Source organism: Streptomyces sp. NPDC001843 (genome assembly GCF_042891955.1).
Taxonomy (GTDB): Bacteria; Actinomycetota; Actinomycetes; order Streptomycetales; family Streptomycetaceae; genus Streptomyces.
This window is the reverse complement of sequence record NZ_JBIATQ010000010.1, coordinates 283,694-339,629: the sequence shown is the minus strand read 5'-3', so window position 1 is coordinate 339,629 and position 55,936 is coordinate 283,694. Positions and strand designations below refer to the sequence as shown.

53 protein-coding genes, 2 pseudogenes and 1 riboswitch (2 of these 56 cut by a window edge) are annotated in these 55,936 nt (G+C 70.6%); of the genes and pseudogenes, 18 read left to right on the top strand and 37 right to left on the bottom strand.

What is annotated here, in order from left to right:
• The 6 genes from ACFYZQ_RS25960 to ACFYZQ_RS25935 form a co-directional block, all read right to left on the bottom strand.
• Positions 1-317, bottom strand: the 5' portion of a protein-coding gene (locus ACFYZQ_RS25960; RefSeq protein WP_389152132.1) for an AAA family ATPase. It extends 2,725 nt beyond the left edge of the window; the window shows 317 of its 3,042 coding nt (coding positions 1-317); it begins with the start codon at positions 315-317; its stop codon lies beyond the left edge, outside the window.
• A gap of 116 nt (positions 318-433) precedes the next feature.
• Entirely contained in the window at positions 434-622 is a 189-nt protein-coding gene (locus ACFYZQ_RS25955) for a hypothetical protein (RefSeq protein WP_389152130.1), read from the bottom strand.
• A 207-nt stretch (positions 623-829) separates the two neighbouring features.
• Positions 830-1,405 (bottom strand): hypothetical protein, encoded by a 576-nt coding sequence (locus ACFYZQ_RS25950; RefSeq protein WP_389152127.1) that lies wholly within the window; start codon positions 1,403-1,405, stop codon positions 830-832.
• A gap of 35 nt (positions 1,406-1,440) precedes the next feature.
• Positions 1,441-2,016: a GNAT family N-acetyltransferase gene (locus ACFYZQ_RS25945; RefSeq protein WP_389152124.1), complete on the bottom strand. Its 576-nt coding sequence runs from the start codon at positions 2,014-2,016 to the stop codon at positions 1,441-1,443.
• The gene (locus ACFYZQ_RS25940) at positions 1,994-4,222 is read right to left on the bottom strand and encodes an MMPL family transporter (RefSeq protein ID WP_389152121.1); all 2,229 of its coding nucleotides are present in this window, start codon (positions 4,220-4,222) and stop codon (positions 1,994-1,996) included. Before ACFYZQ_RS25940 ends, ACFYZQ_RS25945 begins: the two co-directional genes overlap by 23 nt.
• A gap of 204 nt (positions 4,223-4,426) precedes the next feature.
• Complete coding sequence (locus ACFYZQ_RS25935) at positions 4,427-4,726, bottom strand: hypothetical protein (RefSeq protein ID WP_389152260.1); 300 nt, start codon at positions 4,724-4,726, stop codon at positions 4,427-4,429.
• 216 nt (positions 4,727-4,942) lie between these two features.
• Here ACFYZQ_RS25935 and ACFYZQ_RS25930 point away from each other — a divergent pair, with 216 nt between their 5' ends.
• Positions 4,943-5,728 carry an SAM-dependent methyltransferase gene (locus tag ACFYZQ_RS25930; protein WP_389152118.1) on the top strand — a complete coding sequence of 262 codons (786 nt, stop codon included), beginning with the start codon at positions 4,943-4,945 and terminating at the stop codon, positions 5,726-5,728.
• A 57-nt stretch (positions 5,729-5,785) separates the two neighbouring features.
• On the opposite strand, the gene gatB is transcribed toward ACFYZQ_RS25930, so the two are convergent.
• From gatB to ACFYZQ_RS25900, 6 genes are all read right to left on the bottom strand, one after another.
• Entirely contained in the window at positions 5,786-7,300 is a 1,515-nt protein-coding gene (gatB, locus tag ACFYZQ_RS25925) for an Asp-tRNA(Asn)/Glu-tRNA(Gln) amidotransferase subunit GatB (RefSeq protein WP_389152115.1), read from the bottom strand.
• 15 nt (positions 7,301-7,315) lie between these two features.
• Entirely contained in the window at positions 7,316-7,558 is a 243-nt protein-coding gene (locus ACFYZQ_RS25920; protein WP_388796850.1) for a hypothetical protein, read from the bottom strand.
• Positions 7,555-9,051, bottom strand: coding sequence for an Asp-tRNA(Asn)/Glu-tRNA(Gln) amidotransferase subunit GatA (gene gatA, locus ACFYZQ_RS25915; protein ID WP_389152111.1), 1,497 nt, complete (start codon positions 9,049-9,051; stop codon positions 7,555-7,557). The genes ACFYZQ_RS25920 and gatA overlap by 4 nt, the downstream gene beginning before the upstream one ends.
• A gap of 5 nt (positions 9,052-9,056) precedes the next feature.
• Positions 9,057-9,353, bottom strand: coding sequence for an Asp-tRNA(Asn)/Glu-tRNA(Gln) amidotransferase subunit GatC (gatC, locus tag ACFYZQ_RS25910; protein ID WP_003973500.1), 297 nt, complete (start codon positions 9,351-9,353; stop codon positions 9,057-9,059).
• Between the two features lie 82 nt (positions 9,354-9,435).
• On the bottom strand, positions 9,436-9,927 hold the full coding sequence (locus ACFYZQ_RS25905) for a cupin domain-containing protein (protein WP_389152108.1): 492 nt from the start codon (positions 9,925-9,927) through the stop codon (positions 9,436-9,438).
• A 29-nt stretch (positions 9,928-9,956) separates the two neighbouring features.
• Complete coding sequence (locus ACFYZQ_RS25900; protein ID WP_389152106.1) at positions 9,957-10,328, bottom strand: DUF4267 domain-containing protein; 372 nt, start codon at positions 10,326-10,328, stop codon at positions 9,957-9,959.
• Positions 10,329-10,417: 89 nt separating this feature from the next.
• On the opposite strand from ACFYZQ_RS25900, the gene ACFYZQ_RS25895 reads away from it, so the two are divergent.
• Positions 10,418-11,002: a TetR/AcrR family transcriptional regulator gene (locus ACFYZQ_RS25895; protein ID WP_389152103.1), complete on the top strand. Its 585-nt coding sequence runs from the start codon at positions 10,418-10,420 to the stop codon at positions 11,000-11,002.
• A 168-nt stretch (positions 11,003-11,170) separates the two neighbouring features.
• On the opposite strand, the gene ACFYZQ_RS25890 is transcribed toward ACFYZQ_RS25895, so the two are convergent.
• The 5 genes from ACFYZQ_RS25890 to ACFYZQ_RS25870 all read right to left on the bottom strand — a co-directional run bounded on the left by ACFYZQ_RS25890 (position 11,171) and on the right by ACFYZQ_RS25870 (position 18,385).
• A complete protein-coding gene (locus tag ACFYZQ_RS25890) occupies positions 11,171-13,402 on the bottom strand; it encodes a putative bifunctional diguanylate cyclase/phosphodiesterase (protein WP_389152101.1) in 2,232 nt (743 codons plus the stop codon).
• Between the two features lie 259 nt (positions 13,403-13,661).
• Positions 13,662-15,857 carry an NAD-dependent DNA ligase LigA gene (gene ligA, locus ACFYZQ_RS25885; RefSeq protein WP_389152098.1) on the bottom strand — a complete coding sequence of 732 codons (2,196 nt, stop codon included), beginning with the start codon at positions 15,855-15,857 and terminating at the stop codon, positions 13,662-13,664.
• A 15-nt stretch (positions 15,858-15,872) separates the two neighbouring features.
• Positions 15,873-16,874 (bottom strand): methionine synthase, encoded by a 1,002-nt coding sequence (locus tag ACFYZQ_RS25880; RefSeq protein ID WP_389152096.1) that lies wholly within the window; start codon positions 16,872-16,874, stop codon positions 15,873-15,875.
• A 255-nt stretch (positions 16,875-17,129) separates the two neighbouring features.
• On the bottom strand, positions 17,130-17,819 hold the full coding sequence (locus ACFYZQ_RS25875; protein ID WP_389152093.1) for an SDR family oxidoreductase: 690 nt from the start codon (positions 17,817-17,819) through the stop codon (positions 17,130-17,132).
• Positions 17,820-17,845: 26 nt separating this feature from the next.
• Positions 17,846-18,385, bottom strand: a complete 540-nt coding sequence (locus ACFYZQ_RS25870; protein WP_389152090.1) for a TIGR00730 family Rossman fold protein — start codon at positions 18,383-18,385, stop codon at positions 17,846-17,848.
• Between the two features lie 50 nt (positions 18,386-18,435).
• Here ACFYZQ_RS25870 and ACFYZQ_RS25865 point away from each other — a divergent pair, with 50 nt between their 5' ends.
• A complete protein-coding gene (locus ACFYZQ_RS25865) occupies positions 18,436-18,774 on the top strand; it encodes a DUF427 domain-containing protein (RefSeq protein WP_389152087.1) in 339 nt (112 codons plus the stop codon).
• A 37-nt stretch (positions 18,775-18,811) separates the two neighbouring features.
• Positions 18,812-19,591 carry an alpha/beta fold hydrolase gene (locus ACFYZQ_RS25860; RefSeq protein WP_389152085.1) on the top strand — a complete coding sequence of 260 codons (780 nt, stop codon included), beginning with the start codon at positions 18,812-18,814 and terminating at the stop codon, positions 19,589-19,591.
• Positions 19,592-19,816: 225 nt separating this feature from the next.
• Here the strand turns inward: ACFYZQ_RS25860 and mnmA are convergent, their stop codons facing one another.
• Positions 19,817-20,947: a tRNA 2-thiouridine(34) synthase MnmA gene (gene mnmA, locus ACFYZQ_RS25855; protein ID WP_389152082.1), complete on the bottom strand. Its 1,131-nt coding sequence runs from the start codon at positions 20,945-20,947 to the stop codon at positions 19,817-19,819.
• Positions 20,948-21,033: 86 nt separating this feature from the next.
• On the opposite strand from mnmA, the gene ACFYZQ_RS25850 reads away from it, so the two are divergent.
• Entirely contained in the window at positions 21,034-21,681 is a 648-nt protein-coding gene (locus ACFYZQ_RS25850) for an N-acetylmuramoyl-L-alanine amidase (protein WP_389152079.1), read from the top strand.
• Positions 21,682-21,893: 212 nt separating this feature from the next.
• Complete coding sequence (locus tag ACFYZQ_RS25845; RefSeq protein ID WP_389152077.1) at positions 21,894-23,444, top strand: multicopper oxidase family protein; 1,551 nt, start codon at positions 21,894-21,896, stop codon at positions 23,442-23,444.
• Positions 23,445-23,458: 14 nt separating this feature from the next.
• On the opposite strand, the gene ACFYZQ_RS25840 is transcribed toward ACFYZQ_RS25845, so the two are convergent.
• From ACFYZQ_RS25840 to ACFYZQ_RS25830, 3 genes are all read right to left on the bottom strand, one after another.
• Complete coding sequence (locus ACFYZQ_RS25840) at positions 23,459-24,622, bottom strand: cysteine desulfurase family protein (protein WP_389152074.1); 1,164 nt, start codon at positions 24,620-24,622, stop codon at positions 23,459-23,461.
• A 132-nt stretch (positions 24,623-24,754) separates the two neighbouring features.
• Positions 24,755-25,021 (bottom strand): DUF4190 domain-containing protein, encoded by a 267-nt coding sequence (locus ACFYZQ_RS25835; RefSeq protein ID WP_389152071.1) that lies wholly within the window; start codon positions 25,019-25,021, stop codon positions 24,755-24,757.
• 43 nt (positions 25,022-25,064) lie between these two features.
• Positions 25,065-25,232, bottom strand: coding sequence for a hypothetical protein (locus ACFYZQ_RS25830; protein ID WP_389152068.1), 168 nt, complete (start codon positions 25,230-25,232; stop codon positions 25,065-25,067).
• Between the two features lie 130 nt (positions 25,233-25,362).
• On the opposite strand from ACFYZQ_RS25830, the gene ACFYZQ_RS25825 reads away from it, so the two are divergent.
• Complete coding sequence (locus ACFYZQ_RS25825; RefSeq protein WP_389152065.1) at positions 25,363-25,998, top strand: TetR family transcriptional regulator; 636 nt, start codon at positions 25,363-25,365, stop codon at positions 25,996-25,998.
• Between the two features lie 70 nt (positions 25,999-26,068).
• Here the strand turns inward: ACFYZQ_RS25825 and ACFYZQ_RS25820 are convergent, their stop codons facing one another.
• The 3 genes and pseudogenes from ACFYZQ_RS25820 to ACFYZQ_RS25810 form a co-directional block, all read right to left on the bottom strand.
• Positions 26,069-26,416 (bottom strand): hypothetical protein, encoded by a 348-nt coding sequence (locus ACFYZQ_RS25820; protein ID WP_389152062.1) that lies wholly within the window; start codon positions 26,414-26,416, stop codon positions 26,069-26,071.
• Between the two features lie 161 nt (positions 26,417-26,577).
• Positions 26,578-27,060, bottom strand: a pseudogene (locus ACFYZQ_RS25815) (WYL domain-containing protein); the annotation flags it as partial.
• 305 nt (positions 27,061-27,365) lie between these two features.
• Positions 27,366-28,220, bottom strand: coding sequence for a thioesterase family protein (locus ACFYZQ_RS25810; protein WP_389152060.1), 855 nt, complete (start codon positions 28,218-28,220; stop codon positions 27,366-27,368).
• A gap of 160 nt (positions 28,221-28,380) precedes the next feature.
• On the opposite strand from ACFYZQ_RS25810, the gene ACFYZQ_RS25805 reads away from it, so the two are divergent.
• Entirely contained in the window at positions 28,381-29,622 is a 1,242-nt protein-coding gene (locus ACFYZQ_RS25805; protein WP_389152057.1) for an alpha/beta hydrolase, read from the top strand.
• On the opposite strand, the gene ACFYZQ_RS25800 is transcribed toward ACFYZQ_RS25805, so the two are convergent.
• The 10 genes from ACFYZQ_RS25800 to ACFYZQ_RS25755 all read right to left on the bottom strand — a co-directional run bounded on the left by ACFYZQ_RS25800 (position 29,531) and on the right by ACFYZQ_RS25755 (position 41,027).
• Positions 29,531-30,187 (bottom strand): trimeric intracellular cation channel family protein, encoded by a 657-nt coding sequence (locus ACFYZQ_RS25800; RefSeq protein WP_389152054.1) that lies wholly within the window; start codon positions 30,185-30,187, stop codon positions 29,531-29,533. The two genes, ACFYZQ_RS25805 and ACFYZQ_RS25800, sit on opposite strands and share 92 nt — an antisense overlap.
• A 62-nt stretch (positions 30,188-30,249) precedes the next feature.
• The gene (locus ACFYZQ_RS25795; protein WP_389152051.1) at positions 30,250-31,641 is read right to left on the bottom strand and encodes a M1 family metallopeptidase; all 1,392 of its coding nucleotides are present in this window, start codon (positions 31,639-31,641) and stop codon (positions 30,250-30,252) included.
• Between the two features lie 97 nt (positions 31,642-31,738).
• Positions 31,739-33,250 carry an ABC transporter ATP-binding protein gene (locus ACFYZQ_RS25790; RefSeq protein WP_389152049.1) on the bottom strand — a complete coding sequence of 504 codons (1,512 nt, stop codon included), beginning with the start codon at positions 33,248-33,250 and terminating at the stop codon, positions 31,739-31,741.
• Positions 33,247-34,338 carry an ABC transporter ATP-binding protein gene (locus tag ACFYZQ_RS25785; RefSeq protein WP_389152046.1) on the bottom strand — a complete coding sequence of 364 codons (1,092 nt, stop codon included), beginning with the start codon at positions 34,336-34,338 and terminating at the stop codon, positions 33,247-33,249. The genes ACFYZQ_RS25790 and ACFYZQ_RS25785 overlap by 4 nt, the downstream gene beginning before the upstream one ends.
• Positions 34,335-35,342 carry an ABC transporter permease gene (locus ACFYZQ_RS25780; RefSeq protein WP_389152044.1) on the bottom strand — a complete coding sequence of 336 codons (1,008 nt, stop codon included), beginning with the start codon at positions 35,340-35,342 and terminating at the stop codon, positions 34,335-34,337. The genes ACFYZQ_RS25785 and ACFYZQ_RS25780 overlap by 4 nt, the downstream gene beginning before the upstream one ends.
• A 72-nt stretch (positions 35,343-35,414) precedes the next feature.
• Positions 35,415-37,190 carry an ABC transporter substrate-binding protein gene (locus ACFYZQ_RS25775; protein WP_389152041.1) on the bottom strand — a complete coding sequence of 592 codons (1,776 nt, stop codon included), beginning with the start codon at positions 37,188-37,190 and terminating at the stop codon, positions 35,415-35,417.
• A 33-nt stretch (positions 37,191-37,223) separates the two neighbouring features.
• Entirely contained in the window at positions 37,224-38,222 is a 999-nt protein-coding gene (locus ACFYZQ_RS25770) for an ABC transporter permease (protein ID WP_389152039.1), read from the bottom strand.
• Between the two features lie 350 nt (positions 38,223-38,572).
• Positions 38,573-39,406: an enhanced serine sensitivity protein SseB C-terminal domain-containing protein gene (locus ACFYZQ_RS25765; protein WP_389152036.1), complete on the bottom strand. Its 834-nt coding sequence runs from the start codon at positions 39,404-39,406 to the stop codon at positions 38,573-38,575.
• 79 nt (positions 39,407-39,485) lie between these two features.
• A complete protein-coding gene (locus ACFYZQ_RS25760) occupies positions 39,486-40,277 on the bottom strand; it encodes an enhanced serine sensitivity protein SseB (protein ID WP_389152034.1) in 792 nt (263 codons plus the stop codon).
• A 72-nt stretch (positions 40,278-40,349) separates the two neighbouring features.
• Positions 40,350-41,027: an AAA family ATPase gene (locus ACFYZQ_RS25755; RefSeq protein WP_389152257.1), complete on the bottom strand. Its 678-nt coding sequence runs from the start codon at positions 41,025-41,027 to the stop codon at positions 40,350-40,352.
• Between the two features lie 146 nt (positions 41,028-41,173).
• Positions 41,174-41,274, top strand: a riboswitch (glycine riboswitch).
• Between the two features lie 184 nt (positions 41,275-41,458).
• Between ACFYZQ_RS25755 and gcvT the strand changes: the two genes are divergently transcribed.
• The 10 genes and pseudogenes from gcvT to ACFYZQ_RS25705 all read left to right on the top strand — a co-directional run bounded on the left by gcvT (position 41,459) and on the right by ACFYZQ_RS25705 (position 54,057).
• The gene (gcvT, locus tag ACFYZQ_RS25750) at positions 41,459-42,577 is read left to right on the top strand and encodes a glycine cleavage system aminomethyltransferase GcvT (RefSeq protein ID WP_389152031.1); all 1,119 of its coding nucleotides are present in this window, start codon (positions 41,459-41,461) and stop codon (positions 42,575-42,577) included.
• Positions 42,578-42,695: 118 nt separating this feature from the next.
• On the top strand, positions 42,696-43,073 hold the full coding sequence (gcvH, locus tag ACFYZQ_RS25745) for a glycine cleavage system protein GcvH (protein ID WP_388796954.1): 378 nt from the start codon (positions 42,696-42,698) through the stop codon (positions 43,071-43,073).
• 14 nt (positions 43,074-43,087) lie between these two features.
• Entirely contained in the window at positions 43,088-44,356 is a 1,269-nt protein-coding gene (gene glyA / locus ACFYZQ_RS25740) for a serine hydroxymethyltransferase (RefSeq protein WP_389152029.1), read from the top strand.
• Positions 44,357-44,431: 75 nt separating this feature from the next.
• The gene (locus ACFYZQ_RS25735) at positions 44,432-45,799 is read left to right on the top strand and encodes an L-serine ammonia-lyase (RefSeq protein WP_389152026.1); all 1,368 of its coding nucleotides are present in this window, start codon (positions 44,432-44,434) and stop codon (positions 45,797-45,799) included.
• A 56-nt stretch (positions 45,800-45,855) separates the two neighbouring features.
• Positions 45,856-46,125, top strand: coding sequence for a hypothetical protein (locus ACFYZQ_RS25730; protein ID WP_389152023.1), 270 nt, complete (start codon positions 45,856-45,858; stop codon positions 46,123-46,125).
• Between the two features lie 95 nt (positions 46,126-46,220).
• Positions 46,221-46,512: pseudogene (locus ACFYZQ_RS25725) on the top strand (type II toxin-antitoxin system VapC family toxin).
• A 124-nt stretch (positions 46,513-46,636) separates the two neighbouring features.
• Positions 46,637-47,656: an alpha/beta hydrolase gene (locus tag ACFYZQ_RS25720; protein WP_389152020.1), complete on the top strand. Its 1,020-nt coding sequence runs from the start codon at positions 46,637-46,639 to the stop codon at positions 47,654-47,656.
• Positions 47,653-49,785, top strand: coding sequence for a hypothetical protein (locus ACFYZQ_RS25715; RefSeq protein WP_389152017.1), 2,133 nt, complete (start codon positions 47,653-47,655; stop codon positions 49,783-49,785). The genes ACFYZQ_RS25720 and ACFYZQ_RS25715 overlap by 4 nt, the downstream gene beginning before the upstream one ends.
• Complete coding sequence (locus ACFYZQ_RS25710; protein WP_389152015.1) at positions 49,785-50,789, top strand: AAA family ATPase; 1,005 nt, start codon at positions 49,785-49,787, stop codon at positions 50,787-50,789. The genes ACFYZQ_RS25715 and ACFYZQ_RS25710 overlap by 1 nt, the downstream gene beginning before the upstream one ends.
• Positions 50,782-54,057, top strand: a complete 3,276-nt coding sequence (locus ACFYZQ_RS25705; RefSeq protein ID WP_389152013.1) for an SAV_2336 N-terminal domain-related protein — start codon at positions 50,782-50,784, stop codon at positions 54,055-54,057. The genes ACFYZQ_RS25710 and ACFYZQ_RS25705 overlap by 8 nt, the downstream gene beginning before the upstream one ends.
• A 71-nt stretch (positions 54,058-54,128) precedes the next feature.
• Here the strand turns inward: ACFYZQ_RS25705 and ACFYZQ_RS25700 are convergent, their stop codons facing one another.
• The 3 genes from ACFYZQ_RS25700 to ACFYZQ_RS25690 form a co-directional block, all read right to left on the bottom strand.
• Positions 54,129-54,677 carry a phosphatase PAP2 family protein gene (locus ACFYZQ_RS25700; RefSeq protein WP_389152010.1) on the bottom strand — a complete coding sequence of 183 codons (549 nt, stop codon included), beginning with the start codon at positions 54,675-54,677 and terminating at the stop codon, positions 54,129-54,131.
• 53 nt (positions 54,678-54,730) lie between these two features.
• Positions 54,731-55,774, bottom strand: coding sequence for a YihY/virulence factor BrkB family protein (locus tag ACFYZQ_RS25695; protein WP_389152008.1), 1,044 nt, complete (start codon positions 55,772-55,774; stop codon positions 54,731-54,733).
• A gap of 79 nt (positions 55,775-55,853) precedes the next feature.
• Positions 55,854-55,936 carry the 3' end of an STAS domain-containing protein gene (locus ACFYZQ_RS25690; protein ID WP_389152005.1) on the bottom strand. The gene runs 283 nt beyond the window's last position, so the window shows 83 of its 366 coding nt (coding positions 284-366); the start codon falls outside the window, past its right edge; the stop codon is at positions 55,854-55,856.

Below are 55,936 nucleotides of genomic sequence, written 5' to 3'. Positions count from 1 at the left end.
CCGGCAGCCGCGGCGGCCAGTTCGTCGGGGAGTGCCTGGCGCAGGGCGCGCAGGGCGGTGGAAAAGGGGGCGAAGGGCAGTCCGTCGGCACCGATCTCCACACAGCCGCCCAGCGCGACGACCGCGTCCTGGCGGCCGGCCGCGGTGGCGAACTCCTCGACGAGCCGTGTCTTGCCGACGCCTGCCTCGCCGCCGATCACCAAGGCCTGCGGCTCCCCCGCGGCGGCACGGGCGAGCGCGTCGTTCAGGACGCCCAGTTCGCCGGTGCGGCCGACGAACACGGGACTGACGGATCTGGTCTCCACGGGCCCGAGCATCGCATGGGGCCCGGACGGCGCGGGCCGGGTTTTCCACAGCGCCGGAACGTTCGTCGTATGACCATATGTAAGCGGGCGGCCGACTTCCGTCCGGCCGCCCGCTTCGACTCCCGTACTCACGCGGCGCGGGCGAGCCGGTTCCGGCGTGGTCCGCCGGTATGCGGCTCCGTCGCTGCGGTGCGTCGTGCCGCCTCCTCCCGGCGGGCGGCACGACGGCCGCGTACGGCCTCACGGGCCAGACGCTCGGCCTCGGCCCGACGGTGCATCTCGGTCGTACGGGCCTGCTGCAGTTCGATCGCGAACATGGTGTCTCCCTGGTGAAAGGTGCTTCACCGGATCGCTTCCGGCGATGTCTCCACCTTCGTCTCCCAGGCGGGTGCGCCACATCGGGAGGGTTCCGCATCTTCGGCGGGCCCGACCGGGGACGGGACACACGTAAGGGGCCTCAGTCCGTCGTCAAGGTCCTCACGGACGGACTAAGGCCCCTAAGGCGGTGTCGTTCGCGTGCCCGTTCAGCCGGCGGTGGGCAGGGCGAGCAGCGCGTCGGAGTACTTGAGGACCGCCAGGAGCAGGCCGATGACGCCGAGCGAGACCCCCGCCCAGGCGACCGACTTGATCCAGGCGGCCTGCGGCTTCCCGGGGGCGCCGAACGCGGGCCGGGCCAGCACGACGACGCCGGTGACCAGCGCGACGAGCGCGAACAGACCACCCCACAGCGCGGTGGCGTGCCAGGCGTCGCCGTAGACCGCCTTGATCTGCTTGGCGACGGGCGCGCCCGAGGAGGTCTGCAGCTGACCGATCAGGGTCGCGCGCGCGGCGGCCACGGTGCCGACCCAGCCGCCGGTGAGCCCGACCAGGCCCAGGGCGGCGGAGACCACCGCGCCGGCGCCCTGTCCGACACCGGAGGGGCCCGCCTCCTCGGTCACGTGAGCCGGCTCCTCGCCGTCGGTCTCCGTGTTCTCGGCCGTCACCTCGTCGGTGGCGCGCTCCTCGGCCCGCTCGTCGTCGGTCTTGACGGCGTCGGCCGTCACCTCTTCCTTCTTCGCCTCGGCGCCGGTCTCGGTTCCGTCCACTGTCTTCGTTCCCATGCCTCGCACCGTACGGACGCTCTCTGAGAGGTCTCTTAATGATCGTCGTGGGCGGCACGCGCGCGTACCGTACGCCACTCGGGGGCGAGCACGGACCAGATCTCGGTGCTGGTGCGCACGCCCCGGTAGGGGTAGTTCTCCCGGAGCACACCCTCGCGGGTCATCCCCAGCCGTCGTGCCACGTTGATGCTGGGTTCGTTGGCCGACGACACATGCCACTCCACACGGTGCATACCGCGCTCGTCAAACGCCCAGTCCAGCAGTACCCGCATACCGCGCGTGACCAGCCCGCGCCCGGCGGCGGAGGGCTCCAGCCAGCAGCCGGCCTCGCAGACCCCGCCGGGCGTGTCCCAGACGCGGAACAGCAGTCCGCCGACCAGCTTGCCATCCAGCCACACGCCGTGCAGGCTGCCGGCGTCCGCGGCGCGCTTCTCGGCGTAGGAGCGCAGATAGGTGCGGGCCGAGTCCAGGTCCGTCACCACGTCCGGCAGGCCCACGTGGCGGCCGATGAAGTCCCGCCCGCGGTCGATGTGGGCGATGAGATCCTCGGCGTGCCAGACCTCCAGGGGGCGCAGTTCGGCGCCGTCGTCACCCAGGGATATCGCGTACATCGAGGTGCTGCTCCTTGTGCAGGTCGGTCATGACTTCGGTGAGCCTCTCATGTGCGGCACGGCATGCGGGCGGCTCGATGCTGATACGGGGCAGACGGCTCTCCAGCCAGTGCGGCAGCCACCAGTTGGCGCTGCCGAGCAGGTGCATCAGGGCGGGGACGAGCAGGGTGCGCAGCACGAAGGCGTCCAGGGCGACGGCGGAGGCCAGCGCGATGCCGAACATGGCGATCACGCGGTCGCCGCTGAGCACGAAGGCGAGGAAGACCGAGATCATGATGACCGCGGCGGAGTTGATCACCCGGCTGGTCTCGGCGAGGCCGATCCGGACGGCACGCCGGTTGTCGCCGGTCTCGAGCCATTCCTCGTACATCCGGCTGACCAGGAAGACCTGGTAGTCCATGGAGAGGCCGAAGAGCACCGACACCATGATCACGGGCAGGAACGGCTCGATGGGGCCCGCCCGGCCGAGGCCCAGCAGTTCGCTGCCCCAGCCCCACTGGAAGACGGCGACGACGATTCCGAAGGCGGCGGCCACGGCGGCGATGTTCATCACGGCGGCCTTGAGCGGTATGCCGAGCGAGCGGAACGCGACCAGGAGCAACACGCAGCCGAGCCCGATGACGACCCCGACGAACAGGGGCAGCTTGCCGACGATGACGGCCGCGAAGTCGTCGTAGCCGGCGGTCAGCCCGCCGACGCGCACGTCGAGCGAGGTTCCGGTCTCCGCGTGCGGGAGGACATCGGTGCGCAGCCGGTCGACGAGGTCGCTGGTCCGCTGCGACTGGGGCGCGGAGTCGGGGACGACGGTGAGGTAGGCGGTGTCGCCGCCGCCGTCGTAGCGGACCGGGGTCACGGACGCGACGCCCTCGGTGGTGCGCAGGGTGGCTTCGAGGCTGTCGAGGACGAGCTTGTCGCCGGCGCCATCTACGCGCGTCACCAACGTCAGCGGACCGTTGACGCCGGGCCCGAAGCCCTCGGCGAGCAGGTCGTACGCCTGGCGTGTGGTGGCCGACCCGGGGTCGTTGCCCTGGTCGGAGCTGCCGAGGCGGAGGGCGAGCGTGGGCAGGGCGAGGAGGACGATGACGGCCACGGCCGCGGAGCCGAGCAGCTTGGGGTGGCGTTCGACGAAGGCGGACCAGCGGGCGGCGAGCCCGGTGGGCAGCTCCGGCTGCGGCCCGTGCTCGGCCAGCCGCCGCCGCTCGCGCCGGCTCAGGGCCCGCGGGCCGATGAAGGACAGCAGGGCGGGCAGCAGGGTCACGGCCGCCGCGACGGTGAGCACCACGGTCAGCGAGGCGGCGACCGCCACGCCGTTGAGGAAGCCCAGCCGCAGGATGAACATGCCCAGCAGTGCGATGCACACCGTGGCGCCCGCGAAGACCACGGCACGTCCGGTGGTGGCGACGGCCTCCACGGCGGCCTCCGCGACGGCCAGGCCGCGTTTCAGTCCGCGCCGGTGCCGGGTCACGATGAACAGCGCGTAGTCGATGCCGACTCCGAGCCCGATCAGCATGCCCAGCATGGGGGCGAAGTCGGCGACGGTCATGGCGTGTCCGAGCAGCACGATCGCCGCGTAGGCGGTGCCGACGCTCACCAGCGCGGTGGCGATGGGCAGCAGTGAAGCGGCGAGCGAGCCGAAGGCGAGGAACAGCACGACCGCGGCGACGACCACGCCCACCGCTTCCGCGGCATGGCCGCCGGAGGACTTGGTGAGTCCGATGGCGCTGCCGCCCAGCTCCACCCGGAGCCCTTCGGCCTCCGCGGACTTGGCCGCGCGTACGACGGCCCGGGCCTCGGAGCCGCTGACGTCCTCGGCCTCCCGGTCGAAGGTGACGGTGGCGTACGCGGTGTGCCCGTCCCCGCTGATCCGGCCGGTTCCCGGCCCGTCGTAGGGGCTCGTCACGGAGGCCACGCCCGGCAGCGCGGCGATCCTGTCGAGCGTACGGGTCATGGTCTGCTCGACGTCGGCGGCGCGGACCGTGCCGTCGGTGGTGTGCCAGACGACGGTGTCGCCGTCGCCTGCCAGGTCCGGGAAGCCCTGGCGCAACAGCTGGGCGGCGCGCGCCGATTCGGTGCCGGGCACCTCGTAGTCGTTCGAGTAGGCGGAACCGGTCACGGCCGCGGCCGTGGTCACCCCGCCGAAGGCGAGGAGCCAGAGCAGGACGGCGACCAGGCGATGCCGGACACACCAACGGGCAAGGGCTGCCACGGACGTGCTCCCAGTGACTGTGTGTGGATCTTTGACCGGGAACGATCGTCCGGGAACGGAACAACCCGCAAAGAACTTGTGAACAAGGGGAGGACAACTCTCGCAGGTGAAAGTGGCCGTTTGCCGTGTTTCACCGGCTTGTGCAGGTGACTGGGAGGCAGATCACAGGACAGTCACGTCAACTCTGTCGCATGCCACCGCACTTCAGTCGAACTGGTCTCCGAGCGCCATGACCATCGTTCCGACGATCAGGAGCCACAACGACCGCCGGGTACGACCCTTGGCGCCCAGCACCCCGGCGAACGCGCACACGGCGGCACCCGCGGCGTACGCGACCGGCACGAGGGCCGGAACGCCGCTCAGGCGCATCAGCGACGCGGTGACCCCGGCCAGCGTCAGCAGGGCTCCGGTGCCGGTGGCCGTCCAGCGGGCCCGGCGCGCGTCCTCGGCGGGGTCCTCCTCCTCGAAGTCCTCGGCCAGGTCCTCGGCCAGGTCCTCAGCCAGGCCCTCAGCCAGGCCCTCAGCCAGGCCCTCAGCCAGGTCCTCGAGGTCGTCCACCCCGGCGGCCCCGGACCGGATACCAAAATCGACGCTTCCGCTCACGGCGGGCGAGCGTAGTACGAGCGACCGGGTAATTCGGGTGCGGGGAGCGGGGCCGACTGCTATCGAACTCTTGCGCATACCTTCTCGGTACGCAGGACGAGAGGACCCCGTTCACCCATGCCTTCCGACGCCCCGCTGACCGATCGTCTGACCCACCCCCGCTACCCCCGCAGCAGCCGCTACGACGCCCGCTGGACCATCGAGAACCAGATGGGCCCCAACGCGCTGTGGCTGCTGGAATGGCTGGCGCCCGCGCTCGGCCTTCAGGAGCTGCCGCCCGGCGCCCGCGTGCTCGACCTGGGCTGCGGCCGCGCCATGACCTCCGTCTTCCTGGCCAGGGAGTACGACGTCCAGGTCGTCGCCGCCGACCTGTGGGTCAAGCCCGAGGACAACGCCGTACGCGTCGCCGAGGCGGGCGTCGCCGACCGTGTCCTGCCCGTGTACGCCGAGGCACACGATCTGCCGTTCGGGGAGGGCTCCTTCGACGCCGTCGTGTCCGTCGACGCCTACCAGTACTTCGGCGCCGACGACCTCTACCTGCCCACGCTGACCCCGCTGCTGAAGCCGGGCGGACGGATCGGGGTGGTGGTGCCGGCACTGCGGGAGGAGATCGACGGGACCGAACCGCCCGCTCATCTGAAGCCCTACTGGGACCCCGGGTTCTGGGCGTTCCACTCCCCCGCCTGGTGGCGGCGGAACTGGACGCGCACCCGGGCGGTCACCGTCGAGACGGCCGACTGGCTCGAGGACGGCTGGCGCGACTGGCTGCTGTGGAGCGAGGTGTGCGCCGAGGAGAGTCCGAGCGAGTTCATGGCCGGGATGGCGCGCGACTCGGTGGAGCTGCTGCGAGCCGACGAGGGCCGGGCCCTCGGCTTCGCACGGGTCGTGGGACGCCGTAACTAGCCGTCAGAGAGGGGAACGGCCCCGGAGGCATGCCTCCGGGGCCGTACACCGTGGGGCTCAGCCCTCGCTGACGCCCAGCTTCTCAAGGATCAGCTCCTTGACTCGGGCCGCGTCGGCCTGGCCCCGGGTCGCCTTCATGACCGCGCCGACCAGGGCGCCGGCCGCGGCCACCTTGCCGCCGCGGATCTTGTCCGCGATGGCCGGGTTGCCTGCGATGGCCTCGTCGACGGCGGTGGTGAGCGCGCCCTCGTCGGAGACGACCTTCAGTCCGCGCTTGTCGACGACCTCGTCCGGGGTGCCCTCGCCCGCGAGGACGCCCTCGATGACCTGACGGGCCAGCTTGTCGTTCAGGTCCCCCTTCGAGACCAGCTCGGTGACCCGGGCCACCTGCGCCGGAGTGATCGCCAGCTCGTCCAGCGCCTTGCCGGACTCGTTGGCGCTGCGCGCCAGTTCGCCCATCCACCACTTGCGGGCGGAGGCGGCGTCGGCACCGGCGTCGATCGTGGCGACGATCGGGTCCAGCGCTCCGGCGTTGAGGATCGCCTGCATGTCGGTGGCGGAGATGCCCCACTCCGCCAGCAGGCGGGTACGGCGGACCAGCGGCAGCTCGGGCAGCGCCGCCCGGATCTCCTCGACCCACTCACGGGAGGGGGCCACCGGAACGAGGTCCGGCTCGGGGAAGTACCGGTAGTCCTCGGCCTCCTCCTTCACCCGGCCCGAGGTCGTCGACCCGGTGTCCTCGTGGAAGTGCCGGGTCTCCTGCACGATCGTGCCGCCGGACGACAGCACGGCCGCGTGCCGCTGGATCTCGAAACGGGCCGCGCGCTCCACGGAACGCAGCGAGTTGACGTTCTTCGTCTCCGAGCGCGTGCCGAACTTGTCGGCGCCCTTGGGCATCAGCGACAGGTTCACGTCGCAGCGCATCTGGCCCATCTCCATACGGGCCTCGGACACGCCGAGCGCCCGGATGACCTCGCGCAGCTCACGGACGTACGCCTTCGCCACTTCGGGGGCACGCTCGCCCGCGCCGACGATCGGCTTGGTGACGATCTCGATCAGCGGGATGCCGGCGCGGTTGTAGTCCAGCAGGGAGTGGGACGCGCCGTGGATGCGGCCGGTGGCGCCGCCGACATGCGTCGACTTGCCGGTGTCCTCCTCCATGTGGGCGCGCTCGATCTCCACGCGGAAGGTCTCGCCGTCCTCCAGCTGTACGTCGAGGTAGCCGTTGAAGGCGATCGGCTCGTCGTACTGGGAGGTCTGGAAGTTCTTCGGCATGTCCGGATAGAAGTAGTTCTTCCGGGCGAAGCGGCACCACTCGGCGATCTCGCAGTTCAGCGCGAGACCGATCTTGATCGCGGACTCGACGCCGGTCGCGTTGACGACCGGGAGCGCGCCCGGCAGGCCGAGGCAGACGGGGCAGGTCTGGGTGTTCGGATCGGCGCCGAGCGCGGTCGAACAGCCGCAGAACATCTTGGTCCTGGTGCCGAGTTCGACATGGACCTCGAGGCCCATGACGGGGTCGTACGACGCCAGCGCGTCCTCGTACGACACCAGGTCGGTCGTGGTGGTCACGGTGAAACTTCCCTCTCAGCCCAGCAGGACGTCGTCGTCGCCCAACCGCTTCAGCTCGCGGTAGAGGATGGCGAGGCCGGTGACGATGGCGGCGGCGGACACGGCGGCGTCGACCAGACGGAGCGTGTCGCTCTCGGCGCGGGCCAGCTTGGCCTGCTTGGCGACGCTGACCGCGCCGAACGCGGTGGTGGCCATGGACAGGTACAGGCCGGACTTGGACTTCTTGAAGCCCTTGGCCTTCGACAGTGCCTTGCTCACAGCGACGGAGCCTCCTCCAGCAGCGGGTGCCCCCACTTTTCCACGAACGCGGCCTCCACGGCGGCACCGACCTTGTAGAGCCGGTCGTCCTTGAGGGCCGGCGCGATGATCTGCAGGCCGACCGGGAGGTTGTCCTCCGGGGCGAGACCGCAGGGCAGCGACATGGCCGCGTTGCCCGCCAGGTTGGTGGGGATGGTGCACAGGTCGGCCAGGTACATGGCCATGGGGTCGTCGGCGCGCTCGCCGATCGGGAAGGCGGTGGTGGGCGTGGTCGGCGAGACGATCACGTCGACCTGCTCGAACGCCTTCTCGAAGTCGCGCGTGATGAGCGTGCGGACCTTCTGGGCGCTGCCGTAGTAGGCGTCGTAGTACCCGCTCGACAGGGCGTACGTGCCGAGCATGATGCGGCGCTTGACCTCGGGGCCGAAGCCCGCGGCGCGGGTGAGGGAGGTGACCTCCTCGGCCGAGTGGCCACCGTCGTCGCCGCTGCGCAGGCCGTAGCGCAGGCCGTCGAAGCGGGCGAGGTTGGAGGAGCACTCGGACGGCGCGATCAGGTAGTACGCCGACAGGGCGAGGTCGAAGGACGGGCAGTCCAGCTCGACGATCTCGGCGCCGAGCTCCTTCAGCAGCTCCACCGACTCGTCGAAGCGCTGGATGACGCCGGCCTGGTAGCCCTCGCCGCGGAACTGCTTGACCACGCCGACGCGCATCCCGGCCACGCTGCCGTTACGGGCGGCCTCGACGACCGGCGGAACCGGGGCGTCGATGGAGGTGGAGTCGAGCGGGTCGTGCCCGGCGATCACCTCGTGGAGGAGCGCCGCGTCCAGGACCGTACGGGCGCAGGGGCCGCCCTGGTCGAGGGAGGAGGAGAACGCCACCATGCCGTAGCGGGACACCGCGCCGTAGGTCGGCTTCACGCCGACCGTGCCGGTGACGGCTGCCGGCTGGCGGATGGAGCCGCCGGTGTCGGTGCCGATGGCGAGCGGCGCCTGGAAGGAGGCGAGGGCGGCGGAGGAGCCGCCACCGGAGCCGCCGGGGATCCTCGTGAGGTCCCAGGGGTTGCCGGTCGGCCCGAATGCGCTGTTCTCCGTCGACGACCCCATGGCGAACTCGTCCATGTTGGTCTTGCCGAGGATGACGACGTCGGCGGCCTTGAGCCGCTTGGTCAGCGTGGCGTCGTACGGCGGGATCCAGCCCTCGAGGATCTTCGAACCGACGGTCGTGGGCACGCCCTCGGTGGTGAAGATGTCCTTGAGCGCGAGGGGTACGCCGGCCAGCGGGCCGAGCTCCTCGCCGCGCTCACGCTTCTCGTCGACGGCGCGGGCCTGGGCGAGGGCGCCCTCGCGGTCGACGTGCAGGAAGGCGTGCACCTTCTCGTCGACGGCCTCGATACGGGCGAGGTGGGCCTCGGTGACCTCGACGGCCGTGAGCTCGCCGGAGGCGATCTTCGCGGCGGTCTCGGCGGCCGTGAGCCTGATGATGCTGTCGGTCATGTCGGTCACTCCTCCCCCAGGATCTGCGGCACCTTGAAACGCTGCTGCTCCTGGGCAGGGGCGCCGGAGAGCGCCTGCTCGGGGGTGAGCGAGGGACGGACCTCGTCCGGGCGCATGACGTTCGTCAGCGGGAGCGGGTGCGAGGTCGGCGGTACGTCTTGGTCGGCGACCTCACTGACGCGGGCGACCGCGCCGATGATGTCGTCCAGCTGTCCCGCGAAGTGTTCGAGCTCTTCGGGCTTCAGCTCCAGACGCGCCAGCCGGGCGAGGTGGGCGACCTCCTCGCGCGTGATGCCAGGCATGCAGCGTTCCTCTGGGGTGAGTGTGTGTGGTTTGGGGCCAATCCTATGGGGCGGGGTGGCGTGCCCGTGAAACGGTTTGCCGCTAGCGCCTTTCGTCCCAGGCCGCGCTCTTCAGGAAGTGGTTGTCGTACAGCTCCTGCACTTCGAGGAGGCTCTCCCGGGTGACCTCGCCGAGGGCGATGCGCTGGAGGTGGCGGAAGTACTCGAAGCGCTCGACGCCCGGCGTGATGACGATGAGCAGGTCGGCGTCGGCCCCCGGGGCGGCGGCGAAGGCGTGCGGCATGCCCGGCGGGACTATGACGAGGTCGCCGCGCCCGGCGGTGAGCACCTCGTCTCCGGACAGCAGCTGGGCCTCACCGTCGAGCACGTAGAACATCTCGGCCGAGCCCTTGTGCAGATGCGGCGCGGCACCGTCGGCGCCGCCGCTCAGGGTGACCCGCTGGGTGGACAGGGCGCCGCCGGTCCGGCCGCTGTCGGCCAGCAGGCGGACGGTGGTGGGTGTGCGGCCGACGACTTCGGCCTCGGCCTCGCGGACGATCACGGACTCGTCGAACTTCGGGACGAACAGCGACATGGTCATACCTCCGGTGACCGGTACGGACGTCAGACGAGGAAGAGCAGGGCGGCACTGATCAGGACAACGACCGCGGTGGCGAAGTGGATCCCGAACGCGACGGCTTTCGATCCGCCGTGCCGCAGCACTATCAGCGTGTCGCCGAGCGGCAGGAGTGCCACGCAGAGCATGAACCAGGCTTCGGGGCGTGCCCCGGTGAAAATCAGCAACACCAGGCCCACCACGCCGTACGTGCCGTCTTTGAGGCCCTTGTTGGTCAGGTAGGCGCCTGCGTCGCCGGCCGGGTCCGCCGGAACGCCGTAACCCGCGGCGGCGGGGCCGGGCTGGAACAGGAACCGGTAGCCGAGGAACAGGCAGAAGAGGTCGAGCACGACGGCCAGGGTGTACGCGGTGACGGTCATCTTCGTGCACTCCTTGCTAGCGCTGCTAGATACAAGGGCAACGCTAGCAAAGCATCGACAGATTGGCTAGCGCTGCTAGCATTTGGAGCATGACTATTCAAACGCGCCGGGAGCGCGAACGAGCGGAACGCGAGCGGTTGATCGTCACAGCCGCGCGGGACCTGGCGGAGGCCGAGGGCTGGGACGCGGTGACGACCCGGCGGCTGGCCGCCGAGATCGAGTACAGCCAGCCCGTCCTCTACAGCCACTTCAAGGGCAAGGACGCGATCATGGCCGCGGTCGCGGTGCAGGGTTGCGCGGAGCTGGCCGTGGAGCTGCGAGCGGCGCGCACGGCCGCCGGGGACCCCAGGGGCGCTCTGGCGGCGATCGGCGAGGCGTACACCGCGTTCGCCCGGCGCCGGCCGGCCCTGTACGACGCCATCTTCACGCACCACGTGGACCTGCCGTTCGCCACACCCGAGGCGCCGGCGGCGCTGCAGGAGGCGTTCGGCGAGCTGGCGCAGGCCGTGGAGCCGGTCGCGGCGGACGGCGACGACCCGGGGCTCCTCACGGAGACGTACTGGGCGGCCCTGCACGGCCTGGTCACCCTGATGCGCAGCGGCCGCCTGCCGGAGCGGGCCCACGAGGCCAGGCTGGAGCTGCTCATCGGCCATTTCACGGCGGGAGTGGTCTGAGCGGGTGCCGGGCGGGGCCGCAGCCGTCATCGCGGCGGGGCAGGGCGTCCGACGAGCCGGCACGGATGGTGGAGCGGATCACCTCGGCCGCCGCCCCGCGCGCGGTCGGCGGTGCCGGTCGGTCACCGCACGGCAGGGGCGGCCTGAGCACCGGGCGGGGCGTGCGGGTCACTCGGCAGCCGGCAGAGCCGCCCGCGGCCGCTGCCAGCCGCGCGAGCCGCGGGCCAGCAGCCACGCCGTCGTCTCCTCGGGCGGCATCGCCGCGGCCACCAGCCAGCCCTGCACGGCGTCGCAGCCCAGGTCTCGCAGGCGCTCCCAGGTCTCGTCGTCCTCGACGCCCTCGGCGACGACGAGCAGGCCCAGCGAATGGGCGAGGTCGACCGTGCAGCGGACGATCTCCGCGTCCTCCGTGTCGACGGCCAGCCGGGCCACGAACGAGCGGTCGATCTTGAGCTCGCTGACCGGCAGCCGGCGCAGGTGGACCAGCGAGGAGTAGCCGGTGCCGAAGTCGTCCAGGGACATCTTCACGCCGTGCGCGGTCAGTCCGGCGAGGGTGTCGGCGGCCCGCTGCGGCTCCTCCAGCAGCACATGCTCCGTTATCTCCAGTTGGAGCGCTCCCGCGGGCACTCCGTGCCGGGCGAGCCGCGCGGCCACCGAGCCCGCGAACCCCGGCGTGTGCACGTCGCGCGGGGAGACGTTGACGGCCACCGGCACGAACAGGCCCTGCGCGCGCCACCGGGCGACCTGCTCGAGGGCGGTCTCCAGCACGTACTCCGTCAGATGGGGCATCAGCCCGGAGGACTCGGCGATGGCTATGAACTCGTCCGGCGGCACCTTCCCGCGCTCGGGGTGCACCCAGCGGACCAGGGCCTCCAGCCCGGCGACCTGCCCGTCGAAGCGGACCTTGGGCTGGTAGTGCAGCTGGACCTCGTGCGCGTCCAGCGCCCGGCGCAGGTCGCCCAGCAGGCCCAGCCGGTCGGGGGTGTTGGAGTCCCGCTTGGACTCGTAGACCTCGACGCCCGTACGGTCCCGCTTCGCCTGGTACATCGCCACATCCGCGCGGCGGAGCAGGCCTTCGGCGTCCAGCGCGTGGTCGGGGAACACGGCGACGCCCGCACTGGCCTCCAGGACGAGGGTCAGTCCGTCGAGGTCGAGCGGGGAACTGAGGGCGGTGACGAGGCCGCGGGCCACCCGAGTCGCCGACGTGGTGGAGTCGGCGACGGGCAGTAACACGGCGAACTCGTCGCCGCCGAGCCGGGCGGCCTCCGCGCCGCGCGGCAGCGCGAGGCGCAGCCGGTCCGCTATCTGCAGCAACAGCCGGTCACCGGCGAGATGACCGAGGGTGTCGTTCACCGACCGGAAGCGGTCCAGGTCGATCAGCATGAGGGCGGCGCGGGCACCGATCCGCTCGGCGTCGTCGAGGGCCGTCCAGATCCGCTCCAGGAGCCACTGACGGTTGGGCAGTCCGGTCAGCGGATCGCGCAGTTGCTCCTCGGCCCGGGCCCGGGCAATCCACAGGGTGGAGTCGAGCGCGATGAGCGGGATGGCGAACAGCGGCAGCAGCAACGGCTGGGCGACGGCGACCACGCACACCAGTGGCGCGATGCCGAGCAGTGCCACGGCGACCAGGCCCTGCCTGACCAGGGCGGTGCGGGCCACGGTGGGCAGACCGCGGCGCGGGGCCTGCAGGTACCAGAGCAGGATGCGGCTGACCGCGAGATAGGCGGCGGCGACGAGGGCGACCTCGGGGGCGGTGGTGACGCTCCAGCTCTCGGGTTTCCAGGGCTGTTCGACGGTGGGTACGCGGCCGAGGGCGCCCAGCACCAGGGCGCCGGCGCCGATGCCGATGATGTCCACGGCGCCGTGCAGCAGGCCCTGCCGCCAGCGGTGGCGGCGGGCTATGCCGACCAGGACGACGACGGTGAGGCTGACCATGCCGGCGGGCATCCAGCCGTACAGCAGCAGGACGGCGATGGTGAGGGCGGCGCCGGAGCCGGTGCCGCCCCACCAGCGGGAGCGGCCCAGCATCACCAGGTGGCCGACGATGACACCGGTCAGCACGGCCAGGGACCAGCCGACCGTGCCGGAGGGGAAGAGCGCGTGGTTGCCGGTGAAGGCGCGGTAGAAACCGGCGCCCAGGGCGAGGGCGGCGGCCGCCACGACCGCCGCGGGCAACGGGGGCCAGGACAGGTGCCGTTCGGGTTGGGTGCCCTGCATCGCGCGGGCGGGCTCGATGGCCAGGGGCGCCGGGACGGTGCGCTCGTCCGTCGCGATGGGCGCACCGGCGGCACGCCCCTGCACGCCCTGATGCTCCGCGGCCCGCCCCAGACTCCCCAGCCATGCGCCGGCCCTGCGGCGCAGGCGCAGCCGGGAGTCCGGAGCGCTCTCGGTCGGTTCCATTCCCGTCCCTCTCACAGCCGGCGGTGCCCACGCCACGCGGCCCGATGCCCGACAACCATCAGCGGCTCCGCGTTGGAAAGCCCTTTCCCTTGCTCCGCACGGGCAAAGGGATGCCCCGACCGCAGCTGGGCACGGCAGGCGCACACCTCAACAGTAGGCCGCTGAACGCTTCCACGGGCAGCGGTCGTCGACGGTTGCCCGAATGCACCCCGGCCACCCGTATGCATCTGATATGCACCGTTGGAGTGGCCTTCAACCGCTACTCATCGGTCGGAAGCGCGACTTCGGCCGCCGCTTCGGGCCCTTGCTCCAGAAGGACGCCGAATCCGTCCTCGTTCAGAACCGGAACCTTGAGCTGCATGGCCTTGTCGTACTTCGACCCCGGGTTGTCACCCACCACCACGAAGGACGTTTTCTTCGACACAGAACCGGTCACTTTCGCGCCCTGGCCCTGCAGCGCCTCCTTGGCCCCGTCGCGGGTGTAGTTCTCGAGGGTGCCGGTGACCACCACGGTGAGCCCTTCCAGTGGACGCGGTCCTTCGTCCTCACCGGAACTCGCCTCCTCCAGCGGGACTCCGGCGGCCTTCCACTTGCGCACGATCTCCCGGTGCCAGTCCTCCGCGAACCACTCCTTCAACGCCGCGGCGATGATGGGGCCGACGCCGTCGGTGGCCGCCAGCTCCTCCTCCGTCGCCTGTTCGATGCGGTCGATGGAGCGGAACTCCCGTGCGAGTGCCTGCGCCGCCACCGGCCCGACATGCCGGATCGAGAGCCCGTTGAGGAAGCGGGCCAGCGGACGCGTCTTGGCCGCCTCGATGTTCTGCAGCAGCGCGAGGGTGTTCTTCTTCGGTTCGCCCTTCTGGTTGGCGAAGACCGTGACGACCTTCTCCTCCCCCGTTCTGGGGTCCCGCTTGGGCAGACCGCTGTCCGGGTCGAGCACGTACGCCTTGATGGGCAGCAACTTGTCCACCGTCAGGTCGAACAGGTCCCCCTCGTCGACCAGCGGCGGGTCGGCCGGCTCCAGCGGGCGGGTCAGCGCCGCCGCCGCCACCTCGCCGAAGTGCTCGATGTCCAGGCACTCGCGGCCCGCGAGATAGGAGACCCGCTCCCTCAACTGGGCCGGGCAGGTACGTGCGTTGGGGCAGCGGAGGTCGATGTCGCCCTCCTTCATGGCCCGCAGCGGCGTACCGCACTCGGGACACTCCCCCGGCATCACGAACTCGCGTTCGCCGCCGTCGCGCAGGTCGACGACGGGGCCGAGGATCTCCGGGATGACGTCACCGGCCTTGCGGATCACCACGGTGTCGCCGATCAGGACGCCCTTGGCCTTGACGACGTCCTGGTTGTGCAGGGTGGCGAACTCCACCTCGCTGCCCGCGACGGTGACCGGCTCGACCTGGGCGTACGGCGTGACGCGGCCGGTGCGGCCGACCCCCACCTTGATGTCGATCAGCTTGGTGTTGACCTCCTCCGGCGCGTACTTGTACGCGATCGCCCAGCGCGGCGCACGGGCGGTGGAGCCGAGGCGGCCCTGGAGGCGCAGCTCGTCGAGCTTGACCACCACGCCGTCGATCTCGTGCTCCACGGAGTGGCGGTTCTCGCCGTAGTACGCGATGAACTCCCGGACGCCGTCGAGGTCTTCGACCACCCTGTTGTGCCGTGAGGTGGGCAGGCCCCAGCCGCCCAGGAGGTCGTAGGCCTGGGAGAGACGGGTCATGCCCTCGTAGCCCTCCAGGGCGCCGATACCGTGGACGACCATGTGCAGGGGACGGGTGGCGGTGACGCGCGGGTCCTTCTGGCGCAGTGAACCGGCGGCCGCGTTACGGGGGTTGGCGAAGGGTTTGTCACCGGCCGCGACCAGCCGCTCGTTGAGGTCCGCGAACTTCTCCATCGGGAAGTAGACCTCACCGCGGATCTCCACCAGGTCGGGGACGCGGTCGCCCTTCAGTCGCTCCGGGATCTCCGCGATCGTGCGGACGTTGGGTGTGATGTCCTCGCCGGTGCGGCCGTCCCCGCGGGTGGCGGCGCGGGTGAGGCGGCCGTGTTCGTAGGTGAGGTTGACGGCGAGGCCGTCGACCTTCAGCTCGCACAGGAAGTGGTACTCCTGCTCGCCGAGTTCGCGGGCGATGCGGTCGGCCCAGGTGGCGAGGTCGTCGTCGTTGAAGGTGTTGTCCAGGGAGAGCATCCGCTCGCGGTGCTCGACCGACGTGAACTCCGTCCGGTACGACCCGGCCACCTTCTGGGTGGGCGAGTCCGGCGTGCGCAGCTCCGGATACTCCTCCTCCAGCGCCTCCAGGGTCTTCAGCAGCCCGTCGAACTCCGCGTCGCTGATGACGGGAGCGTCCTTCACGTAGTACCGGAAACGGTGCTCCTCGATCTGCTCAGCGAGCTGCGCGTGCTTGTCCCGTGCCTCGGCGGGCACTGCCGTCTCCGCCTGCTGCTTGTCGCCGGCCACCGTGTTGTCCTCCCGTTACTCTGGGTTGTCCGCGAGGGACCTCGCCGCCCGGACGCAGTGGGCGAGCGCCCGGCGGGCGTACTCCGGGGAAGCGCCCGCGAGCCCGCACGCCGGAGTGACGGTCACCGCCTGGGCGAGAAGCCCCGGCCGCAGGCCCAGCCTGCGCCACAACGTCCTGACACCCATGACGCTACCGGCAGGGTCTGACAACGGACCGTCCGTGCCCGGCACGATTCCGGCGAACAGGCGGGTGCCGCCCTCGACCGCCTCGCCGATCGCCTCGTCGTCACGCTCGGTGAGGAGCGAGAAGTCGAAGGAGACACCGGCCGCGCCCGCCCGGCGCAGCAGGGCGAAGGGCACGTCGGGGGCGCAGGTGTGGACGACGACGGGGCCGGGCGTGTGCACGCCCACCATGTCCCGGAGGGTGGCCTCGACGATCTGCCGGTCCACGGCGCGGTGGGTGCGGTAGCCGCTGGCGGTCTTCACCTGGCCGCGCAGGACGGCGGTGAGGGAGGGCTCGTCGAGCTGCAGCACGAGGCGGGCGCCGGGGACGCGCCTTCGGACCTCGGCGAGGTGCTGGCGCAGGCCCTCGGCGAGGGAGGCGGCGAGGTCGCGGCAGGCGCCGGGGTCGGAGAGGGCGGCCTCGCCGTTCTTCAGCTCCAAGGCGGCGGCGAGGGTCCACGGGCCGACGGCCTGCACCTTCAGGGGCCCCTCGTGGCCTTGGGTGAACTCCTCCAGCGCGTCGAGGTCCTCGCCGAGCCAGGACCGGGCCCGCTTGGTGTCCCGGCCCGGCCGGTCGCCGATCCGCCATCCGCTGGGCTCCACGCGCGCGTACAGCTCGACGAGCATGCCGGCGGTGCGGCCGATCATGTCCGCGCCGGGGCCTCTGGCGGGCAGCTCGGGGAGGAAGGGGAAGTCCTCGAAACTGCCGGTGGACGTTTTGGCGGCCTCCCTGGCGTCTGTGCCGGGGAGGGAGCCGATGCCGGTGGCGGGGCCGAAGGGGGTGTTGTCGTTCACGGGTGAAGCCTACGTAGGTGTCGGGGGCGGGGGTGAGGGGTGCGGGGGGGGGTGCGGGGTGCGGGTGTTGGGCGGCGAGCCGGTGCGGGCCTCGGCTGTTCTCGCCCCCGCCGTCCCTACCCTTCCCGTCCCCAGGGGCTCCGCCCCTTCGCCCCCCGCTGGGGGCTGCCGACCCCAGACCCCCGCTTCGGCCCTGAACGGGCCTCGTCCTCAAACGCCGGACGGGCTGAGTGATGCCGGGCGGCGTCCCAGCGGTCAGCGGCCCGGGCGTACCGTCACGTCGTTGATCTCCGCGTCGCGGGGAAGGTCGAGGGCGGTCAGGATCGTCGTGGCGATCGACTCGGGGTCGATCCAGCGGGCGGCGTCGTACTCCTTGCCCTCCTGCTGGTGGACCTTGGCCTGCATGGGGCCGGCCGTGCGGCCGGGGTAGACGGAGGTGACGCGGACACCGTTGCCGTGTTCCTCCTCGCGCAGGGAGTCGGCGAGGGCCTTCAGGCCGTGCTTGGAGGCGGCGTACGCGGACCAGCCGGCGTGGGCGTTCAGGCCGGCGCCGGAGTTGACGAAGACGACGTGGCCCCGGGCGGCACGCAGCTGGGGCAGGAAGTGGCGGGTCAGCTCGGCGGGGGCGATCAGGTTGACGTTGAGCTGGTGGCGCCAGGACTTGGGGGTCAGGTCGCCCACCTCGCCGAGGTCGACCACTCCGGCGATGTGCAGCAACGAGTCCACCCGGTCGGGCAGCGTCTGGTGGGAGAAGGCCCAGGACAGCCGGTCGGGGTCGGCGAGGTCGCCCACGAGGGTCCGCGCGCCGGGGAACTCACCCGCCAGTTCCTTGGCGCGGCCCGCGTCGCGCGCGTGCAGCACGAGTTCGTCGCCGCGCGCGTGCAGACGGCGGGCCACCGCCGCGCCGATGCCCGAACCCGCCCCGGTGATCACATGAGTAGCCATGGCGCCATGCTCGCACCGCCGGTCCCTCACGCGGTGCCCAGGTGCTCCTCCAGGTACGCCAGCGCCGCCGCCGGTTCCTCGGCGAAGCCGATCAGCTCGGCCAGCGGTCGGGGCAGGAAGCCCTCTTCCTCCATGCGGCGGAACTGCTCCTTGAGCCCGTCGTAGAAGCCCGCCGTGTTCAGCAGCACCACCGGCTTGTCGGTACGGCCGTGCTTCTTCAGCTCCAGGATCTCGGTGGCCTCGTCGAGCGTCCCGGTGCCGCCCACCATGATCACCACCGCGTCGGCCTTCTCCAGCAGCAGCCTCTTGCGCTCGGCGAGGTCGTGGGCGATCACCATCTCGTCGGCACCGGGCCGCGCCCGGTTCGCCAGGAACCCGACGGAGACGCCCACGAGCCGGCCGCCCGCCTCCTGCACCCCGTCCGCGACCACCTTCATCAGGCCGACGTTCGAACCGCCCCAGACCAGGGTGTGCCCCGCCTTGCCGATCAGTTCGGCGAACTCGCGCGCGGGGCGCGTGTAGCGGTCGTCGAGCTCGGCGGCGGAGAGGAAGACGCAGATTCGCATGCGGCCAGCGTACGAGGGAACAACGCGAAGCCCCCGAACGCTTTTCTGTCATGGCCCAAGGACACACGATCACGATCGAGCAGGGCGAGCGGCACGTGCGCGTGGTGCACGGTGAGCAGGTGCTGGCCGAAACCGACCGCGCCCTGGTGCTGCGGGAGACCGGCTGTCCGGTGCGGTACTACATCCCACCCGAGGACGTCCGGCTGGACCTCCTCACCCCCTCCGACACCCACACGCACTGCCCCTTCAAGGGGACGGCCTCCTACTGGTCGCTCCCGGACGCGCCCGACCTGGTGTGGGCGTATCCCGATCCCAAGCCGGACGTCGCACCGATCAAGGACCACCTCTGCTTCTACGAGGTCGAAGTCGGCGAAGTCGACGTGTCCTGACCGATGAGGTCCGTGCCGTGGGGCAGTCTGCACAGGTATGGACAAGGAGACGCTTTCCGCCGACGGCACCCGGATCGCCTACGAGACCACCGGCCGGGGGCCCGCTGTCGTCCTCGTGAGCGGCGCGATGTCCGCGGGGCACACCATGGCGCCGCTGGCGCAGCGGCTGGCGGACCGCTTCCAGACCGTCGTGTACGACCGCCGGGGCCGGGGCGAGAGCGGCGACACGGCGCCGTACGCGGTCGAGCGCGAGGTGGAGGACCTGGCGGCGCTGATCGACGCGGTGGGCGGTGAGGCGGCGCTGTACGGCATCTCCTCGGGCGGCGCACTGGTGCTGGAAGCGGCGGCGAGCGGGCTGCCGGTCCGTCAGGTGGCCGTCTACGAGACGCCGTACGCCCTCGGCGAGGAGGACGCGAAGGGGCGTGCCGAGTACACGCGGAATCTCGACCAGGCACTCGGGCAGGGCAGGCCCGGTGACGCCGTCGCGCTGTTCCTCCGGCTCACCGGCCTGGCCGAGGGCATGATCGAGCGGGCCCGCCAGTCCCCCATGTGGGCCGACATGGAGGCGATCGCGCCGACCCTGGCCTACGACGACGCGGTGATGGGTGGCGGCCTCGTACCCCGGGACCGGCTGGCCGCGATCACCGTCCCCGTGCTGGCGTCCGCGGGCGGCGCGAGCCCCGACTGGCTCCGCGAGGCGACCCGTGCGGTCGCGGAGGCGGCGCCCCGGGGGACGTACCGCGAGCTGGCGGACCAGACGCACATGGTGGACCCGGACGTGCTGGCGCCGGTGCTGACGGAGTTCTTGACCTCGTAGGGGGGCGGAAGCGGGCGGAGTGGCGTGTGGGGTCATGTCGCACGTCGGCCCTTGTGAAAAGCCGATGGCGTTCTGCACCAAGGGCAGCCAGAACGTGGCCGAGCAGGGCCTCAGGCGGGGCGGCCGGTGTAACCGTTGAAGGGCTTTTGCCCATCGTCGCCGGCGACAGCTCGCCGTACTCCAGCAAGTCGCCTGCCGGCCGAGGCGGGCGGGGTTCGGACGCTCTCAGCCGACGGAGGCCGCGGCCCGCACCGTGGAAGCGATCGTCGCCGACCCCACCACCCGTGAACCGTCGTACAGCACGATCGCCTGGCCGGGGGCCACGCCCCGTACCGGCTCGGTGAACCGGACCTCCAGCGAGCCGTCGACCAGCTCGGCGGTGACCTCGGTCTCGCCGCCGTGGGCGCGGAGCTGGGCGGTGTAGGTGCCGGGGCCGGTGGGGGCGGCGCCGCACCAGCGGGGCTTGATGGCGGTCAGGGCGGTCACGTCGAGGGCGGCGGCGGGGCCGACCGTCACGGTGTTGTCCACCGGGGAGATGTCCAGGACGTAGCGCGGCTTGCCGTCCGGTGCCGGGGTGCCGATGCGCAGGCCCTTGCGCTGGCCGATGGTGAAGCCGTACGCGCCCTCGTGGGTGCCGACGACCGTGCCCGACTCGTCGACGATGTCGCCCTCGGCCTTGCCCAGGCGCCGGGCGAGGAAGCCCTGGGTGTCGCCGTCGGCGATGAAGCAGATGTCGTGGGAGTCGGGCTTCTTCGCGACCGCCAGGCCCCGGCGCTCGGCCTCCGCGCGGATCTCGTCCTTCGTCGTCACCGTGTCGCCGAGCGGGAACATGGCGTGGGCGAGCTGCCGGTCGTCGAGGACGCCGAGGACGTACGACTGGTCCTTGGCCATGTCGGAGGCGCGGTGCAGCTCGCGCGTGCCGTCCTCGCGCACGATGACCTGGGCGTAGTGGCCGGTGCAGACCGCGTCGAAGCCGAGGGCCAGCGCCTTGTCGAGGAGGGCGGCGAACTTGATCTTCTCGTTGCAGCGCAGGCACGGGTTCGGCGTGCGGCCGGCCTCGTACTCGGCGACGAAGTCCTCGACCACGTCCTCGCGGAAGCGGTCGGCGAGGTCCCAGACGTAGAACGGGATGCCGATGACGTCGGCGGCCCGGCGGGCGTCGCGGGAGTCCTCGATGGTGCAGCAGCCCCGCGCGCCGGTGCGGAACGACTGGGGGTTCGCGGAGAGCGCGAGGTGGACGCCGGTCACGTCGTGGCCCGCCTCGGCCGCGCGGGCGGCGGCGACGGCGGAGTCCACGCCGCCCGACATGGCGGCGAGGACGCGGAGGGGGCGGGTGGGCTGCGGGGTGTCAGTCATAGCCCTTCCAGGGTACGGGGCTGCGGGAACCGGATTCCGCGCATATCCGTTGACGATCACAGTGACGATTCGCTGGGGGTGACACGGTGAGTGCGGCGAGAGGCGACTCCGACCGGCGGCTGGGGCGGCGGGCTCTGCTGGTCGGTGGGGCCGTGGCCGCCGCGGGGACGGCCCTGCTGGCCCGGGAGGAGCTGTCGCACCTGTGGTGGCGGCTGCCGGGAGTGGAGAAGCCGCGGGTGGCGGGGGCGGTGGACTTCCGGGGAGCGCGCTGGGTGGCGGCCTCCCCGGCGAACTACCGGCGGGCGGACCGGCCGGACGACTACGCGATCGACCGCGTGGTCGTGCATGTCACGCAGGGCGACTACGCGAGCGCGGTGAAGGCCTTCCAGGACCCGGCGCACCAGGCGGCGGCGCACTACATCGTGCGCGAGGACGGCCGGGTGACCCAGCTGATCCGCGAGCTGGACGTGGCCTTCCACGCGGGCAACCGGGGGTACAACGAGCGCAGCGTCGGCATCGAGCACGAGGGGTTCGTGGAGCACGCGTCCTCCTTCACGGACGCGATGTACGCGGCCTCGGCGCGGCTGACGGCCGCGATCTGCCGGCGGTACGACATAGCCGTGGACCGGGAGCACCTCATCGGCCATGTGGAGGTGCCGGGGACCGACCACACGGATCCCGGCCGGTACTGGGACTGGGAGCGGTACCTGGGGCTCATACACCGACAGATGTGATGCACGTCACTGGGCTTGACTGCTGTGCGGCGGCTCCGCGGTTCATGTGTCCGATGCGTCCCCCGCTGCCGATGTGACCTGCTGCACTTCAACTTGGCTTTGATTCAGAAGAGTTGAGAACGACCGCAGCTCACGGCGGTCGCACAGCGTGCGCGGCTTCCGCCCAGCTTCGACCCAGCCTTTACATAGTCCCTACGTCAAACATCCCCGCCATGTCTGACATCACCGAGCCCGACACCACTGCGGGCAGAAGCGGCAACGGCTCCCGCGGCAAGCGCGAGCACTCCAAGACCAGCAGGACCAAACGGGGCAAGGGCGTGCACCGGCGGAAGTTCCTCGGCGGGATGGCCGGTCTCGGCCTCGGGGCGGTCGGAGTGGCCGGTACGACCTTCACCCTGCTGGACAAGGGAGGCGACAAGGCCTCCGCGGCGTCCGGCACGCTCACGATCCCGGACCTGCTGGAGGGCACCACCTCGGGCAGCACGACCACCTTCACGCTGGAGGCCAGGACGGGCACCGCCGAGGTGCTGTCCGGTGTCACCAGCGACACGATGGGCTACAACCAGTCCTTCCTCGGCCCCACCATGAAGTGGACCAAGGGCGACACCGTGCTGCTGAACATCACCAACAGCCTGGGCGCGGACACCACGGTCCACTTCCACGGCGCCCACGTCCCCGCCAAGATGGACGGCGGCCCCCAGGTGGCCTTCGCGGACGGGGAGACCTGGGCGCCCACCTTCGAGGTGAAGGACGAGGCCAAGACCCTCTGGTACCACCCGCACGCCCTGGGCACCACGGCCGAGCAGGCGGTGCACGGCCTGGCCGGCATGATCATCGTCGAGGACGACTCGGACGCCTCCGCCGCGCTGCCCAGCGACTACGGTACCGACGACGTCCCGCTCATCTTCCAGAGCCTGGCCACGGACAGCGACGGGGACATCAAGTACAACCTGACCGGCTACCTGTCGAACAACCTGAGCTTCCCGCTGCTGCTCAACGGGACGAACGTGGACGACACCACCCTCTCCTTCACCGCCACCAAGACCCGCACCCGGTTCCGGGTACTGAACGCCTCACCGTCGGACATCATCACCATCCGGCGCAGCGACAGCGGCACCCTGACCCAGATCGCCACCGACCAGGGCTATCTGACCGAGGCGACCGCCGTGGACTCCATCCGGCTCGTGGCGGGCGCCCGCGCCGAGTTCGTGATGGACCTGTCGGACGACGTCACCCTGCAGGCCGTGGTCACCACCGGCTGGGTCCGCGGCGGCAGCGGCACCTACGACGTGCTCGCCGTCACCGCCTCCGGCACCGACACCCCGGACGACCTGCCGAGCACGCTGAACACCATCGAGCGGTACGACACCAGCGACTTCACCGCCCGGACGATCACGCTCGGCCAGAGCGGCACCACCATGACGATCAACGGCTCGGCCGGGACCAGCATGTCCGCCATGGCCATGATCAGCACGACGCTCGGGTCGAAGGAGCTCTGGACGATCAAGAACAGCACGCAGCTCGAGCACTCCTTCCACCTGCACGACGTGCCGTACCAGCTGGTCTCCGTCAACGGCGAGGATCCCGGCGGAGTCGAGCTCGGCTGGTACGACACCTACGAGGTGGTGGGCGGCGGATCCATCGAGATCGCGATGGAGTTCACCGACTTCGCCGACGACACGTACATGTACATGCTCCACTGCCACCTCCTCCAGCACGAGGACGAGGGGATGATGGCCTCGCTGATGGTGACGGAGTCCTGACGCCGATCAGCCGATCAGGTGAGCCCCGCGGCGCGCGCACGCTCCACCGCGGGGCCGATCGCCTTCGCGACCGCCTCGACGTCCGCCTCGGTGGAGGTGTGGCCGAGGGAGAAGCGGAGGGTGCCGCGGGCCAGGTCGGGATCGGTGCCGGTGGCCAGCAGGACGTGGCTGGGCTGGGCGACGCCGGCGGTGCAGGCGGAGCCGGTGGAGCACTCGATGCCCTGCGCGTCGAGCAGCAGCAGCAGGGAGTCGCCGTCACAGCCGGGGAAGCTGAAGTGCGCGTTGGCCGGGAGGCGGTCCACCGGGTCGCCGCCCAGGATCGCGTCGGGGACGGCCGTGCGGACCGCGTCGATCAGGGCGTCGCGCAGGGTGCCGATCTCACGGGCGAACCACTCGCGCTGCTCGGCGGCGAGGCGGCCGGCCACCGCGAAGGAGGCGATGGCCGGGACGTCGAGGGTCCCGGAGCGGACATGGCGCTCCTGGCCGCCGCCGTGCAGCACGGGTACGGGGGTGTGGTCGCGGCCGAGGAGCAGGGCGCCGATGCCGTACGGGCCGCCGATCTTGTGGCCGGAGACGGTCATGGCGGCGAGCCCGGAGGCGGCGAAGTCGACGGGGACCTGGCCGAAGGCCTGGACGGCGTCGGCGTGCAGGGGGATGCCGAACTCGCCCGCGACGTCGGCCAGTTCGCGGACCGGCAGGATCGTGCCGATCTCGTTGTTGGCCCACATGACGGTGGCCAGGGCGACGTCGTCGGGGTTGCGGGCGATGGCCTCGCGCAGAGCCTCGGGGTGGACGCGTCCGTAGGCGTCGACGGGGAGGTATTCGACGGTGGCGCCCTCGTGTTCGCCGAGCCAGTGGACGGCGTCCAGGACGGCGTGGTGTTCGACGGGGCTGGCCAGGACGCGGGTACGGGCCGGTTCGGCATCGCGGCGGGCCCAGTACAGGCCCTTGACGGCGAGGTTGTCGGCCTCGGTGCCGCCCGAGGTGAAGACCACCTCGCTGGGTCGCGCGCCCAGCGCCTCCGCGAGAGTCTCGCGGGATTCCTCGACCGTCCGGCGGGCCGTGCGGCCGGAGGCGTGCAGGGAGGACGCGTTGCCGGTGATGCTCAGCTGGGCGGTCAGTGCCTCCGCCGCTTCCGGGAGCATCGGGGTGGTCGCCGCGTGGTCGAGATAAGCCATGGTGAGCCCGATTCTACGGGGCGACCCGGCGGTGGTCGCGGCTCGTCCCCGGCCGCTGCCCACGCGTTCGCGCCACTCGTCGAGCTTGGCGGAAGCTCCCTGGTGGCTCGCCAGAAGCTCCCTGGAAGCTCGCTAGAAGCCCCAGGACACGGTGTTGTCCGCCTGCATGAACGCCAGCAGGACCAGCAGGTCGGCGACGCCCAGGGTCATGCCGAGCAGGGCACGGCCGCGCCGGGTGGTGCCACGCCACAGGGCGACGCCCGCCAGGACGATGGCGACGGGGCCGAGGAACAGGTTGAGGACGAGGAGACCGAGGAGGCCCAGGACGAAGGACGCGACGGCCATGCCGTCGGTGTCGCGGACACCGGTACGGCGGGTTGCCGGTGCGGTGAGTTGCATGGTGGTCAGCTCCCGACGGAACGGATGGACGGGTGGGGGCGGGTCAGTTGGCGGACGTGGTGCGCCGGCGGCCGTGCCGCTCGCGGATCGCGAAGACGGCGAGCCAGGTGGCGATGACGACGGCGGCGACGGCGCTGACGGTCAGCGGCGCGTGAGCCACCGTGCCCATGACCACGCCGAGCAGCAGCAGAGCGGCGACGATGAACAACATGGGGTGGATCCCCCTCCGGGTACTGGCGTGAAGTTTCGGTGAACGGTTGTGGTTACAATTGTTCACTGACTTCCGAGTCTATCGCGCCCACGGCTTTCCATTTACGGAGAACAGTTGTTAACTGGATGACATGAGTCACACTCTCGGGGTCCGGCAGGCCCAGAAGCAGAAGACCCGGCAGGCGCTCCTGGACGCGGCGCTGGGACTGCTGGAGGAGCAGAGCCTGAGCAGCCTGGGCCTGCGTGAGGTCACCCGCGCCGTCGGGGTCGCCCCGACCGCCTTCTACCGGCACTTCCGCTCCACCGCGGACCTCGGTGTGGCCCTGGTCGACGAGGCGCTGGGCAGCCTGCACCCGATGGTGCGCACGACGGTGTCCTCGGCGGACGACAGCGAGGACCGCATCGCCCGGGTCGTCCGGTTGATCGCCCACCACGTCGCGGCCCATCCCGCGCACGTCCGGTTCATCGCCCGCGAGCGGCACGGCGGGGTCCAGCCGGTGCGCGAGGCCATTCGCGCTCAGCTGGCCCGGTTCGCCCAGGAGGTGAGGACCGAACTGGCCACGGACCCGGAGGCGAAGGGGTGGGACGACGACGACCTGCTGATGCTCGCGCACCTCTACGTCGACCAGATGATCATCACGGCCTCCCTCTTCCTGGAGGCCCTGGAGGCGCCGGACTCCTCCGAGGCCGAGCTGGAGCGCGTCACCCAGTTGGCGACCCGGCAGCTGCGGCTGATCAGCGTCGGCCGCCGGCACTGGCTGGACTGACCCGGGAGGAGACGCGCGGAGGCGGCGAGCCCGTCACCGGAACCCGCCGCCTCCGCGGTACGAAACCCCGTCAGCCCTGCTGGGCCTGGCCCGGCTGCCCGCCACCGGGACCGCCGCACCCGCCCTGCCCCCCGCCGGGACCGCCCCGACCGCCGCCGGGCCCACCGCTCGGCATGCCTGAGGGGGCGCCCGAGGGGCGTCCGGTCGGCTTGCCCGAGGCGGCCCCGGTCGGCGCCCCGGAGGGCGCGCCGCTCGGGCGCCCGGACGCTCCCCCGGTCGGCATGCCGGAGGGCCGCTGACAGCTCTGCTGGGCGGAGCCCCCCGTAGAGGACGAGGAGTCGTCCGAGCCGCACGCGGTCAGCAGCAGCGGGGACATCGCGAGCAGCGCGACGGCGGGGAGAAGACGTGCACGGTTCATGAGGGCCAACTCCAGGAAAGATGAGCGAGTCGTGAGACGGGCACTCAACCAACGGCGCCTAGGGCGTTCTTGAGCGCCTCCTGTGACCGCCCTGTCCAGGGGGTAAAGCGAGCCCCAAAAACCCACTCCCACTTGGGCTTTCCGCCGCGATCCCGCCCTGCTCACTGATACAGGTCCGTGACAGAGCGCGCCGCGGTCAGCAGCTCGGCGCGCGCTTCGGGCGGTGCGATGACCTCCACCGCGTCCGAGAACGCGAGCAGTTGGCGGACGGCGCGGACGAAGGGGTACCTGAGCCGGGCCGTCACCCACTCGTCCTCCCCGGTGTCCTCGGGGACTTCGGCCAGCGAGGAGGCCGTCATGCGGACGAACATGTCGAGGAGCTCCCGGCGCACTCGTACGGTTACCTCCAGGCCTCCCGGTGGCTCCTCGACCTGGCGGCGCAGCACCTCCCAGACGTCGGCGAGTTCGACGCCGGGACGGCGGCGGACCGGGTCGTCCAGCACCCGGGCGGAGTGCACCCGGTCGGCGCGGAACAGCCGCGGCCCGCCCCGCCGGTCGGCGACCAGGTACCAGACGCCCGCCTTGGCGACCAGGCCGTAGGGGTCGACGGTGTACGTGTGCGGATCCCGCTTTCCTCCTGGCCGCCTGACTCGGCCGCACCCCACTCAGCCGGGACTGACCCCACCACCCTGTCCGCCACGCGGCGCCAGCCGCACATCGGACACAGCGCCATGGAGCTGGTGACCCACACCTGGGACCTGTCCGAGTCCCTCGGCCACCCCCACGAACTCGACCCGGCGCTCGCCGAGTTCGCACTCGCCCCCCCGGCCGCGTCCTGCCCGACCCGGGACGCGACACGGACGCACCCTTCGGCGACGTACGCCCGGCACCCGAAGACGCCAACTCCTACGCCCGGCTGGCCGCCTGGCTCGGCCGCGAACCGAACCGCTCAGGCGAGCCTGGCCCGGGCCAGCTGGCGGGACTGGGCGACCAGGCGGTCCGCGCTGTCCCAGACCTCGGCGTCCTCCTCGAGGAAGCCGCCGGCCAGGTTGCGGGTGGTGATCGCCACCCGCAGCGGGCCGGGCGCGGGACGGTGGCGTACGTGGACGGTCAGTTCGACCGTCGGGACCCAGCCGGCGATGCCGAGTTCGAAGGCGGTCGGCGGCAGGGCGTCGACCGCGAGGAGCAGGGAGAGGGGGTCGGCGTCGCGGCCGTCGGCGAGACCGAACCAGGAGCGCATCTCGCCCTTGCCGGAGGGGGCGCCGAGCGCCCAGCCCAGGGTGGCCGGGTCCAGCTTGAGCATCAGGCGGTCGGTGATGGCGGAGCTGCCCTCGACCGGGGCCGGACCGTCTTCCGGGCCGAAGCACTGGTCCATGGGCGGGATCGCCGGCGGCGTGGCCGTCGTACGGACGTCGTCCGGGAGGGAGTCGAGGTCGCCGTAGGAGGCGAGGACACGGATCCGCTCCACCTCGGCTCCCGCCTCGTCGTACTGGAAGAGGGACGCCTGGCCGGTGGAGAGGGTGCGGCCGGTGCGGACGGTCTCGGTGCGCACGACCGCGGGGCCCGGCTGGGAGGCGGTGAGGTAGTGCGCCGAGATGGTGAACGGGTCGGGGTGCGGGAGGGTGTCCGCGAGGGCACGGCCCAGGACCGCCAGCAGATAGCCGCCGTTGACGGCGTTGATGATGGTCCAGCCGGCGGAGAGGTCGATGTCGTAGATGCCGGGCTCGCGCCGGGTGACCGCGGTGTCGCGGTCGAACTCGCTGTCACCGATCAGGGCCGCGGGAACGGAAGCTGCTTCTGGCATGGGTGAACCGTACAACAGGAAATTACTAAGCGGTAGCTTTGTGCGACTGTTGTGCTGCGCATGATGAAGATCCGCCCTGCCGGGTGAGATCCCGGCAATATCTAGGTAAGTGTCCGGACAGGCCCGTAACCCGGAGACCCCCGTCCCCCTCTATGAGGACATGAGCCTCACCGGGACTGCGTTTCTCTACACGACCATCGTGCTGTCCGTCGTCGCCCTCCTGCTGCCGCTCGCCCTGTGGTCGAGGATGCGGGGGCCCAAGGCGCTGCGCGTCGCGGCCCGGGTGCTGATGCTGCTGTTCGTCCAGGGCACGGCGGTCACACTGGTGTTCATCCTCGTCAACAACTCCAACAACCTGTACGACAACTGGGCCGACCTGCTGGGCACCGGCAATCACGTCCAGCAGGCCGCCGACCTCGGCCGGGACGGCACCGGCGGCATAGCGTTCAAACGACTGCCCAAGGTCAAGCAGGCCTTCCAGACCGCCGACGGCCCGGGCATGCGCGCGGCCGGCGGGGTCCGGGTCACCCAGCTCAAGGGCAGGGTGTCAGGAGTGAACGCCGAGGTCTACGTCTGGCTGCCGCCGCAGTACGGCGAGCCCGCCTACCGGCACCGCAAGTTCCCTGTCGTGGAGCTGCTGCCGGGCTACCCCGGCTCGGCGAAGGCCTGGTTCGGCTCACTGAAGGTGCACGAGCAGTTGCTGCCGCTGATGAAGGACGGGCAGGTGGCCCCGTTCATCCTGGTGGCGCCGCGCACCAACCTGCTGGCCGGGGTGGACACGGGCTGCGCCAACATCCCGGGCACGGTGAACGCGGACAGCTGGCTGAGCATCGACGTGCCCAAGATGGTCATGGACAACTTCCGCGCCGAACCGGCGCCGTCCGGCTGGGCGGTCGCCGGGTACTCGGCGGGCGCACACTGCGCGGTCAAGCTGGCCGTCGCCCATCCCGACCGCTACCGGGCCGCGGTGAGCCTGTCCGGGTACAACGACCCGATCGGCGAACGCAACTCGCTCGCCGCGCAGAGCCCGGCCCTGCGCGCGGCGAACAACCCGTACCTGCTGCTCAAGAGGGCCGCCGTACCGCCCCGGGTCGCGCTCTACGTCTCCGGCGAGTCCGGGGACGGCTACCAGGCGGGCGTGGCCCTGCAATCGATCGCCGAGGCGCCGACGACCGTGCACGTGGTGTTCCTGCCGCGCAGCGCCGGTGGTCACACCATGGCACTGTGGCGGCCCCAGGTGGTGCCGTCCTTCCGGTGGCTGACCCTGCAGATGGGCCAGAACCGGCCGCGGACGGCGGCCACGGGCGGCTCTACTCCTCGGTCACCGTCGACCGTCGGTTCCACGCACGCGGCGCTCGCCAGTGGAACCGCATCGCGAGCAGGCGCAGCACGAAAGCCGTGACGACGGCGAGGGCGGTGGTGTACGGAGTCAGCACGTCGTAGTGGATGCACAGCGCGACCATCGTGGCCCCGACGATCGCCGGGACCGCGTACAGGTCGCGGTCCCAGCGCAGCAGCGAGGGCACCTCGTTGGCGAGTACGTCCCTGAGCACACCGCCACCGACGGCGGTGGCCAGGCCCAGGGTGGCCGAGGCGGTGAGGTTGAGGCCGTAGTCGTACGCCTTGGTCGTGCCGGCCACGCAGAACAGACCGAGGCCGGCCGCGTCGAAGACGAGCACCGCCGCCTGGATGCGCTCCACGTGCGGGTGCAGGAAGAAGACGACGAGTGCGGCGAGCAGCGGAGTGAGGAAGTAGCCCAGGTCCGTGAAGGCGGCCGGTGGTACGGCACCGATCACGATGTCCCGGAACAGCCCCCCGCCCAGCGCGGTGACCTCGGCGAGGACGGCGATGCCGAAGACGTCGAAGTTCTTGCGGACGGCCAGCAGAGCACCGGAGATCGCGAAGACGAAGATGCCGACGACGTCGAGGGTGTGCTGGACGGAGGGACTGAAGAGTTGCTGGAGCACCCTGACATTCTCACTCGTCAGGGTGAGCGGCCCTTACGCCGCGCAGCTCGTCGAAGCGCGGCTCACAGGGCCGGTTTGCCCGTGGTGAACAGCCAGGTCCGGAACAGGTCGTCGAGCCGCTGTCCGCTGATCTTCTCGGCGAGGCGGATGAAGTCGGCGGTGTCGGCGTTGCCGTACCGGTGGAGTTTCGTCCAGGCGGGCAGCAGCCTGAAGAACGCGGTGTCCCCGATCCGCTCCCGCAGGGCCTGCAGTGTCATCGCGCCGCGCTGGTAGACGGCGGAGGAGAACATGGTGTCCCGCTGCGGGTCGGCGACCTTGATCTGCCAGAAGGCGGAGTCGGCGGGGCGGGAGTCGTAGCCGGCCCTGAAGGAGTCGTGTGCCGAGCGGGTGCCCTGGTGTTCCGCCCACAGCCACTGGGCGTAGGTGGCGAAGCCCTCGTTCAGCCAGATGTCCTTCCACTGCGCCACGCTGACCGAGTCGCCGAACCACTGGTGGGCGAGCTCGTGCACGATCGTGGACTCGTTGCGCACGGCGGAGTAGGCGGGCTTGCTCTGCACCTCCAGCGAGAACCCGGCCTCGGGCATGTCGTCGACGATCGCACCGGTCTCCTCGAACGGGTACGGACCGAAGACCTGCGACCAGTAGTCCGTGGCGGCGGCGGTGACGCCGTACACGTCGACGCTGTTGCTGTTCTTCAGCACCGGGTCGATGGCGACGTAGATCGGGATGCCGGAGGGGGTCTTCCCCGTCCGCACGTCGAACTTCCCGATGGTGGCGGTCGCGAGGTAGGTCGCCATGGGCCTGCTCTCGCGCCAGTGGGTGTACGTCGAGCCGCCCTTGTCGTACGTCCGGACCAGCCGGCCGTTGGAGACACCGGTCAGGCCCTTGGGGGCCTTGATACGGATGTCGTAGGTGGCCTTGTCGGAAGGGTGGTCGCTGGACGGGAACCAGGTGGAGGCGGCGTTGGGTTCACAGGCGACGAAGACACCGTCGGCGGTCTTCATCCAGCCGTAGTTCGAACCGAAGACGATGGGACCGCCGAGGGGCTCGGGCACGCCGCCGTAGGTGACGGTGGCGGTGAAGGTCCGGCCCTTGCGCAGGGGGCTGCGTGGGGTGATCCGCAGCTCGTCGCCGTCGCGGGTGAACTTGGCGCGTCTGCCGTTCACCTCGACCTTCGTGACCTCGAGTTTCTGCAGGTCGAGGTCGAAGGACGAGAGGGCCTGCTTGGCGCGCGCGGTGAGCGTGGTCCGGCCGTCGAGGCGGTCGGTGTCCGGGTCGTAGGCCACGGTCAGGTCGTAGTGGCGGGCGTCGAAGCCGCCGTTGCCCAGTTGCGGGAAGTAGCTGTCGCCGATGCCGGACCCGCCGGGGGTGGGGGCGGAGGCGGCGCCGATGGCGAGGAACGAGGCCGCCGCGGTGGCGAGGGCCGCTAAACGTGCGGAACGGGAGAGTGCCATGGTCGTCCCTTTCGATCGTGTCGATCATCAGACGGACACGGACGACTCTGCGCTCTCCCGTTCATGCATGTACATGACTTTGCCGAGTTGTCATGTGCTACTTCTCGGTTGACTCCTGGGACCCGTCTCCCGCCGGCTCGGCGGATTCGGCCTCGGCATCCCGGGCCGCCTCGGCGTCCCGGCCGGTCTGCTCGGCGACGGCCTCCGGCTCCTCGGCGGGCCCGTCGGCCGCGGCACCGGTGGCGGCGGCCGGCTCCTCAGCGGGGCCGTCGGCGTCGGACGTCGAGGTGTCGGCCGTGGTCTTGGCGCCGGGGCCGGTCTTCACGCCGGAGGGCGCCGCATCCGCCGCGGTCTCCGCGGCCGGGGCTTCGGCTTCCGCGTCGGCTTCGGCTTCCGCTTCGGTGCCGGTCTCGGCGGACCGGGGGCCCGGGACCTTAGCCTCGGCGGGGGCGTCGGCGTCGGCGGAGGTCGCCGCCGCGACGGCGGCGGACGTCTCCGCGGACTCCTCCAGCACCGCGTCCGGTACCAGCTCCGAGGCCTCCTTGGCGGCGGACAGCAGCACCGTGTCCTGCGGGGCCTGGTCGGCGAAGTTCTCCGGGTGGTGGCAGGCCACGCGCTGGCCGGGCCTCAGCTCCACGAGCTGCGGCTCGGTCGTCTTGCAGATCTCCGTCGCCTTCCAGCACCGGGTGTGGAAGCGGCAGCCGCTCGGCGGCGCGATCGGGGACGGTACGTCACCCTTGAGCAGGATGCGCTCGCTCTTCGCGCCCCGGCGCTTGGTGTCCGGCACCGGCACCGCCGACATCAGCGCCTTGGTGTACGGGTGCATCGGCGCCTCGTACAGCGAGGTGCGGTCGGCCAGCTCGACGATCTTGCCGAGGTACATCACCGCGATGCGGTCCGAGACGTGCCGGACCACGGAGAGGTCGTGCGCGATGATCACGTAGGTGAGGCCGAGCTCCTCCTGGAGGTCGTCCATCAGGTTCACGACCTGCGCCTGGATCGACACGTCCAGCGCGGACACCGGCTCGTCGGCCACCACCAGCTTCGGCTTCAGGGCCAGCGCGCGGGCGATGCCGATGCGCTGGCGCTGACCGCCGGAGAACTCGTGCGGGTAGCGGTTGTAGTGCTCGGGGCTGAGACCCACCAGCGACAGCAGCCGCTGGACCTCCTTCTTCACCCCGCCCTCGGGCTCCACGCCCTGCAGCCGGAACGGCGCCGAGACGATCGAGCCGATGGTGTGACGGGGGTTCAGGGAGCCGTACGGGTCCTGGAAGATCATCTGGATGTCGCGGCGCAGCGGGCGCATGTCCCCGGTGCTGAGCCGGGTGATGTCCTGCCCGTCGAAGGTGATCGTGCCGCCGGTCGGGTCCTGGAGGCGGGTGATGACCCGGCCCATGGTCGACTTGCCGCAGCCCGACTCGCCGACCACGCCCAGGGTCTCGCCCTTGCGCACCTCGAAGTCGATGCCGTCGACGGCCTTCACCGCGCCGACCTGGCGCTGGAGAATGCCCTTCTTGATCGGGAAGTGCTTGGTCAGGCCCTCGACCTTGAGCAGCACCTCGCCATCGGCGGACCCGCTCGTCGCCCCGGTCTTCGTCGTCTCACTCACAGCTTCGGCGCAATCTCTTCGGTCCAGATCCGCGTACGGTCCTCCGCCGAGAGGTGGCAGGCGCTCCAGTGCCCGCTGCTCACCTGCTCCAGCTCGGGGCGCACCGTGCGGGTGACGTTCCCCTTGGGAATGTCCGCGTACGGGCAGCGCGGGTGGAAGGCGCAGCCCGAGGGGACGTTGATGAGGCTCGGCGGCTGACCCTTGACCGGGATGAGCCGTTCGGAGGTCTCGCGGTCGATGCGGGGCATCGAGCCGAGCAGGCCCCAGGTGTAGGGGTGCTGCGGCTGCTCGAAGACCTCGTTGGCCGGGCCGCGCTCCACGCACCGGCCGCCGTACATCACCAGGACGTCGTCGGCGATCTCCGCGACCACGCCGAGATCGTGGGTGATCATGATGACCGCGGAGCCGAACTCCTTCTGCAGGTCCCTGATCAGGTCGAGGATCTGCGCCTGGACGGTCACGTCGAGAGCGGTGGTCGGCTCGTCCGCGATGAGCAGTTCGGGGTTGTTGACCAGCGCCATGGCGATCATGGCGCGCTGGCGCATACCGCCGGAGAACTCGTGCGGGTAGCCGTCGACGCGCTTGGCGGGCTCCGGGATGCCGACCCGGTCGAGCATCTCGATGGCGCGCTTGCGAGCGACCTTCTTGCTGACGTCGTTGTGGACCCGGTAGGCCTCGACGATCTGGTCGCCGACCTTGTAGTACGGGTGCATCGCGGACAGCGGGTCCTGGAAGATCATCGCCATCTCGCGGCCGCGCAGCTTGCGCACCTCGTCCGGGGCGGCGGAGACCAGTTCCTTGCCGTCCAGCCAGATCTCGCCGGACATCCGCACGTTCTTGCCGCGCGCGCCGAGCCGGTGCAGGCCCATGATGGCCTGCGAGGTGACCGACTTGCCGGAGCCGGACTCGCCGACGACGGCGAGGGTCCGGCCCTTCTCCAGCGAGAAGCTGAGCCCGTCGACGGACTTGACCAGGCCGTCGTCGGTCGGGAAGTGCACCTTGAGGTCGCGGACCTCGAGGAAGGCCTCGGGTGCCTTGCCGGAGGTGGGTTCGCCCACTGCGGCGCCGGTCTTGGAGAGTTCGGTCACGAGAGCCTCACCCGCGGGTCGGCGGCCGCGTAGAGCAGGTCCACCAGGAGATTTGCGATCACGACGAAGAAGGCGGCGAGCAGGGTCACGCCGAGGATGGGGGGCAGGTCGTTGTCGGTGATGCCCTCCACCGCGTACTCACCGATGCCGTGCAGCGAGAACACGGTCTCGGTGATCACCGCGCCGCCGAGCAGCAGACCGAGGTCCATGCCGAAGACGGTGATGATGGGGGTGAGCGCGGCGCGCAGTCCGTGCCGGACGACGACCTTGCGCTCACGCAGGCCCTTGGCACGGGCCGTGCGGATGAAGTCCTCGTTCATCGTCTCCAGCATGCCCGAGCGGGTCAGCCGCGCGTAGATGGCGGAGTACAGCAGGGCGAGCGAACACCACGCCGGGAAGAGGGTGTTGGCCCACTGTGCGGGATTCTCGGTGAGCGGGACGTAGGTGCGGCCGAAGATCGGCCACTGGTAGGTGAAGAGCAGGATCGCCAGGTTGCCCGTGAAGAACATGGGCAGCGAGACACCGGCGAGCGCGACGCCCATGAAGGTGCGGTCGAAGACCGAGCGCGGCTTCAGCGCGGAGATGACGCCGATCACGACACCGGAGACCAGCCACAGCACGGCGGCACCCGCGGCCAGCGACAGGGTCACCGGAAGGCGGTCGACGAGCTTCGGCCAGACCGCCTCGTGGGTCTTGAAGGAGTAGCCGAAGCAGGGTGCGTTGCAGTGCACCGTGCTGGGACCGACGCTGTAGTCGGCGCCGGCCAGGATCCCCTTGATGAAGTGCCAGTACTGGACGTAGACGGGCTGGTCCAGACCGAGGTTGTGCTTGACCGCGGCGATGTCCGCCTTCGACGGGCTCTTGCCGATGTACTGCTGTGCCAGCTGGTCCGCTGTCTGACCGGCCAGTCTCGGCAGCAGGAAGAAGATGGCGAAGGTGACCGCGGAGACGACCAGCAGCAGGATCACTGCCGCCACCGTCCGACGGAGGATGTACGAGATCACGGGGACCGGCGCTGGTGCCCGCGGGCCGCGAAGCCCGCGGGCACCAATGCCTTCACCTGCCTTCCGGGGCTGCTACTTCTTCGTGGTGCCGAGGTTGAGGTAGTCGTACTGACCGCTGAAGGCCGACGTGGAGGTCACGTTGGTCGCCCAGGGGGAGCGGTACAGCAGGACCTTGAAGTAGGTCAGCGGGACGATGACCGCCTGGTCCATGGTGGCCTTGTCGATCTCGCCGTACAGCTTGTTGCGGGCGGCCAGGTCCGGGGTGGCGATCGCCTGGGCCAGCTTGGCGTCGACGCCCTTGTTCTCGAACTGCGACAGGTTCGTGTTGCCGGACTGGCTGATGGCCTTGCTGTTCAGGATCTGCTGCAGGAAGCCGTAGCCGGACGGCCAGTCGGCGCCCCACTGCATCATCATGATGCCGACGTTGTTCTTCTCGGTGAACTTCGGCACACCCGCGTAGTCGGTGAAGTACTTGCCCTGCGGGTACTGCTTCAGGCTGGCGTTGATGCCGACCTTCTTCAGCGAGCTGATGATCGCCGTGGCCGCGTCGACCTCCTGCTGGCGGTCGGAGCGGGCCGTGATGTTGGTCGTGATCGACGTCTTGCCACAGGCCTTCAGGTGCTCCTTGGCCTTGGCGACGTCACCCTTGTTGCCCGGCGTCGCGTAGACGTCGGCCTTCTCGTAGCCGGGGATGTCCGGCGGGAGCACGGTGCTGGCGATGTCACCGCGGATCGGGCCGCCCTCGGCGGTCTGCACGGAGACCTTGTCGATGGCGTACTCGACGGCCTTGCGGCACTCGATGTTGTCGAACGGCTTGACCTTGGTGTTGATCGCCGCGTAGACGAGGCGGCCGCCGTAGGCGTTGTCGGTGCTGGCCTTGCCGTCCGCCGAGTTGAGGATGCTGGCCTGGGTAGAGGCCTGGACGCCGGTGCCGGCGAGGTCGACGGTGGCGTCGCCGGACTGCAGGTCCTTGTCGATCGTCTCGCCGTTGACCTTCAGGTTGACGACGATCTTGTCCGGCAGTTGCTTGCGCAGCGGGTCGGTCTTCGGGTCCCAGTTCTTGTTGCGGACCAGGACGACCTGCTTGCCCTCCTGGTAGCTCTGGAACTGGTAGGAGCCGGAGGAGACGATGTGCTTGACGTAGTCGACGCCGTCGTCCTTGGCCTGGGGCACCGGAGCCGTCTGGGGGGCCGCGACCAGGTAGTCGAACTCCTGGAAGGAACGGTTCAGGTGGAAGACGATCGTGGTGTCGTCCGGGGTCTCGATCGAGGACAGGCCCTTGGCGCTCTTGTCCTTGTACGGACCCTTGTACTTGTCGCCGTCCTTCATGAACTGCTGGAAGTAGTTCGGGCCGAGCGAGAGCACGTCACGCGCGAAGTTCGACCGCTCGACGGCGTACTTGACGTCCTTCGAGGTGATCGGCGTGCCGTCCTGGTACTTCAGGCCCGGACGCAGCTTGTACGTCCAGGTCTTGCCGCCGTCGCTCGAAACACCCTTGCTGGCAGCGAGGTCCGGAACGAGGGTGTTGCCCTTCTCGCCGGGGCCGGGCTGGAACGTCATCAGCGGGCGCGCGTAGAGCCGGCTGAAGTTGTACATGTACGCGTAGTACGTGTTGCCCGGGTCGAACGAGTCCGGCACGTCCGACATCTCATAGGTGACCGTGCCACCCTTTTTGTCGGACGCGTTGACGACACCCGTGGTCGCCTTGTTGGCACCGGCCGCCTTCGGCGCGCCGCCGTCCTTGTTGTCATCGGCCTTGCTGCAACCTGCAACGAGCAGGCTGGCGGAGCCGATGGCCGCAACCGCGGCCAGTGCTGACCTTCGCATGATGGTCTGCTTCCCCTCCATTGATCGGAAACTTGATGGACTCTCGGGGGCTGCCTAGCGGCTGCGGGGGTCGAGAGCGTCGCGGAGACCGTCACCGAGCAGATTGAACGCCAGGACGGTGATGAAGATGGCGAGTCCGGGCACGATCATGTACTGGGGATCGACCTGGTAGTACGTGACGGCCTCCCGGAGCATGCCGCCCCAGGACGCCTGCGGGGGCTGGATGCCGACGCCGAGGAAGCTCAGCGACGCCTCGAAGAGGATGTTGGTCGGGATGAGCAGCGTCGAGTAGACGATGATCGGGCCGACCAGGTTCGGCATCAGCTCGCGGAAGAGGATGTACGGGCCCTTGGCACCCATGCCGCGGGCGGCGTCCACGAACTCGCGCTCGCGCAGGGCGAGGGTCTGGCCTCGCACGATCCGGCCCAGGTAGGGCCAGTTGAAGAAGCCGATGACGAAGATGAGCACGCTCAGGTGGAGCGGCAGTCCGTTGAGGCCGAACGCGCCGCCCTGGAGGGTGGCGGAGATGGCGATGGCGAAGAGCAGGAGGGGGAAGGCGAGGAAGGTGTCCATCAGCCGGCTGATGACCGAGTCGACCCGTCCGCCGTAGTAGCCGGCGACGACACCCATGATGGCGCCGATCACGTTGGACAGGATCGTGGCGCCGAAGGCGACCACCAGCGACACCCAGGAGCCCTCCAGGATGCGGGTGGCGATGTCCCGGCCGAACTTCGGGTCGACGCCCAGCGGGTGATCGAGGCTCATGCCGCCCATGCCGCCCTTGGGCAGCGAGGTGTCGGGCACGATCAGGTCCTGGTGGAAGGCGTTGGGGTCGAGGCCGAACATCGCCTGGATCGGGCGCGAGAGGATCGCGACCAGGATCAGCAGGATCACGATGACGCCGCCGGCCACCGCGACTCTGTCCCTCTTGAACCGCGTCCAGGCGATCTGCCCAAGGGAACGGCCCTCGATCTGCCCCTTACCGGCACCCTCGAGCACAGCTTCCGGCTGTGCCTCGGCTGCCGCCCCGGTGGTCTCGATCGGTGCGGTCACAGTGACCCGACCCCTCTCGCCGGTGGTGACCGGCCTGCGCCTGCCGCGGATTGCGGCTTTGTCGACTTGCACACTCGATCACGAGGTCAGCGACCTCGTGCCTGAGTCGCGAGTCTTCAGCGTCGTCGCGATCACCCGCCAGAGCTGGCGGGGAAAGTATGCGTAACCGTGATGCTGTTCGGGGGATTCCGTTATCCGAACAGTGGGTAACGACCCCCGGACGCGGGCCAGTCGGGACAAGAGGCTTTATTCCGGTCATTTCATGACCATCGGCGGCGATCTACGCGCGAAGAAATGTGTCAACCCGGTGCGGCAGATGGAACGCGGAGCCCCCATGCGCTCGCCGGTGCTCAGTAGCCGCCCGGCGCGGTCGGGTAACCGTACCCGGCGGCCGGGGCCGGGGGCTGGGCGGGGGCGTGTGCCTCGCGGTCGTAGAACGGGCGGGCCTTGGCCCGCATCCACAGGGCGACGGGGTCGTACTCGTCGGACATCGCGACGGTCGACACCGGCAGCCCGTCCGGGACCGCCCCGATGGACTGCTGCATCATCGCGCGCACCGAGTCCACGGCCGGCGGCGAGGCGTCGTACACGTCGAGGCCGATGGCGAGGTACGGCGCCCCGAGCGCGGGCTGCACCCAGGCTCGGCGCAGCGAACGGACCGCCGGAGTGCGGTGCGCGTTCTGCGCGAGCAGGGCGTAGAACTGCGGGACCTCGATACCCGGTTCCGACAGGCTCAGCGGGCCGGCGGGCTGGCGGTCCAGGCCGGTGGCGATGCGGCGCAGGTCGAGCCAGGGGACGCCGACGCCGCCGCCCGGGGCGTGCGGGTTGAGCCAGAGGCCGTAGTGGTCCGGGTAGAGGGTGCGGGCCACGTCGACCGCGTCGACCACTTCGTAGGACCGGTTCCAGCCGCTGGCCGACAGCTCCTGGGCGGAGGTGACGCAAGGGGCGTAGCCGAAGCCGTCCACCTCCATGTTCCCGTACTGGGCGTCGGGGGAGCCTGCCTGGCCGTGCCACAGGAGCATCCACACCTGGCCGGAAGCCGGGGTCGCGAGCGCCCTGAGGAGTGCCTCGTAGGCGTCGTAACGCCCGGGCGTCACCTGGCGCAGCATGTGCTCGACGCTGCCGCTGCGGCTCGCGCTCACCTGTCTTACCGCCCCTTCGAGAAGTTGCCCCGCGTTTGGCATCAGCTTAAGCGCCCACGAACTTCGGACTGCCGGTCCGTCGGCGGTGTGGATGGGCCGTGGTCTCCCGTGCCCGGGCGGCTCAGTGACCGTACTGGTAGAAGGGCCGCACGCTCGTCTTCAGCCAGTCGCCCACCGGGTCGTCGGTCACGTCCAGCAGGACCAGGTTGACCGGCCACCGGACCGGGGCCCGCCCCAGCGCCCGGCCCAGCGCTTCGAGGGGCAGGGCCCTCAGGTCGCCCTCCCACTGGGAGAGCTCGACGCCGATGAACATGACCGGGTCGGCCGTCTCGATGGCGGCGAGGCAGCGGCGGGCGGTGAGGACGACCCCGATCGCCGCGAACTCGGCGGAGGCGGCGGCGAGGAAGTCGATCGGGTCGTCCTGCCAGTCGGGTTCGTAGAGGCGGACCCGGCCGCCGCTCGCGGGGCCGTCCAGCGGGGTGCGTCCGGCGCGGCACAGCTCGGCCACCGCGGACGGCGGGAGGGGGACGCCCACCATGCCGTCCGGGTTGACGACGATGCCGGCCTGCGGGGGCAGGCCACGGGCGAACTCCACGGCGGGGGCGATGGTGTACGCCATGTGGGCGCCGACGACCTGGCGGAACTGCTCCTCGGAGCTGAAGACCGGTACGTACGCCTGGCCGTCGATCTCCATCGTGGGCAGGTCGAGCGGGCCGCCGTGCGCGCCGCGGCCGTTCGGCAGCGGGATCCACAGGAAGCTCCGGCCCAGGACCTCGATGATCCGGCCGCCTGCCGAGGGGATGCCGAACGACGCCGACAGCACCTCCTCCAGCTCGTTGCCGGGCCATCCTCCGTGCGGATGTGGGTGTGTCTGTGCCGGGAAGTCCGCGGGAAAGTCCGCCGGGAAGTCCATCTGCCTACCGCCTGCTGGGACCAACTGTTGTGGCTGAAAGGCTAGCGGGTACCTGTGCCCGGTTCGGGGGTCTCATCGGTCCGCGAAGCCGATCCCGCGCAGCACGTCGGCCGCGTCCCGGTCGAGCAGCACCGCCGAGCCGCAGCCCTGGGGCAGTTCGCCCCGCTCCACCGCGCGCAGCAGCCGGGCGGCCGCCCTGCGGTGGCGCAGGAAGGCGTACCGGGAGACGCCCCGGCCGCGCTCGCGCTGGCCGTGCCGGGCCGTGGCGGGCGGAACGTCGAGCAGCAGCAGGTGCAGGGTGCCGCCCCGGCGCCGGGCTTCGCGGGACAGCCAGCCGCGCACCCAGGACTGCGTGCCGCAGTCGTGTACGACGACGCCCTCGCCGGTGTGCAGGGCGCGGCGCAGTCTCGCGTAGTGGGCGAGGCGGACCAGGGGGCGGTACACCACGTAGGGGAGGAAGCGGGGCATGCGGTGTTCCCAGTGGTCGCGGGCGTCCTGGGAGTCGATGCGGATGCCGTCGACGGCACGGTGCATCAGGGTGGACTTGCCGCTGCCGGGCAGGCCGGTGACCACGACCAGGTCGCGGGGGCCGAAGAGCAGGCCGTGCGGGCTGTGTCCGGCGCGGTCGCGCAGGTCGCGGACGACGGGTGCCGGGCGGGATGCGCGCCGCTCGCGGGCCGGGGCGGCGGGCTGCCGGGGCACCGCGACGCCCGTGGTCGCCGCGTAGGCCGAGGTCCTGTTCACCGTGATCGTCCTCCCTGTGGTCAGGAAAGGTTCTCCCCACCGAATGTAAAGAGAAGGTAATGCACGGTGTCTCCCGATTCGGTGCTCGTAGTGCCACAGCCCGGTCACAAGTGACGCGCTATAGTGTGCCCGCCAACTGCATACCGGCCGTTTGAATCCGCGCGGGAGAGTCCCCGGGCAGCAGCTTCGCCGGGGCGCCGAAGGAGCAAGTCCCTCCCTTGAATCTCTCAGGCCCCGTCACCGCGCGGGTGAGGCACATCTGAAAAGCGGGCCGCTGTGACAGCGACCCCACCCAAGGTGCAAGCCGTGCCTCCCCTCGGGGTGATCATGGCGAACCTCTCAGGTTCCGATGACAGATGGGGAGGAACTTTCCTCACCTTCCCCCACGCTCGAACGAGCTCGCGCGGGAGGTGCCCCCATACCTTGGGAGACGACCGATGAGCAGTACCCAACCCCGCCGTACCGCGCTCGATGCGCTGCATCGCTCGCTCGGCGCGACGATGACCGACTTCGCCGGCTGGGACATGCCGCTGCGCTACGGCTCCGAGCGCGACGAGCACCTCGCCGTGCGGACCAGGGCCGGGCTCTTCGACCTCTCCCACATGGGTGAGATCACCGTGACCGGCCCGCAGGCCGCCGCCCTGCTGAACCACGCCCTCGTCGGGAACATCGCCTCGGTCGGTGTCGGCCGTGCCCGTTACACCATGATCTGCCGGGCCGACGGCGGCATCCTGGACGACCTGATCGTCTACCGCCTGGCCGAGACCGAGTTCATGGTGGTGGCCAACGCCTCCAACGCCCAGGTGGTGCTCGACGCCCTGACCGAGCGGTCCGCCGGCTTCGACGCCGAGGTCCGTGACGACCGGGACGCCTACGCGCTGATCGCCGTCCAGGGCCCCGAGTCCCCCGGCATCCTGGGGTCCCTCACCGACGCCGACCTCGACGGCCTGAAGTACTACGCCGGCCTGCCCGGGACCGTCGCCGGCGTCCCGGCGCTCATCGCGCGCACCGGCTACACCGGCGAGGACGGCTTCGAGCTCTTCGTGAAGCCCGAGCACGCGGTCGAGCTGTGGCAGGCGCTGAGCAAGGCCGGCGAGGGCGTCGGGCTGGTGCCCTGCGGCCTGTCCTGCCGGGACACGCTGCGCCTGGAGGCGGGCATGCCGTTGTACGGGCACGAGCTCAGCACCTCCCTCACGCCCTTCGACGCCGGGCTCGGCCGGGTGGTGAAGTTCGAGAAGGAGGGCGACTTCGTGGGCCGCGAGGCGCTGGCCGAGGCCGCCTCGCGCGCCGAGCAGAACCCGCCGCGCGTCCTGGTCGGCCTGGTCGCCGAGGGCCGCCGGGTCCCGCGCGCCGGGTACCCGGTGGTCGCCGGCGGCAAGGTGATCGGCGAGGTCACCTCCGGCGCGCCCTCCCCCACCCTGGGCAAGCCCATCGCCATGGCCTACGTCGACGCGGCGCACTCGGCGCCGGGCACACCGGGCGTCGGCGTGGACATCCGGGGCAGCCACGAACCGTACGAAGTCGTGGCACTGCCGTTCTACAAGCGGCAGAAGTAGACACTGGGCGGGTGCACCGGCGTCCGAACGTGACCCTGCGCACATTTCCGCTGCTCACAGAAGTTTCCAGCAGTCCCGCTTTCACCAGCACTCCCCCGCGTACAGGAGAATTCAGGCCATGAGCAACCCCCAGCAGCTGCGCTACAGCAAGGAGCACGAGTGGCTGTCGGCCGCCGAGGACGGCGTCTCGACGGTCGGCATCACCGAGTTCGCGGCCAACGCGCTCGGCGACGTCGTCTACGCCCAGCTCCCCGAGGTCGGCTCCACGGTGACCGCGGGCGAGACCTGCGGCGAGCTGGAGTCCACCAAGTCGGTGTCCGACCTGTACTCGCCGGTCACCGGTGAGGTCACCGCGATCAACGAGGACGTCGTCGACGACCCGTCGCTGGTGAACTCCGCCCCCTTCGAGGGCGGCTGGCTGTTCAAGGTACGCGTCACGGACGAGCCGGCCGACCTGCTCTCCGCCGACGAGTACGTCGCCCACACCGCCGGCTGAGGAGTCGTAGCCGTATGACTGTCCTGAACACGTCCCTGCACGAGCTGGACCCGGAGATCGCCGCCGCGGTCGACGCCGAGCTGGAGCGCCAGCAGTCCACCCTGGAGATGATCGCCTCGGAGAACTTCGCTCCGCTCGCGGTCATGGAGGCGCAGGGCTCGGTCCTGACCAACAAGTACGCCGAGGGCTACCCGGGCCGCCGCTACTACGGCGGCTGCGAGCACGTCGACGTCGCCGAGCAGATCGCCATCGACCGGGTCAAGGAGCTGTTCGGCGCCGAGTACGCCAACGTGCAGCCGCACTCGGGCGCCTCCGCCAACCAGGCCGCCCTGTTCGCGCTCGCCCAGCCCGGGGACACCATCCTCGGCCTGGACCTGGCGCACGGCGGGCACCTCACCCACGGCATGCGGCTGAACTTCTCCGGCAAGCAGTTCGACGTGGTCGCCTACCACGTGGACCCGGCGACCGGCCTGGTCGACATGGCCGAGCTGGAGCGGCTGGCCAAGGAGCACCGGCCGAAGGTGATCATCGCGGGCTGGTCGGCGTACCCGCGGCAGCTCGACTTCGCCGAGTTCCGCCGGATCGCCGACGAGGTCGAGGCGCACCTGTGGGTCGACATGGCGCACTTCGCGGGCCTGGTCGCCGCCGGTCTCCACCCGAACCCGGTGCAGTACGCGGACGTCGTCACCTCCACCACCCACAAGACCCTCGGCGGCCCGCGCGGCGGCATCATCCTGGCGAAGAAGGAGTTCGCGAAGAAGCTGAACTCGTCCGTCTTCCCGGGCTTCCAGGGCGGCCCCCTGGAGCATGTGATCGCGGCGAAGGCGGTCTCCTTCAAGGTCGCCGCCTCCGAGGACTTCAAGGAGCGGCAGCGTCGTACGGTGGAGGGTGCGCGAATCCTCGCCGAGCGGCTGACGGCCGCCGACGCCCGTGAGGCCGGCGTGAACGTGCTCTCCGGCGGTACGGACGTGCACCTGATCCTGGTGGATCTGCGTAACTCCGAGCTGGACGGGCAGCAGGCCGAGGACCGTCTCCACGAGGTGGGCATCACGGTCAACCGCAACGCCGTCCCGAACGACCCGCGTCCGCCGATGGTGACGTCGGGTCTGCGGATCGGCACGCCCGCGCTGGCCACCCGCGGCTTCCAGGCGGAGGACTTCGCCGAGGTCGCGGACGTGATCGCGCAGGCGCTGAAGCCGTCCTACGACGCGGAGGCGCTGAAGGCCCGGGTCAAGGCCCTGGCCGGCAAGCACCCGCTGTACCCCGGTCTGAACAAGGCCTGAGAAAGCAAGTCCCCGGTGGGGCACCCGGTACCGGTACACCGGGTGCCCCACCACCCCCGCACTGAGGAGTTCACCGTGGCCATATCGGTCTTCGACCTGTTCTCGATCGGCATCGGCCCGTCCAGCTCCCACACGGTCGGCCCGATGCGCGCGGCGCGCATGTTCGCCCGCCGACTGCGCAACGAGGACCTGCTCGCCCCCGTCGCTTCGGTCCGGGCCGAGCTGTACGGCTCGCTCGGGGCGACCGGCCACGGTCACGGCACGCCGAAGGCGGTGCTGCTCGGCCTGGAGGGTGCCTCGCCGCGCACGGTGGACGTGGAGACGGCCGACGAGCGGGTGGAGGAGATCAAGCGGTCGGGCCGGCTGAACCTCCTCGGCGAGCACGAGATCGCGTTCTCCTTCGACGACGACCTGGTCCTGCACCGCCGCAAGGCACTCCCGTACCACGCCAACGGCATGACGTTGTGGGCGTACGACGCGCAGGGCGCCGAGGTGCTGACGAAGACGTACTACTCGGTCGGCGGCGGGTTCGTCGTCGACGAGGAAGCGGTCGGCGCGGACCGCATCAAGCTCGACGACACGGTCCTGAAGTACCCCTTCCGCACCGGCGACGAGCTGCTGCGCCTGACCAGGGAGACCGGCCTGTCGATCTCCGCGCTCATGCTGGAGAACGAGCGCGCCTGGCGCACCGACGAGGAGATCCGCGGGGGCCTGCTGGAGATCTGGCGGGTGATGCGGTCGTGCGTGGCGCGCGGCCTGTCCCGCGAGGGCATACTGCCGGGCGGTCTGAGGGTACGGCGCCGGGCCGCCGTCTCCGCCCGCCAGCTGCGCGCCGAGGGCGACCCGCTGGCCCGCGCGATGGAGTGGATCACGCTCTACGCGATGGCCGTGAACGAGGAGAACGCCGCCGGGGGCCGTGTGGTCACCGCCCCGACGAACGGCGCGGCCGGCATCATCCCGGCCGTCCTGCACTACTACATGGACTTCGTCCCCGGCGCCGACGAGGACGGCGTGGTCCGCTTCCTGCTCGCCGCCGGCGCCATCGGCATGCTCTTCAAGGAGAACGCCTCCATCTCCGGCGCCGAGGTCGGCTGCCAGGGCGAGGTCGGCTCCGCCTGCTCCATGGCGGCGGGCGCGCTGGCGGAGGTGCTGGGCGGCAGCCCGGAGCAGGTGGAGAACGCCGCCGAGATCGGCATGGAACACAACCTCGGCCTGACCTGCGATCCCGTGGGCGGCCTGGTCCAGATCCCGTGCATCGAGCGCAACGGCATGGCCGCCGTCAAGGCGGTCACGGCCGCCCGCATGGCGATGCGCGGCGACGGCTCGCACAAGGTGTCCCTTGACAAGGTCATCAAGACGATGAAGGACACCGGCGCGGACATGTCCGTGAAGTACAAGGAGACGGCCAGGGGCGGGCTGGCGGTGAACATCATCGAGTGCTGAGGGGACGGGGCAGTCGAGCAGCGCCCTAACAACAAGAGTCTTGTTAACTCGGGCACATGACTGCATCGCCGTCTCCCGGTGAAGGGCCCGTCCGCCCGGTCTCCGTCTCCCTCCATGAGGGCACGATCGCGGCCCTCAAGGCCCGGACCGGTAAGCGGGGCACGTCCGCCTACGTCGAGGCCCTCATCCAGCGCAAACTGGAACGCGACCGGCTGCGCGAGCTCATCGAAGACGCGGAGGCAGAACACGGCCCCGTCGACCCGGCAGCTGTCGAGGCCAAGCGGGCCCTCCTGCGCGGTGACACAGCGGGTTCGGTGGACGCGTGAGCGGCACCCTCGTCCTGGACTGCGAGGGCCTGTCGAAACTCGTACGACGCGTACCCGAGCTCACCGGCTGGTTGGCCGCCGCCTAGGCCGAGAACATCCGCGTCGTCACGAGCTCCGTCACCCTCGTCGAAGCCCGCGACCCCACGACCGACCAGGCCCGCTTCGACTACGCCGTCTCCCGCGTGAACGTCATCCCGCCCACCGAAGCCATCGCCCGCCACGCCAGCGAACTCTCGCCGCGGCCGGGCTGCACGGCCACAGGTACGCCCCGACGCGATCGTGGCCGTCACAGCACTCGCCTCTCCCTCTCCGGTGACCGTCCTGACATCCGATCCCGAGGATCTACTGATGCTGTGCGGCCCCAGCGTCCGCCTCTTCGAGAACTGAGTGGGTTACGGCTTCCGGCGAAGGCCGGTAATCGGAATCACAGGACGATAGTTGAGCTTTTGGTAGCGTTGTGCCCTGCGTGAGAGGACGACCGGCCACGTGCCGGACGGGGGCGGGGGCGCAAATGAAGGGCACGACGAAGCCGAAACTGGTTCTCGTCCACGGCATCGGCGGGCCGCGGGATCCGCGCGAAGAACTGGTGCGGTGGAAGCGGGCGTTGGCCGACGGGGCCCGGTCCGCGAATCTCGCCTCCGACATCTCCGCTCTCACCATGGACTGGATGGCGGACTGCTCCTTCGCCTACTACGGCGACCTGTTCGCCGATGGTGAGTCACAGAGCGCCGGCAGCCCGGACGACCTCGACGACGAGGAAGCGGCCATCGTCCTCGGTCTGCTCGCCGAGTTCCTCGCGGAGGAGGCGGAGCGACCGGAGAACCAGGGCAACAGGGCACTGGCACGAGTCCGCGCCCAGTTGAGCCCCGACGGCCAGCCGCAGGGTGCTGGCGGGGCCGTGCGCCACGCCTGGGCGATCGCGACCGCGGTGGCCGCGCTGCCCGGAGTGGCGCAAGTGGCCCGTTGGTCGAGTGCCCGGGACGTGCTCGGCACGTGGTCCCAGCCCGCGCGGTACCTGCGGCGAAAGGGCGAGGACGCAGAGGGCACGACGCTCGACGCACGGATCAGGGCCCGGGTCCTTCGGTGCATGGATCCCGCACGGCCCACGGTCGTGATCGGACACTCCCTGGGCAGCGTCGTGGCGTTCGAGGCTCTGGCGTCGTACGACGGCCCCGTACCGTTGCTGGTCACCATCGGATCGCCGATCGCGACCAGCGGATTCGTCTGGCCGCTGCTCGTCCCGCGGCCGCCGGCGACCCCCCACTGTGTCGACAGCTGGCTGGACTTCTGGGACGGGGACGACGTGGTCGTGCCGCGACGCAAGCTCGCCGAACTCGTCCAGCCGAACGAGCGGGGGGTCACACCGACCCCGCTGCAATTCGAATCCCGCATGTGGTGGGCACATGGGGCGACCACATACCTGAGCCGCGGCGAGGTCGCGGAACCGGTGTTGCGGGCTCTGTCCGCCCTGTCCGCTGTCTCCGCCGGGACGGACACGTCTGCCGGGACAGCTCCTTCGGCCGGTTCATGAGCGCAGGCCGGCCGACGACAACGGTCCGGCACGCCCTGGTCATCGCCACCCAGTGCCCGGCCGCCAAGCAGGAGCTCAGCAGTCTTCTCACCAGGGCCGAGGAACTGCACCGGCTCCTCACCGATCCGATGATCGGCGCCTGTGTGCCCAGTCTTCCCGACGGCGGCCACGCACTGCGGTCCGGCCGGGTCTCCGCCCGGCAGATCGAGGACGCGGTCTTGGCCGCGGCGCGGCGGGCGAACGAGGCGGGCGCCGAACTCGTTCTCGCCTTCCTCGGCCACGGGCAGACGCCCATGGGCAACTCGAAGCTGTACTACATGGCTCACGACACGCAGGCCGGGCAGGCTGCCGGCTCCGTCGACGTCGGGAAACTTGTCGCCGAGGCCGGGGACCTGCCCGGGGTCAAAGGGGTCATCACTCTCATCGACACCTGCCACGCCGGCGCCGGCGCCCCCGACACACAGGCGCTGGCAGGCGGCTTCGCCCTCGGCAACAACAGACACTCCGTGCTCATGGCGGCGGCGGCACACCAGAAGGCGTACGACCTCGGCTTCAGCCGCGAACTCGCCTCCCTGCTCCGCCACGGCGTCCCGGGCGGCGGTGAGCTCCTGACGGCAAGCACTCTCAAGCTGGCGCTGACGGACAGGATCCTGAAGCAGAACTGCGAGACGTTCGGCCGGGACGGGGATCCGGACGCGGTCGAGGAGTTGTGGGTGGCGCTGAACGTGCGGCGGCCGGCCTGGACACCCAGTCGGCAGATCGGCCCCATCGGGCGCCAGGACCTCGACGAGGCGCTGGCCGCCTGGCCCGGGCGCCCCGCCCCGGCCGGCGGCTGGAGCCGGCAGGCACTGCGCGAACTCCGCGACCAAGCGGAGGCTTCTCCATCGCCCAGGGCACTGTGGGTGCAGCAGGTGGCCGACGGACTGCTGCGCGCGGGTGACACCGGGGACATGGTCCACGAGTGGGCCGGGCGGGCGCTCACCACACCGGCTCTGCGGAGCGTCGCCGCCGACCTGAACTTCGTCTACGCGGCGGCCGATCGGTCGTGCGACCCACTGCGTCCGCCGAAGGGGGCCCGAGGTACGGCCCTGTTGCAGTACATACTCGAACACGCGGCACTCCGCACCTCCCGCCCGGGCGACCCCGTCGGGTGCCTGGCGCAGGCCGTGGCCGCCATCGCCGACCGCTGCGGCCTCGACTCCGAGGACGAGCGGGTCGAGGCCTGGGCGCAGCGCGTCGGCGGACTTGCCGAGCTCAGTGATGCCGTGGCACGGCAGGCCGCACTGCGTCGGGACCGGATGTGGCGACTGGTCATCAGCCTCCATGCCGCGCGGGTCGACTGGCCGGAGTCGCTGTCGGTGTGGCTGCGCGACGGCGCGAGCGGCGAGCACCACGAGGACTTCCCCTGCGAACCCACCCGTGCCGGGGTCGAGCGCGAGTTCCCGAAGATCATCGACTGGGCGCGGAAGAAGGTCCCCGGGGGCGGGCGGATCAAGAACATCGACGTCGTGGTCCCCGCTCCGGTCCTGGTGGCCTGGGAACCTGAGAAGGCGCGGGCCGGCCGGTTCGTGCTGGGAGCGGATGACCGCACGGTGGTACTGCGCTGGACGGGACGCCTCACGGTTCCGGGCCACCTCGCGGGCATGAACGAGGAGGACCGGGACCGTCTGATGAGGCTGGAGGACCAGCACCCCGGCGACAGCGGCGCACCGGTCGACTGGCTGACCGACTCCGACACCCGCGACACGGGACTGCTGGCGGAGCGTCTGAATCTGGGGGTCTACGAGCGGGCCATCGGCCTCGACCACCGTCCGCCACACGTCGCGGAACTGGTGGAGACCCTGTTGGTCTACACCCCCATCCTGCTGTGGCCGCGCACCGACGCCGACGTGGACGCCCGGGAACGCGGTTGCCTCGACAGGTACTGGGAGCAGTTGCCCGACCATTTCATCGAGGCGTACCGGTGTCGCTGGCGAGCCGAGGCGGGCGGACCCGCGCGCCCGGCACGACCGGATGACGACCACCTCGCGGGCCTTGCCGGGCTCCGGGCCGCCTGGCACGACCTCGACTGGCTCGACTTCTGCCGCTGGTTCGAGCAGCAGCACCCGACCCATCAGTGGAGCGCGTGATGACCTGGAACACGTACTACGTCGGAAACGGCGAACTCCGTGATGTCCCCCTTGCCGATCCTCCCCCGTGGCGCACCTTCCCCCGGGTCCCCGACCAGCATGCCTTCAAGCCGCCCGAGGGTCTGACCGACGCCGTCAACGCCGCTCTCTACCTGCACCGCCCCCTGCTGATCACCGGCTCCGCGGGGACGGGGAAGTCCACCGTCATCGAGCAGGTCGCCGCGGAACTGGGACTCGGACGCGTGCTGCGCTGGCACATCACCTCGCGCAGTACCCTGCAGGACGCGCTGTACCAGTACGACGCACTCGGCCACATTCATTCCCTGCGGCTGCGCCAAACGGTCTACGAGGGACGGCGCACGGGACGGGGCAGGGGGCGCGGGCGCGGCCTCGCCCGTACCGAGCGCAATCAACCTGCCGACGACATCGCGCCGTTCCTGAAACTCGGTCCCCTGGGCACGGCGTTGCTGTCCGGCGAACGGCCCCGGGCGCTACTCATCGACGAGATCGACAAGAGCGATCTCGACCTGCCCAGCGACCTTCTCGACGTGCTGGAGCGCGGGGAGTTCGAGATCCCGGAGCTGGTACGCCACCGTCTGCGGCAGGTGCCTGTCCGGGAGTGGGGCGAGAAGACGCGGACCCACCTGGTGCGGGAGGGTCACGTGCAGTGCACACGGTTCCCGTTCATCGTGATGACCAGCAACGGTGAACGGGACTTCCCCGCGCCGTTCCTGCGGCGTTGCATCCGGTACACCATGCCCGCGCCGACAGCTGACACGCTCCGCGACGCGGTGGCCGCGCACCTGCGTCTCGAGGTGCCTGAGACCGGACCGGTGTGGGAGCTCATCCAGAAGTTCGCCGAACGCATCGCCAGGAAGGAAGTCCTGGCGGTCGACCAACTGCTCAACGCGGTACGGCTCATGACCGACGAGAACGCGCCCAGTGGCCCACGGCTCAAGCGGATCCTCGACGAGCTGCTCCTGCGCGAGCTCTCCGGTGGCTGACGCCGTCGAGGCGCTGGTCCGCGCGCTCGCGGAGGCCCTGGGCGAGGACGCGGACGCCACAGCGATCGCCGACGCCCTGTGGCTGGCCGCGGCACCGACGGCGACCTCTGCCGCACCGCAGGGAGACCTGCCCGGACCAGCGCCGTCCGACACCGCGGGGGACGCCCCGGAGTCACCGCCGGACCCCGACCCCGACGCGCCGGCCCCGCCGCAACCCGCAGAGGACGCGGACGCGACCGTTCTCTACGAGAGCCTGTCGCACACCCGGCCGACGCCGGGTGCCTCCGTCGCCGTTCCAGGGGGCCGGGATCTGCCCCGGGCCCTGGAGTTGCGCCGGGCGCTGCGGCCCTTCAAGCGCCGCTACCCAAAGGGTCGGCGCGCTGAACTGAACCTGGACGCGACCGTCCGCGACTTCCGCCGCACAGGCGAGCTGACCCCGGTGTTCACTCCCGCTCCCGAGCCGTGGTTCGAACTGCTGCTGGTCGTCGACACGTCGCCCTCCATGGCCGTCTGGCAGAACACCAACGCCGAGTTCGCCACGCTCCTGTCCGGACTGGGTGCCTTCCGAAGCCTCCGGACGTGGAGCCTGCGGCCGGGCGCCGCCCCCGTGGTCACCGACCACCAAGGCAGGCGCGTCGCCCCGGGACAGGCCGTCTCCTCGGACGGCAGACGTCTGGTGCTGGTGCTTTCCGACTGTATGGCGCCCGGCTGGAGCCGACCGGAGACATGGCAGTTGCTGCGCGGTTGGGGAGCGAAAGCCCCTGTCGCGCTGCTCAACCCGCTGCCGGACCGCTTGTGGCACCGCACCGGCCTGGATCTACCCGCGATCCGGGTCGGCCAGCGCAGGCCGGCACTCAGGAACGCCGACCTGACCTTCCACGTCCCCCTGCTGCTGCGGACGCTGTCCGACGCTGAGGACGCGGACTGGCAGGCGCTGCCCACGCTCACGTTCTCCCCGTACTCCGTGGCCCGCTGGGCGGAGACCTTCATGCGCGGGTCGCCCCACGGGTACGACGCGGTCCTGGTCCCACGCACCGGCGTCGTGCCCAGCCTCTTCCGCAGGCCGAACGCCGGGCGACGCGACGGTCCCGACCTCGTGGAGGCATTCCTCCGCACTGCGTCCCCCTCGGCTGTGCGGCTGGCCGTTCTGTGCAGCCCGTTCGGTCAACTGAGCCTGCCGCTCATGCACTTGATCCGTCAGCAACTCCTTCCCGAGGCGAGCGTGGGTGACCTGGCCGAACTGCTGACGAGTCCCGTCGTGACCATCCAGACGCACGAGGATGCCCCACCGGTCGTCTTCTTCGACCAGGCGACACGGGAGCGGCTCGCGTCCCGCCTCAGCCGTCGGGACGCCTGGCTGACCTACGACGCCCTCAGCCGCCACATCGCCGCCAGAAGTCCGGGCGGCGCGGAGGACATCCAGGCGATCGCCGCGTCCGAACCGGACTCGGTTCCGCCCGCGCTGTACCCCTTCGCCCGCGCGTCCGACGAGTTGCTGACACTGCTGCGGGACGGCGCGCCGGTGCGGCCCGCCGCCTCGCCGGGCAGCTCTGAGGCTTCCACACCATCGGGCGGGCCCCTGCCGAGTCGGCGCCTGCCCGACCCGGCACGCAGCACCGCCGTACTCATCGGAGTCTCCCGCTACGGGAGCAGTTACTCACTGCCTGGCGTGGAGGCGGGTCTCGCGGCGATGCGGTCCTATCTCACCTCGCCCGAAGGCTGGAACCTGTCCGCTGAGCGCTGCATGTCGCTCGTCAATCCCCGCTCGGGGAGCGAGGTCCTGGGAGCGGTGACGCAGGCGTGTCATGCGACCGACACCATACTGCTCTACTTCGCCGGGCGGGCGAGGCTTGACACCGCCGGACGGCTGAGATGGATGCTCTCCGGGGATGAGCACGACCAGTCGTGGTCCCTTCTGGAGTTCGACAGCATCGCCCGCATCCTCGATGAGTCGAGGCCTGATCACCTCATGGTGATTTCCGAGAACAACCTTCATGGTGCGGCCGACGCCCTGGAGAGCTGGGCCCCAACGGGACTGACCAGGCACAGAGCCCGAGGGACGCAGGTGTTGTCCGCCGATGGGGGACCACTGACTCAAGAATTCCTGAGAGTCGCGGCCGAGGGTGTGCCGGACGGCCCGGAGTACCTGGACCTGCCCACCATCGCCGCTCACATGAACACTGAATCGCTACTCCGGACCAGGTTCGACTACGGGGACCTGCCAGCACCTGCCTTCGCGCGTAATCGGGCCTGCGAACCGCAGGACCCCGTCCACGTGGTGTACAACCAGGTCCGACAGCACCTCGAGTCGAGGTGCCCCCATATCTACCAAGGCGCGTACCGGCGGAATGCAGACCGGTTCTTGTTCTCGCTACTCGTTTTCACCCAGCGCTTCATCGACGGGACCGAGCACGCCGACGAGGCGACACTGGTCGACGCGGTGCAGAACTTCCTCGGCCGGCGAGGCATCCGCATGGAGCAGGAGACACCCATCGGTTTCAGTTTCGTTGATTTGATCTGGCGTTCGAAGGCTGGTGTATTTGCGGTCCATATCAGGCGCGACGGACCTCGCGACTGGAGAGCCGTCTCCGCAGTGGACTTCGAGCTCGTGCTGGAGCGAGAGCCACGGGAAGCGACGTTCGACCTCGGTGACTGCGTCTCGACGATCACCGACGTCCCCCTCGAGAGCGAGGAGTCCTGCCTCGTGGTGATCCGCGTGCCCGTCCCACCGCGTCGCGCCCACGACGCCGAGGTGACGCTGGACGTGGCTGAGCGGGAGGCGATGTACCCGTTCCCGGACGAGGACGAACTCGGGCGGGACGCCCTGTCCGCTGCTGTGGAGTCGGCCTGCGAGCAACTTCTCGGCGAATCCGTCGAAGATCCGTCCGCGGAAGAGACCATGCGGGGAGCCTGGACACTGAACGGCGTGGAACTACCGTCCGGCCTCACGGACCTGACCATCCAGGCCGTCACCCCGGACCTCGACTCGATCGTCTGGAGCACCGTGGAGGAGTATGAGTACGGCCTGGTACTCGGGCACGTGACGGTGAACGCCGAGCTCGTCCTCGAAGGCTTCATGCACAAGAGCGACTATTCCCTCGCCGCGGGCGATGTGCGGCTGCTGGAAGAGCTCAACGACCACATGGTGGAAGTGAGCGTGGAGCGCAATGCGCAGCTGACTTTCGACGCCCGGCAGGAGTCAGAGGACATCGAGCTCGAGTTCAGCGGTACGAATGCCGCTGGACCTCATCCACACGAACCCATGTGAGCACGTCTCCCGGTAAGTGCCCAGCCCCCGCGGCAGTGGGGCCGGCACGCCCGAACGTTCGGACGACTCTGCTACAGCCAGCGCCGCAGCACCAGGTGAGGGGCACGCCGGACGGCCCATGCGCCGACCAGGCCGATCACAGCGCCGGCCGCCACATCGGTGGGATAGTGGGCGCCCGACTGCACCCGTTCGACGGCGACCATGGCGGCCGGTAGCGCGCACAGGGCGCCGGCGGTCGGCCAGGAGGGGGCGACGGCGGCGGTGAAGGCGACGGCGGCCGCGGTGTGGCCGGAGGGGAAGGACGAGGAGTCGGGGCGGTCCTCGACCTCGTCGTGCGGGAACCAGTCCGCGGGCGGCCGGGGCCGGTCGGCCAGTTGCTTGCACAGACCGTTCGCCACCAGCTGGGCGACGGCGAGGGCCGCCAGGCCGGTCGCCGCGGCCCGGCGGCCCCTCCGGCCACCGAGCCATGTCATCGCGGCGGCGGCGCCGTACCACAGCTTCGAGCTCTCGGCGGTTTCCTCCACGGCAGACAGCACCTTGCCGACCCCTGGCGGGATGCGGCACGCCGCCTGCCGCGTCAGCAGTCCATCGATCTCACTCAGACCTGTCAGCAAGCTCATGAGCTGCTGGTATCCCGCAGTGCCCGGTGACAATCAGCCCGTCGTGGAAGCGGTCACGGCTCGTCCAGCCGCCGCAGGTCCTCCTCGTCCCACGTGCGGGTGTCGCGCGGCTCGGTGTACGGCTCCTTGTCCGGGGGCAGGCCGCCGCTGATCGCCCGTTGTCGCACCGTCTCGGCGTCGAACTCCAGTCCGAGCAGGATGGCGAGGTTGCTGATCCACAGCCAGACCAGGAAGACGATGACGCCCGCCATGGTGCCGTACGTCTTGTTGTACGAGCCGAAGTTCGCGACGTAGAACGCGAAGCCGGCGGAGGCGATCATCCAGATCAGCAGGGCGAGGAAGCTGCCCGGCGTGATCCACCGGAAGCCCTTCACCTTGGCGTTCGGGCTCGCCCAGTACAGGATCGCGATCATGATCGTGACCAGGAGCACCAGGACGGGCCACTTGGCGATCGACCACACCGTCAGCGCGGTGTCGCCGATCCCGAGGGCCTGGCCGGCCTGGCGGGCCAGCGCGCCGGTGAAGACCACGATCAGCGCGCTGGCCACCGCCAGCACCATCAGCGCCACCGTGATCCCGACGCGCACCGGAAGGATCTTCCACACCGGGCGCCCTTCCGGAATGTCGTAGACGTGGTTGGCCGCCCGGATGAACGCCGCGACGTATCCGGACGCCGACCACACCGCCACCACGATGCCGACGACGGCCACGATCGAGCCGGTGCCGGCGTTGTTCTGCAGTTGCTCGACAGCCCGGGTGATGATGTCACGGGCCGAGCCGGGGGCAAGCTTCCTGAGATTGGCCAGTACCGTGTCCGTGGCCGACTTCCCGGTGATCCCGAGCAGCGACACCAGCACCAGCAGCGCGGGGAACAGCGACAGGACGCCGTAGTACGTCAGGGCAGCGGCGCGGTCCGTCAGCTCGTCGTCCTTGAATTCCCGCAGGCTCCCCTTGAGGATCGCCCTCCACGCCCGCTTCGGCAGTTTCGTCGGCGCGTCCGGTTCGCGCCGCTGGACCTCGGGGCCGGGCCCCGCCTCCTGGGGCGCGGGAGGCGGGGCGCTGCCGTGATCTTTCCGGCCCGGAACATGCAGTTTCATGACCGCCGGGTACCCCCGGACCCCCGCCCACGCCTCCTTCGGGACCCTTTTTGTCCCGGTCGTCCCGTATCCGGCCCCGTCAGCCGTGGAGGGCGTCGCGGAGGGTGGGGTAGCAGTCGATCACCGTGTCCAGGCCGACGAGCCGCATCGTACGCAGCACGG

What these genes read in the sequence shown, in the direction of transcription:
- ACFYZQ_RS25955 (WP_389152130.1), bottom strand. Translation starts at nt 622, where the DNA reads ATGTTCGCGATCGAACTGCAGCAGGCCCGTACGACCGAGATGCACCGT.
- ACFYZQ_RS25950 (WP_389152127.1), bottom strand. Translation starts at nt 1,405, where the DNA reads ATGGGAACGAAGACAGTGGACGGAACCGAGACCGGCGCCGAGGCGAAG.
- ACFYZQ_RS25945 (WP_389152124.1), bottom strand. Translation starts at nt 2,016, where the DNA reads ATGTACGCGATATCCCTGGGTGACGACGGCGCCGAACTGCGCCCCCTG.
- ACFYZQ_RS25930 (WP_389152118.1), top strand. Translation starts at nt 4,943, where the DNA reads ATGCCTTCCGACGCCCCGCTGACCGATCGTCTGACCCACCCCCGCTAC.
- gatA (WP_389152111.1), bottom strand. Translation starts at nt 9,051, where the DNA reads ATGACCGACAGCATCATCAGGCTCACGGCCGCCGAGACCGCCGCGAAG.
- gatC (WP_003973500.1), bottom strand. Translation starts at nt 9,353, where the DNA reads ATGCCTGGCATCACGCGCGAGGAGGTCGCCCACCTCGCCCGGCTGGCG.
- ACFYZQ_RS25905 (WP_389152108.1), bottom strand. Translation starts at nt 9,927, where the DNA reads ATGTCGCTGTTCGTCCCGAAGTTCGACGAGTCCGTGATCGTCCGCGAG.
- ACFYZQ_RS25900 (WP_389152106.1), bottom strand. Translation starts at nt 10,328, where the DNA reads ATGACCGTCACCGCGTACACCCTGGCCGTCGTGCTCGACCTCTTCTGC.
- ACFYZQ_RS25895 (WP_389152103.1), top strand. Translation starts at nt 10,418, where the DNA reads ATGACTATTCAAACGCGCCGGGAGCGCGAACGAGCGGAACGCGAGCGG.
- ACFYZQ_RS25890 (WP_389152101.1), bottom strand. Translation starts at nt 13,402, where the DNA reads ATGGAACCGACCGAGAGCGCTCCGGACTCCCGGCTGCGCCTGCGCCGC.
- ACFYZQ_RS25875 (WP_389152093.1), bottom strand. Translation starts at nt 17,819, where the DNA reads ATGGCTACTCATGTGATCACCGGGGCGGGTTCGGGCATCGGCGCGGCG.
- ACFYZQ_RS25870 (WP_389152090.1), bottom strand. Translation starts at nt 18,385, where the DNA reads ATGCGAATCTGCGTCTTCCTCTCCGCCGCCGAGCTCGACGACCGCTAC.
- ACFYZQ_RS25865 (WP_389152087.1), top strand. Translation starts at nt 18,436, where the DNA reads ATGGCCCAAGGACACACGATCACGATCGAGCAGGGCGAGCGGCACGTG.
- ACFYZQ_RS25860 (WP_389152085.1), top strand. Translation starts at nt 18,812, where the DNA reads ATGGACAAGGAGACGCTTTCCGCCGACGGCACCCGGATCGCCTACGAG.
- mnmA (WP_389152082.1), bottom strand. Translation starts at nt 20,947, where the DNA reads ATGACTGACACCCCGCAGCCCACCCGCCCCCTCCGCGTCCTCGCCGCC.
- ACFYZQ_RS25845 (WP_389152077.1), top strand. Translation starts at nt 21,894, where the DNA reads ATGTCTGACATCACCGAGCCCGACACCACTGCGGGCAGAAGCGGCAAC.
- ACFYZQ_RS25840 (WP_389152074.1), bottom strand. Translation starts at nt 24,622, where the DNA reads ATGGCTTATCTCGACCACGCGGCGACCACCCCGATGCTCCCGGAAGCG.
- ACFYZQ_RS25835 (WP_389152071.1), bottom strand. Translation starts at nt 25,021, where the DNA reads ATGCAACTCACCGCACCGGCAACCCGCCGTACCGGTGTCCGCGACACC.
- ACFYZQ_RS25830 (WP_389152068.1), bottom strand. Translation starts at nt 25,232, where the DNA reads ATGTTGTTCATCGTCGCCGCTCTGCTGCTGCTCGGCGTGGTCATGGGC.
- ACFYZQ_RS25825 (WP_389152065.1), top strand. Translation starts at nt 25,363, where the DNA reads ATGAGTCACACTCTCGGGGTCCGGCAGGCCCAGAAGCAGAAGACCCGG.
- ACFYZQ_RS25820 (WP_389152062.1), bottom strand. Translation starts at nt 26,416, where the DNA reads ATGAACCGTGCACGTCTTCTCCCCGCCGTCGCGCTGCTCGCGATGTCC.
- ACFYZQ_RS25810 (WP_389152060.1), bottom strand. Translation starts at nt 28,220, where the DNA reads ATGCCAGAAGCAGCTTCCGTTCCCGCGGCCCTGATCGGTGACAGCGAG.
- ACFYZQ_RS25805 (WP_389152057.1), top strand. Translation starts at nt 28,381, where the DNA reads ATGAGCCTCACCGGGACTGCGTTTCTCTACACGACCATCGTGCTGTCC.
- ACFYZQ_RS25795 (WP_389152051.1), bottom strand. Translation starts at nt 31,641, where the DNA reads ATGGCACTCTCCCGTTCCGCACGTTTAGCGGCCCTCGCCACCGCGGCG.
- ACFYZQ_RS25775 (WP_389152041.1), bottom strand. Translation starts at nt 37,190, where the DNA reads ATGGAGGGGAAGCAGACCATCATGCGAAGGTCAGCACTGGCCGCGGTT.
- ACFYZQ_RS25765 (WP_389152036.1), bottom strand. Translation starts at nt 39,406, where the DNA reads ATGCCAAACGCGGGGCAACTTCTCGAAGGGGCGGTAAGACAGGTGAGC.
- ACFYZQ_RS25760 (WP_389152034.1), bottom strand. Translation starts at nt 40,277, where the DNA reads ATGGACTTCCCGGCGGACTTTCCCGCGGACTTCCCGGCACAGACACAC.
- gcvT (WP_389152031.1), top strand. Translation starts at nt 41,459, where the DNA reads ATGAGCAGTACCCAACCCCGCCGTACCGCGCTCGATGCGCTGCATCGC.
- gcvH (WP_388796954.1), top strand. Translation starts at nt 42,696, where the DNA reads ATGAGCAACCCCCAGCAGCTGCGCTACAGCAAGGAGCACGAGTGGCTG.
- glyA (WP_389152029.1), top strand. Translation starts at nt 43,088, where the DNA reads ATGACTGTCCTGAACACGTCCCTGCACGAGCTGGACCCGGAGATCGCC.
- ACFYZQ_RS25730 (WP_389152023.1), top strand. Translation starts at nt 45,856, where the DNA reads ATGACTGCATCGCCGTCTCCCGGTGAAGGGCCCGTCCGCCCGGTCTCC.
- ACFYZQ_RS25720 (WP_389152020.1), top strand. Translation starts at nt 46,637, where the DNA reads ATGAAGGGCACGACGAAGCCGAAACTGGTTCTCGTCCACGGCATCGGC.
- ACFYZQ_RS25715 (WP_389152017.1), top strand. Translation starts at nt 47,653, where the DNA reads ATGAGCGCAGGCCGGCCGACGACAACGGTCCGGCACGCCCTGGTCATC.
- ACFYZQ_RS25710 (WP_389152015.1), top strand. Translation starts at nt 49,785, where the DNA reads ATGACCTGGAACACGTACTACGTCGGAAACGGCGAACTCCGTGATGTC.
- ACFYZQ_RS25700 (WP_389152010.1), bottom strand. Translation starts at nt 54,677, where the DNA reads ATGAGCTTGCTGACAGGTCTGAGTGAGATCGATGGACTGCTGACGCGG.
- ACFYZQ_RS25695 (WP_389152008.1), bottom strand. Translation starts at nt 55,774, where the DNA reads ATGAAACTGCATGTTCCGGGCCGGAAAGATCACGGCAGCGCCCCGCCT.